A 57,671-nucleotide genomic window follows, 5' to 3' on the forward strand; every position below is an offset into this window, starting at 1 on the left:
GCCAATGTGACTCTTGGGTATAACCAAACCACAAATCAGCACTGGTATCGAATAAGTCTTCGGCAACTTTGGTCTTCAAAGACAACTGAAATTTTAGTTCAGTATTGCGTATGTCATTAGAAGAAAAGGACTCAGTTTCCTGTGACGGCGTGCTTGGATCTAGGTTAGGGTCAAAGGTATAAAATACTGGCAATACATAGGTTGGTCGGTATGGTCTGACGGTCCAAGTTCCACGCTCACTGTTTTTATCGAGATCATAGGATAAACTAAGCGGTGTATATTTTTCGATATCTGTTTGAGTGACACCAACATTTTCTAAAACTTGTGCTTCTCTTTGCGTTAGCCCAACGGTGTCTAAACCTTCATTAGTAGCAGGTGCGCGCGCAACTGAGTCAGTAGCGGCATTATTAGCACCAGCAATGGTAGACTTTTCTTCTACAAAGACAACTTGCGGATTACCTGAAAGCGTACTTTGAAAGGTTTTTGCCAAATCTACTGGCTGCTTAGTTGTGGTGTAGCTCGGTGTTTTACCTTCTTCGGCTACTTTGTCAAAGCAAGCCAAACGTGCGGCACTGGTCTGTACTTGGGTACATTCAAAAAACAATTTTGCTTGCTGAGCGATAAATTCTTTACTGACTACTTGGCGATCTTGCGCAGCTGTATTGGCATCCTGTGACACCTGATAATCTTCAAACTCAAACGCTGCCTCCGGTACTGGTAACTCATTATCGCTCTGAGTTTTATCGGCAGCTTGGACTTGCACGGTCAAGCAGGTTAACGCTAGACCAACAGCAATATTCAAATAATGCTTTCTTGTCTGAAATAAAGTGTTTTTGCGCGCGGTAATAAGAGGCATAGGGCGGCGCTGTGCGGTGATATGGGAAAACATAAGTGTCCTTTATCTAACTGACATTATCGCCAGCAGAGTATATAAGATAATGAGTATGACCATTAGCGTCATCGCTAAAATAAACCCAATGACATTCAGACATAGAAGTCAGCAATTACAACGAGTAATGCGCCTTCAGCATTGTTGCTTTATTGTAATGAAAATGTGTGTACTATACTAGCCTTATCGCTGCCCTATACCAATGTAAATATCAATAATCAACGCTAAACCAAATGCTTAGCGTCAGGATGATAAGTAACCATTGGTAAAAATAGAAGAGCCAACGTACTGTATGAATAGTACATTGGCTCTTTTGTATTGTTAAGCCTTTAGAAAAGACTTATTCATTTTATTAAGTATCAGTTATTAAGCATCGTCAACGTTTGCTCAAATTCTGGACGATCAATCTCACCTACTTGTTGATTGGTCAACTGACCGTCTTGATAATACAGCAATGCTGGCGGGCCAAACAATTTATAGCGCGCTAAGATTGCTTTAGAATCGTCAGTAGTTTCTGTTATATCCAGTCTCACCAACTGCCAATCCTGCATCTGCGCTGGACGATTATGAAATAAGTTTTTATCCATAATACGGCACTCGATACACCATTCAGCAGTGACATCGACAAGCACTTTAGGGTTAGCGGCGATAATGGCATCTAATTCAGTCAGCGTTGTGACGGTTTTATCTGTTGTATTACTCATGGCTGGCTGACCAGTCGTCTGCATCATCGGAGCAGCACTCAAAGATGCCAGCGGATGCAAGCTATCATCGTTACCCAACGCCGCGCCGATGACTAAACATGTTGCCCAAATACCAGCGATTAACCCCAATGCTTGGGTCAGCATACGACCTTTACCCAACCAACTCCATGCCCACATCGCTACAACCATAAACCATAATGCCCATACCATTAGCATCACGGGTGAGATAAAGACGCGCTCAATTAATAATAAAGCAACGGCAAAGAGTAATAAGGCAAAACCTTGCTTAACCCAGTTCATCCACGCGCCCGCCTTCGGCATAATTTTACCTTGGGTGGCACCAATTAAGATAAGCGGTGCGGATAAACCAAAACCCAACATAAATAAAGCCGCAAAACCCAGTAGTGGACTACCAATCGTCGATACGGCAAGCAGTGCCCCAAACAATGGCGCAGAAACACAAGGAGATACTACGAGCGCAGATAAGAAACCCGCGATTAAACTACCGCCCGTACTGCCCAGCTTGCTATCCCCTGCTTGACTCAAGCCTTGCATTTTATTACTAATAAATCTTGGTAAGCGGATACTAAACACACCCAGCATATATAGTGCAAGCAGGACAAAAACAATCGCAAAACCAATCAGGATAATGGGGTTTTGTAGCCAGCCGATAATGCCTAATGATTCACCAAACACGGCGATAACTGCGCCCAAAATACCATAAGCTGTTGCCACGCCAATAGCGTAACTGGTGGTGAGAATAACACCGCGTTTCACCGTTGGGTTTTCCTCACGGGCAACGATATTGGCAACGATTGGCAACATTGGTAGTACGCATGGTGTCAATGCCAAACCCAGCCCTGCTAAAAACAATAATACCAATGCCAACCAAGGATGAGAAGCCAGACCAAAAGGATCGCTATCAGTGGCATTAGCTCCAGCAACAGTATTATTGGTTGTTGCTGGCACTTCACTTGTCGCAGTGCCATCGACGCCTTGTTCATCTGCGCCAGAAATCGTATTGGTAGCGCCAAGCTCTCCATCTAAAGCCTCATCATCCAACAAGGCATAATCAATCACCCCATCATCAGTCAGCGCTTGCTCTGCTGCAAGACTATCGGCAACCGTTGCACTTGACTCGGCGGTATTGTCATTACCTGTCAGACTGTTGTTGTTAGCAGCTTCTTGAGTAGAAGTACTGGCGCTATTTCCTGGAATTTGTGGCGTTGCAGCAGCGATATCAATTGTCGTTTTAATTTTTTCGGGTGGATAGCATAGTCCTGCTTTGGCACAACCTTGCCAGCCAATCACCACGGCGGCATCGTTGACGCTTTTACCACTACTACTGCTCAAGGTCGTCGTAGCCACCATATTCGCTTGGTCAAACACCAGTACTTTTCCGAATGTCGGATCATCGATTGACACTGGCTTTTGACTAAAGGTAAAAGGCGCAGCGGTCACGCCAGCTGGCAACGTCAGTTTGATTTGGGCTTTATAAACATAATGCTCAGGCGTAATGTCAAAATTAATGGCTAAGCGCGTGCCATTATTGGTAGCTTTACTGCTATCGCTGACTTGGAAGGCTTTGTCGACTGGTAAAAACTTCGTCTGTGCCGCACTTTTATCACTGCTAAATAAATCACCCAGCCCTGCCGCATGAGTCATCATGGGCATCGCAGCCAGTCCTGTAAACAACGAGCTACTAGAGACCGCAAATGCTAGTAGATAAGATTTTTTGGACGAGCGATGTACCGTTAGCGATGGTTTTTTTTCTATTGTCTTGATGGACATGAAGAGCTACCTATTTATTACCTAATATGCTATTTATTACCAATATTTGAGTCGATCGGCTTGTGGTCTATTTGCGTGTCACGGCGATATCAACCGTGGTTTTGATTTTCTCTGGCGGATAGCACAGCCCAGCTTTTGCACAGCCTTGCCAGCCAATGATAATCGGTGCATTTTTTGCGCCTTTACCATTGTTAGTAGTCAGAGTCGTGGTTGCTACCATATTTTTTTGGGTAAAAACGGGAACCTTACCAAAGGTTGGGTCGTCAATGGAGACCGGCGACTGACTAAAAGTAAAAGGGGTTGCACTCACGCCTTTAGGAAAACTGAGAGTAAGCTGATCTTTATAGACATAATGACCTGGCGTAATATCAAAATTAATAGATAAGCGCGTGCCCTTAGACGTGGCCTTAGTGCTGCTGATAACTTGAAACGCTTTATCGACAGGCAAAAACTTCGATTTTTCGGCACCGTTATTAGCAAATAACTCGCCCAAACCTGCAGCTTGAGCGCTCATAGATGCCATCGACAACCCTATCATCAATGAAGTACTCATGATTGCAAGTGCGTGAGACAACTTAGAGACTCGTTTATTTGTAATGGCGCCTTGTAAATTGAGTTTGTTGGTAAACATGAGTAATGACCTCTACTGGCTGATTTTAATGACAAATGAGCGGGGCGATATGACTGGTATCAAACGTATAGCTTGTTGGAAAAATGGATGGTTTGACATTATCTATGGAATGCCACGCCATTTATTTACTGATATAAAAATATCAACCAATAAGGTCTTATTGGTTGATATTTAAGAGCATTAGAGCGACCGTCACCAATAAATATACTATGGAGTAAGGGATCGTTAGCTACCCATATTTTAACTGCTCATCAAGCTAGTACTTATAATTGGGCATAAAGATCAGCATCTTGACCTTCGCCGCCTTGCTGACCATCTGCACCCAGCGAGAATAAATCATAAGGACGACCTTCACTGCCTGGGGCGACATATTGCATCTCGTTTTCCCAGCCATCTGTTGGATAGCCGCCTTTGATATAACCACCATCTGGGTAGTTTTTGGCCTCTGCTGGCGGTGTGGTTAATGCTTCTAAACCTTGTGCGGTAGTCGGATAGCGCGAATTATCAATCTTATACATATCAAGGGCGTTGGATACTGTAGCAAGCGCTGTTTCAGTGGTCTTGACGCGAGCTTTATCACTTTGTCCCACCACTTTCGGGACAACTAAGCCTGCAAGAATTGCCAAGATTACAATCACGACCATGATCTCGATCAGAGTAAATCCAGACTGGTTATTACGGATAGGCAGTGGCTTGTTGGCTCTCATAGGAGCTGGTTTGTTGGCACTCATAGCACTTGTTGGCATAGTAGTTACTTGAATTTTGTCAATTATAGTCATCGCTTTTATCATCGCTTTTGGCATCAGGGTGATGTAAATAGGAAAAGTGGCGTTCAAGTAACATTAATGATCGGCGTATTAATGAGCACTGAAACGATTATCACTATAAACCATGATTTTATTTTTATCTAGGGCGTGTCCTCAATTCAATCGTTTACTTTCTAAATGGGCTAAAAACAGCTAAATTTTGCCAAACATCGTCAAATAGCTTGTTAATATCTCGATATTATTTGCGCTACTTTCCTTGTTTGACGGCAATTTATCTCATTTTTATCACAATTTTTAAAATAAGGAAACGCCCTAGCATCGCAAGTAGATTGTTATGAACCTTGACTTTTATAAGCATCAATATTGAACCACAGATTGAACCACAGCATGACGAGTAATATTTATAAGGATAACTTTTGACTGACGCTTACTATAGCTTGATGGCTGGCTTTACCCTAATAAAAACGTGACTCAGTCAACAATCTACAACAGTAAGCAAATCTTAAGAAAGCTAGCGTAATATTTAGTAAGATGGCTACAATAGAAATGTGAGCGGGAGGCACACAAGCTCAGAAGGCTTAAGTGCTCATTATCCTGCCAGATCATTCATATTGACAATCGGCAGCATCACTGCCATTACGATAATCATGACTACCACGCCCATCAGCACTAGCATCAACGGCTCAAGTAGCGATAATAGGGTACTGATAAAGTTAGTGGCTTCCGCTTCCTGCATATTGGCGGCGCGGCTGAGCATATTTTCGAGCTCGCCTGAGTTTTCACCACTTTTAATCATTTGCACCATCATCGGCGGAAAGTAACTGGACTTTTCTAATTGACTCGATAAGCTTGAGCCTTCCGTCACCCTATCAGCCGCAGTGATGATGGTTTTTTGAATGTGTAAATTGGTCGTCACCGCCGCACCAATATGCAATGCCTCAATCAACGGCACCCCTGAGCGTACCAATATCGCCAATGTACTGGCAAAACGTGCTGCATTCAGCCCTTTTGATAACCGCGCCAATATCGGTAGTCTTAGCACGATGCTGTCTATCGCTAACTTACCCGCTTGCGTCTGCGCGAAACGATAAAACAAAAACGCCGTTCCGGCCAATACTAGCAGCATCAGCCACCACCACTGTGTAATGAGGTTAGATAGGCTAAGAACAATTTGGGTAATGAGCGGTAGCGCTTGCTCAGATTGCTCAAACACTTTGACAATTTTGGGCACCACAAAACTCATCAAGCCCATGATCACGCCGACTGCCATCACCATCAGCACAATCGGATAAACCATCGCGCCTTGGATTTTCTTTTGCAATGCAAAGCGGTTTTCGGTGTAATCTGCCAACTGGTTCAAGATTAAATCCAAGTGACCTGACTTTTCTCCTGCCGCAATGGTCGCGATATATAGTGGTGGAAAACTGGCGGCTTGCTGCAATGCTCGCGCCAAGCTCAAACCCTCTAATACATGCGAGCGCACGGCAAGCATGAGAGATTTAATATGGGTTTTTGGTGATTGTTTGGCGACGGCGGCAAGCGTTTCCTCTAACGGAATACCCGCTGCCAATAATACCGACAATTGACGGGTCAGCAATGCCAACTCGTAAGCAGACGGTTTTTTATAGCGGTTTTTATTCTGGTTTTGTCTATCATTGACGGCACTGACTTCAACGGGCGTCCATTGTTTATCACGCAGCTGCTGGCGAACTTGTCGAGCAGAATCACCTTCGAGCAAGCCTTTTTGCACACTGCCATGGTCATCTAACGCTTTATAATGATAAGCGGGCATAGCAGCGAATATCCTAAAGTGGTCAATAAGAAAAGGTAATAAACAAGGACTTATAAAGGAGGTCTATCGAGATTTAATGGCTTAAAAAAGCGGCGTAGAATCGCTACTGTCTGGCATCAAACCTTGCAATAACAAAACATCTAAGTGCTGCTGCTGCAGTTTTTTATCGAAGTCGTTGACCTCAGCAATGAGCATTCTCTCGATACGCTTGTCACTGGCAAAGACACTCAATCGTGCACAGATAACTGCCAACTGATAAATACGTTTTTTACAGTAGCCATCCAGCCCTTGTAGCAGTCTAACCATGTATGGCGTCTCAAGACTGGCATAATCGTAATCAGCTATAACCTGCGAACCAAGTGCCGTAACACCATAGCTAATAGATAGATGGGCACAAAAATAACAGCTGAATAAGTAGCCAACGACATGTCCAATATAATAGCCGCGGTCATAGGTAAAACTACTCACACCGAAGTGCCCAAGTACATAGCTATTTAGACTGCCTTGATCACGAATAGGCTTACTGTTCTTTAATTTGCCAACGGTGGCAAAGCATAGCGGATTTCGCCCATCTTGAGTAGTCAGTTGCCAACCTGCTGGCTGCTGAGCTGGCATATGACGGACAATATCAGCGATAATGTCATCGACCACATGCAGCTGCTGCCAAAGACGCTCTAATCCATCGGTATCCATCAAGCCGCGTTTATCAAGCTGCTGTGCCAGCAAGTATTGCTGATGTTCTGCGAATTGTGATTTGAGCGTTTGTACCAAATAAGTAGGTCGCGTGGCAGCGGATGCCATATATAATAATCGCGTACGCTCATGCTGGGTACGATACAGTGCCACACGCTGCTCGGCAATATTCATCTCGCTAGCAGCAGGCTGTTGCACCGTGCTATGGGTATTAGACAACTCATCAGCTGCGCCTTTAACGACCTCTTTAACACCTACCTCTTCAATATCTGTCAGCGTAAACAGTGCCAATAACATCGCTTTGTCAGGTGTTGCACCCGCCTTGTCTTTTTGACCATGCTTGACATTGCTTGGATTCATATCGCTTTGTTTTTTAGCGGACACAGCTGAGCCTTGTTGGCTATTGGCTCCTGCGCGTGGCTTTGCGGTCGGTTCAGTCATAACATACCATCAGCAGCAAAAATAAATATCATTTAGAACAAACGATCTGACCACCATACAGTGACATATCTTACGCTAAAAACAAGCGTTTGCGCCTAGATGACTCATTATTCCATAGTACCTGAACACAAGCACATTGTCAGCTGTCCATCGTCAAAATACTCCCTATCAATACCTGTCAACCATAGACGAAATATCTTCATAAAAGTCTCATACTTCGCTATGAGAAAACAAAAAAGCGTTAAGGGCCTAATGGCAACCTTAACGCTTTTATGGTGTATTAACGATACGTTATGCGATGTTTTCTTGTTGATATTGTTGGCGATAGGCTTTTGGTGATACTCCATAAACGCGCTTAAATGCTTGACTAAAGGTCGAGTCTGACGCATAGCCAACCAACTCACTGATACGGCCAATACTGTTTTGCTGCAAGCGTAGATAACGGGCCGCCAAGCGCAAGCGATAATCAATGAGATAGGTCAACGGCGGCATACCAACTGTATCTTTAAAGCGCTGCGCAAAGCTTGAGCGTGACATTCCTGCGACTTCAGCCAGCTTATGAATGGTCCAGTTTTGATTGGGCGCTTGATGCATCGCTGCTAACGCCTTGGTCAAAAACGGGTCTTTCATGGCTTTTAGCCAATTTTCTGTGGCCTCAGGCAAACTTTCAATATAAACCCGCAAACATTCAATCATCATAATACTTGCCCAATGATTGATGATTGCGGTCTTGCCCATGCGCTCACGCTCGGCTTCTAAGGTCAGCAGCTTAATCTCGACATCAATGACCTCAAACCTACCGTCAGACTCATCGTTGATTTCAGGCAAAATCGCAGGCAGCACAGACAACAAAGGACGTATCATTTCTTTATCATACTTGCATTCAATCAATATCAAAGACGAGTTAGGATCACCGTTGCCATCGATATCAAGGGTGTTTTCCTTACAATGAGTCAGCAACTCATCTAGCGGTAGCGCATCGTCACCATTATGATCTAAGGCATAGCTCACATGCTTATGAGCACTGGGAATCATAATCATATCGCCTGCGTGCGCCTGTCGCAAACCATTGCCGACATCGATGCAAAAGCTCCCAGACATCACTAAATAAAACAAAATCGTATCTTGTCTAGTGATGGAATAAGACCAATTACCAGTCCCATTCAAACGATAATACTTGGTTTCAAACAAATGCACGTTTTGTAGCAATACGCTCAATGCGTCCATCAATCACTTCCTCAATAATATAAGATCCATAGCAGCGCATCTCAGACAAGCACTCACATCCCTACTACGGTCTTAGGCTTACTTAATCTATTCAATATATTTTTTAACTGACCTTTGGTTTTCTTAACACTCGTATCATCTTCAATGGATCACTTCTTAATGGATGACCTAATATATCAACGGGCTTTAAGACCTTATCATGATGCATCACTAAAAGCGTTGCCTTTGTTATTCTATATTTCGTTATCCTATATAAAGGCAGTTAAAGAATAACAAAGCAGGTTTAAGGCACGTACAGAGGTAACGAGCATCTCAAAAGAGAACCCATAATAAAAATAAATGAGACAAAAGGCCAGTAAATCAATAGACAATCAAAGGGCTGATAAGTCTACAAATTTTAATCGCAGAAGGTAAGATAGGTTAAAACCAATCATACAGGCACAAAAAAAAGCCAAACATGGCAAGTATTATTATTTAGAATAAGGTTTTTATAATGAGGTATAACAAGGAGAGGATAATGCAGAATAAAATATGGGGCGACTGATGGGACTCGAACCCACGACAACCGAGATCACAACCCGGGGCTCTACCAACTGAGCTACAACCGCCATAACTATTGCCTAATGAGGCAAGATTTGCAGGCTAAATGGTGCGCCTGGCAGGATTCGAACCTGCGGCCACCTCCTTAGAAGGGAGATGCTCTATCCAGCTGAGCTACAGGCGCTCTTAGAGGACTTTTATATACTAAAGCAAGTTTTAAATAAATCTAAAACTAAACCATTATACATAAAAAAAAGCCTGTAAGGCTCTTAAAAATAGATGGTCGGAGTGATAGGATTCGAACCTACGACCCTCTGGTCCCAAACCAGATGCGCTACCAAACTGCGCCACACTCCGAAATTTCTATTATCACGATAGTTTGTTGATTAACTCGTTGTTGACAATACCACTAACTTGTTAACGTTCCTTGCTATCGAGGTGCACATATTAAGGGGAAAAGCCGATGGTGTCAACACCTATTTTTAATTAATTTAAAAAAACTGCTAAATTACTTAAAAAACGCTCATTTATCATAAAAACCACTATGATAAATTCTTTTCTCCACGATGCTAAGTACTACTTACTCATCGACAGCGCTCATTATACTCTATTCCTATCAGGAAGCAAGCTGCCGTTTATCGTACCAGTAAGAACATTGAATGGTACGAGCCACAATGGCGCAGGACTCACTTTTTCATCAGTAGCATTATGGCTATTATCATGGTTGTTAGCGCCATCAGTCTTTTTATAATCATGCACTTGTTGGCTGAGCGCAACTGGCAACCGCTCATTATCTTGTACTGGATAAACCAGCCACACCTGCCCTGCTTGATAGGGCTGAGCGTAACTCATCAATTGATAAGCATCGCTGGCACTAATGCTGGCTGTCTGTGATAAATATTTCCATTTAATATCGATGACATGGCTATAGTGACCTTTTTCTCTAGCTTCAATAACCGCAGTGCTACTCTGATTTTGACAATTATCATCAGCATCAGTTTTATATATGAGCAAATCAGGCCGTATGGACAAACATGCGCGCCCTTCTGCATCCGTTAGCCAGATACTTTGCGTTTGATATAACGGCTGATATTGTTGACTCACTTGCTGAAACATCGAGGCAATGCGCATACTTGCCCATTGTTCAAAGGCTTGATTCATATCAATCAGCAAGCATAAACGCGGAGACGACAGATTTTGCTTGAATGGTTTATTTGGCGCAATACCATTACCTGTTGCCACATTGGACTGCCTTAGTAACCAATAAGCCATATCTAACAACTGCTGAGCAGCTTGTAATTGCGGTGCTCGAAGCGGTTGCACGGCTAACTGACGCTTTGCTTGCTCGTATATCGACTCTAACTGTGTCAGCTCTTGATAACTCAACGCCGCTACTCGCTGCCAAGCCTGCAAAAATTTAGGCGCAGCTGCTTTCGATAGCGTTGATTGAAAAAATAAAGGTGTCATCAAAACCAACGTGCTCTTAATCAGCCGATTACCTAGCATGTCTTGGCTCAGTATACTGCTCTCACAGACAAACTTATGCGGCTGCATGCTGTTGTGGCGCAATTGTTCTTTGATGAGCAGTCGACCTTGTAGCGATGCTTGATTATCGACCTGCGTCTGATAGTGTTTGCTTGGTCGATAATGTACCAGCCGCTGCAAAAACTGCGTGATAAGCCAATCTGACAATGGCAGTACAGCTATCGATAGCGGCGACAATTGACTGCTAAGTTGACCTAGATTTTTTGTATGGGGTAGCTTGTTTTTGGCATGACTGCTATTGGTCAAATCCGATAGCATGTCCTGCACCCATTGGCGAGTTTGCCCGATATCGGGGCGATGACTGGCATTCTGTGAAAGGTATGATTGCTGCGCGACTTGATCGCTAGAAGTTTTTGCCGCGAGTTTGGGTAATATCTCAAGCGTCATGCCGCTGGGCAGTAAAATAACCCCTATATAATGTCCGACTTTTAATTGCCATTGTCCCTGTCTGCGCTTAATGCTAAAGACCGCAAACTCTTGCGCCATCAACCAATGGAAATCAGATACCCGTAAGAAATCATGCGCTGTTAGACGCTGGTGTTCAAACACAGTGATGGTATTGGCATCAAGCGCATTAACGTTAGCACTGTCAATATTATTGGCTATGACTTTATGATTGAAACTTTTATTTATCAACGCTGAGTACCTTATGGATATAAACGTTGATAGACAGAGGGTTTGGCAAATTCACCTATCCCCGCAATGAGGTCGGCATTTATCTTATAGCCAGCTGTGCTCATAGACTGACCGAAAAATGCATTTTGACCAGTAAACAGCGGATTTTGACTACTAGCATTCACTTGGTCATTCACACTGTTATTGATCGATGCGTGGCTATCATGAATAAACCGCGCTCGCAGTGGCTGCTGCTCGTCTCTAAAGATATATTGCAAAGTACCCTCTTGCCCACCCGTCGCTTGCATTAACTGCGGAATAATTTGTTCAACCAACACCGCTTGCAATTGTCCAAGATCCGTCACTGACCATAAAAAAGCATGACCCAATTGCGCCTCCATTCCCAATGTTTGCGTGATGCGATTGTTCAAACCAGCTAAGAGCTTTGCCAAATCTACCATCGCCGCTGGACTGTCAGTTTCTGAGTTTTGGGGTACATGAATAATGGGTAATAATTCTGGTTGCGGTGGACATTCGATAAAACGAAAGCGCCGACGTAATGCCATATCAAGTGGTGCTAACGAGTGATCTTGGGTGTTCATCGTGGCATAAATATCGATATTGGCAGGGATGCTAAAAGCCCGTCCAGAATAGGCCAAATGAACGGTCATCGCGTTTGCCATGCCAGCCCGTTTGTCTGGCTCAATTAGACTGAGTAACTCGCCAAATACTCGTGACACGTTGGCGCGATTGATCTCATCAATTAAGATGGCATAACGCTGCTCTGGATCATTTGCTGCCCTTTGACACAGTTTTAAGAATGCACCATCCTGAATGGCGTAATTCATTTGAGATGAGCTATTCATTGTATGATTAGACGCTGCCATGACAGGACGAATGCCTTCGACAAACTCTTCATAGCCATAGGCTTGATGGAAGCTGACCATGGTAAAACGCTGCTGGCTAAAACCTTGATTTGGGTTATCTTGGCTTTGGTTGACACTGTTATCACGCTGCGCTTGCTGAAATTCGGCAAGTTGCTGCGATAGCTCTGTTAATAACTCAAAGCTTTCTGGCAGCAAATACCACGCACCACCCTCATCTTTATCAAAATAGGCTTGGCTGGCACGGTTTTTATAAGTCACAGTTTTTGAATTGGTAGGGCTATGCATTTGAAGGACAGACCAAGCCGTATTGCTTAAGTTTTTTTCGCGTGCATTCTGCGCCGCTTTCGCGACAAAGAACGCATGATTGACGATTTCAGGCACTTTTACCAGGTCTTGGTGTTTAGATTGGAAATCCAAAAGTACCAAGCATACGATTTCACGCCAGCTAAGCTCTTGCAATAGCTGCCCCAACAAATCTGCCTCATCGGCTCTCGGCAGATAGTCGGTATATCGCTTAGCAATTTGTAACAGTCGATAGGTTTTCCCCGTACCAGTAACGCCTGTATAAATGATATTGGTCGGCACATGAATTGACGTGTCAGGCATAGCTTCATCCAGCATAGAAAAAGGAAATAAGAAAAATAATCAATAAGATACACTAAAATGTCATCATTATAGCGTGGCTGTCTTTATGGCATCCAGCAGCACTGTTTATGAAAGCATCTGAGTGATACGATAGTGCTTTGAGCGATAGCATTCCTAGCATCTAGAGTATCATGACGTTAGCCCTATTTTATAAGCGCAGCAGTTCATGCTAATAATAGTAGGCAGACGGCGGTTAATGTACCATAGTGAGCATGGCAGCTTGCACAATAGGCATCCTATCAGCTGCTATGATGAAATATGTAACACTCAAAGCATCATTTAATCTATCTACATTAAGGAATTTTGTATGTCAGGATTATTAAAAAAACTCCCTAGCAAGCTAACCAATAAATTGCCAGCCAAAACCTCTGACAGCACAAGATCGCCCGTCGAAAAACCCAACAGCACGCTCAAGCCCATCAGCAATCAATTTACCAAACTGTTATCTATCACCAAATACTTACCTGCCAGCGCACGTTCGAGCATCTTATCCAAAGCCTTTGGTAAAGTGGTGCCATATGTGGGCACAACGGGCGTCTATTATGAAACGGTCGAACCCAACCAAGTCGTCGTGAGCTTAAACAACACCAAAGCGGTGCAAAATCATATTGGCTCTATTCATGCGGTCGCCATTACCTTACTTGCCGAAACAGCAACCGGTTTTATTCTGGGTTTAAACCTACCCTCTGACCGCGTACTATTGATTAAATCGTACTCGGTTAATTTTTATCGCCCGATTAAAAAAGGTCAAATTGCAGCAGTGGCATCTTTATCGGATGAGCAGCGCTTAGATATCCTAAATACACCAAAAGGCGAAATGGTAATTCCGTGCGTCATTCATGACCGTGAATCTGACAGTGATCGTGACCCTATCGTGGTTGAGATGACATGGGCTTGGATACCTAAGTCTGAGTTAGAAGCGCGCCGTCAGGGCAAGACCAGCGACAAGCCGCTAGAAGCTGACACTGAATCTAAAACAGAAGTCGAAGCTGAGCAAAACGACCAATAACTGGTTAAGCATAAGTAAGACATAATGTGTCATCTAGTGTGATGAGACATTATGTTTGTTAAACTTGTATAGTGCATTTAAAAAAATTGTGAAAAAAACGTATAATAAGGAGACAGCGATGTCCAAGATTACCCATAAATTGACTGCCCATTTAACTAAGGCGTTGCTCGTGGGCGCGTGCTCACTAGGCCTTACCATGACAGCAAATGCGGCGCCAATGGCAAATACCGCAAGTGTGACTAAATCTAGCCCTGTGTTTCTTGGTGATGGCGGTAATTATCCTTTTTCAGAAGCAGTACGGGTGGGCGATACGCTATACATGTCTGGACAAATTGGTTTTAAAGATGGCAAATTGGTCAAAGGTGGTGTCAAAGCCGAAGCCAAGCAAGCATTGGATAATATCAATGAAACCTTGTTAAAATATGGCTATCAAAAATCAGACATCGTCAAATGTATGGCTATGCTGACAGACATGGATGACTTTGACGATTTTAATAAAGTCTATAAAGCGGAATTGGCCAAACCTTATCCGGTACGTTCAGCCTTTGGCGTCGCTGAATTGGCTGCTGGTGCCAGCGTTGAAGTTGAATGCATCGCTGCAAAATAATAGCGATGTCACACGTTAAATTATTAAAAGCACTGAAGTATTCAAAACACTAAAGTATTCAAAGCAGTAAAGAATGACCATCAAATAACTGGCTACCATAGCCAGTTATCTTTTATCTGCTATACAAACCCTTTGGCTGAGGTACGTTGAACAATCACCAACACACCTTAAATATTTTATACAAGTATCGTGTCATCAGCTAAGGCACTCTCTTTCGTCACTCGTAGCACTTCCTCTAACGTCGTACGACCTGCAATGACTTTATGCAACCCATCCGCACGAATCGACGCTGTCTGCTGACGTGCGTACTCCTCTAGCTCATACTCGGCGGTATTACTATGAATCATACGGCGCAAGGTATCATCAACGGGCACCACTTCGTATATCGCCGTCCGTCCTTTAAATCCTGATTGATTGCATTTATCACAGCCAACTGGTTTGGGTAAATTGATAGGTTTACTTGTCAAAACTTTAGCGCCATTCTCTGAGACTGGCACAATACCAATTTCAGTAAATAACTTAGCCTGTTCGCTATCAGCCACTTGCCAGCCATGACAATGTGTACATAATGTACGCACCAAGCGCTGGGCGACGACACCAATCAGTGATGACGATAATAAAAATGGCTCAACACCCATATCTTGCAGACGCGTGACGGCACCAATGGCGGTGTTGGTGTGTAAAGTTGATAAAACCAAATGTCCAGTAAGCGACGCTTGTACGGCAATCTCTGCCGTTTCTAAATCGCGAATCTCACCAACCATCACCACGTCTGGATCTTGGCGTAACATTGCACGTAAACTTTTGGCAAAAGTCATATCGACTTTATTATTAACCTGCGTTTGCCCAATGCCATCGAGCTGAAACTCAATCGGATCTTCAGCGGTCAAGATATTACGGGTTTGGTCATTGAGATCGGTCAATGCTGAATATAACGTCGTGGTTTTCCCTGAACCTGTCGGCCCTGTCACCAAAATAATGCCGTGTGGGCGATGAATCAAGCGCTTGAGCTCGCTATAATCGTTATCAGACAGCCCTAAATACGTCATATTCAGGCGACCTGCTTGCTTATCTAATAGACGCATGACCACGCGTTCACCAAAACTCGATGGCAATGTCGATACCCGCACATCAACCTCACGCCCTGCCAGCCGTAAGCTGATACGTCCATCTTGTGGCACGCGTTTTTCGGCAATATCGAGCTTGGCCATGACCTTAATACGCGATACCAATAATGGCGCTAATTGGCGTTTTGGCGTAATAATTTCTTTTAATTCACCGTCAACGCGAAAGCGAACGACCAAGCGTTTTTCAAAGGTTTCAATATGGATATCTGAGGCGTTTAAACGTATCGCTTCGGACAACAACGCATTGATGAGACGAATGATAGGTGCATCATCTTGTTGATCCATCAAATCTTCAGTTTCAGGGACACTGTCTGCCAAACTATCGAGATCAGGATGGTCTTCGAGCCCAGCGGCAATATGTTGCGACTCACCAGTATTGCCTGCATAAGCGGCGTTCATGCGCTTTTCAAAGTCATCGGCGCTGATGCTTTCATAAGTGGGCACACCGCGTACACCTTGCTGCTGTAAAAATCGCACTGCCTCATTAATCGCTGATAATGGCGTGGCTTTGGTCAGCACCAAAGTCGCTGGCAGCTCAGGATCAATGGCAAGTATGGCCAAAATTTGATGGCGTTTCGCAAAACTGTACGGCAGTTGCATCATAAAAGCGACCTGATAGATAAAGATAAACTCAGAAAGAAACTCGTGTCAAAGCGTGGCAAACGTATTATGCTTAACTGGCTAAACCAAAAAAGACTGCAAGTAAGATTGCATGATTTTGTTATAATAGCATTTTGTTTTACTCGCCATTAGGATTTTCAGTTATGTCAGAGAACACAAGCACTGCTACTCATCCGACGCCCCTTTTACAAGACACTTTTACGGTCGGGAGTCGTACTTTTTCTTCTCGTCTGTTGGTCGGTACGGGCAAGTATAAAGATATGACTGAAACGGGCGCCGCCATTGGCGCGTCGGCAGCAGAGATTGTCACCGTTGCTATTCGTCGTACTAATATTGGACAAAACAGCAATGAGCCCAATCTACTTGATGTGATTTCCCCCGATAAATACACCATCTTACCCAACACTGCTGGTTGTTTCGATGCCGAGACTGCCATTCGTACCTGTAAGCTTGCTCGCGAGCTGTTAGGCGGGCATAATCTGGTTAAGCTTGAAGTATTGGGCGATGAAAAAACCCTCTATCCGAATGTGATGGAAACGCTAAAAGCTGCCAAAGTATTGATTGATGATGGCTTTGAGGTGATGGTTTATACCTCAGACGACCCTATCGTCGCTCAAGAATTAGAAAGTATGGGCTGTGTGGCAATTATGCCACTTGGTAGCTTGATTGGTTCAGGTCTTGGTTTGCTGAATCGTCACACCCTCAGCCTTATTATCGAAAATGCCAAAGTACCGGTATTGGTCGATGCAGGCGTTGGCACGGCCTCTGATGCAGCGCTGGCTATGGAGCTTGGCTGTGATGGCGTCCTGATGAATTCGGCGATTGCCAATGCGCAAAACCCAGTCATGATGGCCCATGCCATGAAGCATGCCATCTGGGCAGGGCGCGCGGCGTTCTTGGCGGGTCGTATGCCAATGCGTAAAATGGCGACTGCCAGCTCACCGCAAACAGGATACTTTTTTCAATAGCTTTTAAATTTAATGACCATTATTAAATTGATAGTATTTAATAAAAAGTCAGCTATAAAATAATAATAAAAGAAGTAACTTTTACTCAACTTATCGTCATAAAAGGATTTATTATGCGGCTTCTCACAGCAGTCGACCAGTTGTTTTTACTTCTTGAGTCGCGTAAACAGCCCATGCATGTTGGAGGTCTATTCCTATTCGAATTGCCAGAGAATGCGGGTAGCGGCTTTGTTTGCCAATTGGTCAAACAGATGCAAGATTCTGATGTGTCGCCTACCTTTCCTTTTAACCAAGTGCTTGAGCATTTGGCTTTTTGGAAAAAGGACAAGCATTTTGATGTTGAGCATCACTTGCATCATGTTGCCTTACCAAAGCCTGCACGGGTTCGCGAGTTGTTGATGTATGTTTCAAGAGAACATGGTCGGCTGTTGGATCGTGCCATGCCATTGTGGGAATGTCATGTGATTGAGGGTATTCAACCAGAAAACGAAGGCGACCCTGAGCGTTTTGCCCTATACTTCAAAATTCACCATTCATTGGTTGATGGCATTGCTGCCATGCGCCTTGTCAAAAAATCATTATCGCAATCGCCCACTGAGCCAGTAACGCTACCGATTTGGTCATTAATGGCACGCCATCGCAATCAAGTCGATGCGATTTTACCCAAAGAGCGCTCCGCATTACGCATCATTAAAGAGCAAATATCTACTATTAAACCTGTATTTACCGAACTGCTGGATAATTTGAAAAATTATGGTGATGACAGTTATGTCGGTACTTTTGATGCGCCGATGAGTGTGCTCAATAAACGCATCTCAGCATCACGGCGTATAGCCGCGCAGTCTTATGATATTCAGCGTTTTAACGATATTGCTGAGCGACTAAATATCAGTAAAAATGATGTGGTACTAGCGGTATGTGCGGGTGCTATTCGTCGTTATCTCATCTCCATGGATGCGCTGCCTAGCAAGCCACTCATTGCTTTTGTACCGATGTCGCTGCGTACAGATGACAGTGTGGCAGGCAATCAATTATCCTTTGTACTGGCCAATTTGGGCACGCATTTAGATGATCCCTTGAGCCGAATCAAACTGATTCATCGCAGTATGAATAACGGCAAACGCCGCTTTCGACGCATGAATCAAGCCCAAGTGATTAACTACAGCGTGATTGCCTATGCTTGGGAAGGTATCAACTTAGCGACCAGTCTATTTCCCAAAAAGCAGGCGTTTAACCTGATTATCTCTAATGTGCCTGGTTCTGAAAAACCACTATATTGGAATGGTGCACGTTTGCAATCGTTGTACCCTGCGTCTATTGTCTTCAATGGTCAAGCAATGAATATCACCCTTGCTAGTTATCTAGATAAGATTGAATTTGGGATTACGGCTTGTAGTAAAGCACTGCCGCATGTACAAGAAATGCTGACGCTTATTGAAGAAGAGTTGCAACTGTTGGAAACTACCAGTAAAGCGCTTAAGTTCCAAGGCATTACGGTTGAAGATAAAAGTAGCTATAAAGTTAATGGTAAAACAAAAAAGCTGGCTCCATAATGGAACCAGCTTTTTTGTTTTAATTTGTCTTAATAATTACGCTTAAGTGGTGCTTAAAATGCGTCACCCCACGTTGGAACAACCACTTGCATCAATGGCTTCAATAACTTAATGTTACAGGCGAAAATAGAGCCTGAAGTCATTGAGTTGTGTGCGCCTGTATGGTCAACCACCACGCCACGTGCTTCGGTCACGATAAGCTCACCTGCCGCGATATCCCAAGGCTTAATTGACATCTCAAAATAGCCATCAAAACGACCGGCAGCGACATAACATAAATCAAGCGCAGCTGAGCCTAGACGACGAACTTGACCGCCTGCTTCAGAGATCTTTTGCAAGCTTTCAAAATGCTGCTTGGCATAAGAGATGACTTCGCCATTGCGTTTACGCTCAAGCGGATGACCAGTGGTAAATAGACCACCATCAATCGTTTTGCGCTCGCTCACTTGCATGCGGCGATTGTTCAAGCGCGCGCCTTTACCACGGCTAGCAGAGAACATCTCATCACGGACAGGATCATAGATCACGCCATGTTGGGTTACGCCTTTATGCTGTACGGCGATAGACACACAAAACTGCGGCACACCATGGACGAAGTTTTTGGTGCCATCTAGCGGATCAATAATCCAGCACCAGTCTGCATCTTCACCGCGACCTTCTTGCATACCAAACTCTTCACCCAAGTACGAGTGATTTGGATAGCTGGCTTTTAGGGTTTCAATCGTCAGCTCTTCGCTAAAGCGATCAATACGCGTAACCAATCCATCAAGCCCTTTTGACTCAATATCCAATTCAATTTTATGGCGGTTTTGATGCGCATATAAAATCTCTTTACCAACTTTTTCAGCAGTACGTGCTGCGATGACGACCATGGGTTCCATAAATAACCTATTTGCTTGATGAATGAATGTCAAAAATAAGACGAGCTCTGTGCCCACAACATGCCAATCAGCCGCTGCATCACACTGTATTTATACGATTAAAAAAATGCGCCATTTAAAAGCGATGATCGCATTATACTAAAATTGTTCGATAAAAAACGAAAAAAACCATGACGTTCGCCAAACCAACCCAAATTTTGGTGGTCATCACAAACTGCGTAAGTTGTAAAAAAGTCAGCACCTACGACTAAGTAGGCGTTCGCTCTATCGATCGAGCTTTTATCTATTTAACCAATACTCTGTCCAAATGACAGCTAAAAATCTTAAAAATGTTCAAAGGTATAACTTACAACAGCAACTTTTCAAGCTGCCTTACCACACCATTAACATCTAAACCACAATCAGCCATTTGCTCTGCTTGTGAGCCATGGGCGACAAAGCGATCTGGAATGCCGATATTAATAACGGCAGGACGGTTATCTTTAAAGGCTGGTGATTCGTTAAGCAAATACTCATTTACTGCACTGCCCGCGCCGCCCATAATCATGTGCTCTTCCAAAGTCGCAATGTGTGTAATACCTTGCTCTAACAACTTTTCTAATAATGCCGTGTCTAAAGGTTTTACCCAGCGCATATTAATGACATGTACCTGACAATCTGATTCTATATCATTGTCAATTAAGCTTTCTGCCGCTTGCTGAGCCGTCGCAACCATGGTACCAAATACGAGTAGCGCCAGCTTTTTAGGCGCATCCTCACTACCTAATACCGACTCTATCACTGCCTCGCCAACGTTATAAGTCTGTGCTGGCGATGCGATAACTGCGCCAGTACCGACACCACGCGGATAGCGTACTGCCGTGCAGCCTTGATATTCATAGCACGTATTGAGCAAATGGTAGCATTCGTTTTCGTCTTTTGGCGCGGCGATCAGCATATTGGGCACGCAGCGTAAAAAGGCAAAATCGAATACGCCTGCATGCGTTGCACCGTCTTCACCGACTAAACCTGCTCGGTCAATAGCAAACATCACATCAAGGTTTTGCAAAGCCACATCATGAATCAGCTGATCATAACCACGTTGCAAAAACGTCGAATAAATCGCCACAATCGGTTTGACGCCTTGGGTTGCCATACCAGCAGCCAGTGTGACTGCGTGTTGCTCAGCGATGGCTACATCAAAAAACCGCTCCGGAAATTGACGGGCAAAATCAATCATCCCCGAGCCTTCTTCCATAGCAGGTGTGACGGCAAGCAGCTTATCGTCTGCGGTTGCTTTGTCACATAAGAATTGCCCAAACACTTGCGAGTATTTTAACGCAGGTTTGGTGTTGGACAGTGATTTTTCTGTGGCGACAGCCTGAGTATCATTCTTGACTTCGACAGGAAGCTTGCTGATAGCATGATAGCCGACGGGATCTAACTCAGCTGGGGCAAAACCTTTGCCTTTGGTGGTATAAATATGGACTAAAACAGGCCCTTTTATCTGCTTGGCAAGTGACAATACCCGCAGTAGCTCAGGGATATTGTGACCATCAAACGGACCAAAGTAGGTAAAACCAATCGCTTTAAATAAATTGTCTTCTAACTGCGGCACATCACGCATCTCTTTGTGACGCTTACGGCGATCAAAGCCTTGCATATCAGGGCGTTGGCATAGTACTGGCTCGCCTGCATCAGAGATATCAACCTGATATCCTGACTCCCACAGCATCGCTAAATGCCGTGAAAAACCACCGATAGAACAAGAGATCGACATGTCATTGTCATTTAAAATGACCAATAAATCCGCATCTTGTTGCACCGCATCATTCATCGCTTCAAACGCCATACCACCGGTCATTGCACCATCACCAATGATACAAGCTACTGTTTGCGCGCGACCTTGATAACGCAGTGCTAAGCTCATGCCTAGACCAGCTGAGATTGACGTCGATGAATGACCAACGCCAAAGGTATCGTAAACGGATTCTGCACGCTCAGGAAAAGCAGTCAAACCATCTTTTGAGCGAATCGTCGCCAACTGATCACGGCGACCCGTCAATACTTTATGAGCATAGGCTTGATGACCCACGTCCCAAACGATTTGATCTTGCGGCGTATCTAATAGGTAATGCAGCGCAATGGTCAATTCAACCACGCCCAAATTGGCACCAAAATGCCCACCGCTTTGACCTGCTGAATACAATAGAAATAGCCGCAGCTCATCAGCCAAGGTGATAAGTTGAGCAGTTGTCAGAGTATTAAGATCAGCTGGCGCTGCAATGCTATCCAGCAAAGGCGTATCAGGACGGACGCGTGGAATCACAGTATAAGTCTGCTGTAAATTCGACAGCTGGGCAGCAGAATCGACAGCTGGCATAGATACGGACTGAGACTGTGGGGAATGAGGTGACTGCTGCATAAACCGTACGATACCTACCAATCTGCTGACAAGACAGCCTCTTAGTGCATAATGCTACCTAAGTGACGTCAATAATATCTACACCATTACTGGTGTAATCGACCATATAACTGTTCATACATTTATTCAGGCAGCCTTTATGTCTTTATATCAACATATAGAAGCTGCGCCGAATAGCACATACGCTGCCGTAATAGACAGCGATGGAGCTTTGCTGTGGCGCTTTCATAACAAGGGATAATATTATGCCTTATTATTCTGCATCAATATCGGATGTTAGTGACGACATAGTAATGTAAGGGCAAAGACTTGTCACTGTATCCGTCAAAATAGTATGGCATAATAGCATTTATTTTTAATTGTCGCTTTAATCATCGTGCGTCGTTTGTGAACTTTGTGTGTTTTTATAATAAAGACAATCAGCATGCACTCTTTACGAATGAATTATACTGGCATTATCCTACTTTCATCATGCAGCTAGGATATCATCGCTGTTTTAATATGGTTAAAAAAGACCCTCTACCGCCACGCTTATCGGCTTATGCAGGACATTAATGTCATATCAATTTATTACCAGTGCCAAACTACCTACTCGTCATGGCGAGTTTGATATTCATATTTTTGAAAACGACGAAGGTCAAGAGCATGTGATGCTGACTGTTGGTTTGCCTGTCGTCGATCAACATACGGCGGACAACTCACCGAGTCAGACGGACGCCACGCGAGCAGAAAAAACCATTCCATTGATTCGTATTCATTCAGAATGCTTGACAGGTGATGCTTTTAGCTCATTAAAATGTGACTGTGGACCGCAGCTCAACACGGCGATGCAAGCAATACAAGAGACTGGCTGCGGGGCGATATTATATTTGCGCCAAGAAGGTCGTGGTATTGGTCTGACCAATAAGATTCGCGCTTACGCCCTGCAAGACCAAGGTCATGATACTTTAGATGCCAACCTCATGTTGGGCTTACCTGCGGATGCGCGCATTTATGATATGTGCGGCCCGATGCTCGCTCATATCGGTGTTGACGCCGTCAGACTCATCACCAACAATCCAGACAAAGTGGCTTATCTAACTGAGCACGGTATTAATGTCGTGGAACGCGTGCCTTTATTGGTTGGGGTGAATGATATGAATGCTGAATATTTAGCGACCAAGCGCGACCGCATGGGCCATTTATTAGATAAAGATTTCAATACCGCGTTACATCTTAATAAGTAGACATCAATACACTAAATAAATAGATATTTTATGAGTATTTCAAATACAGATAATAAGACAGAGCTATCAGCGACAGACTTAACAGTGCCAGCCAATAACGACATCATGCGTGTGCGTGAATTTTTGGTCGATTTGCAGGCTCGTATCTGTCAAGCCTTAGAAGCGCAAGAACGCGATGGTGGCGGCAATGCAACCTTTGTCCCTGATGACTGGGAACGTCCTGAAGGCGGCGGCGGTCGCTCGTGTGTCCTAGCAGATGGTGAGGTGATTGAAAAAGCGGGTGTGATGTTCAGTCATATTCACGTGCATAACTTGCCTGCTTCAGCCACTGCACGCCATCCCCATATCGCTGGTCGTAAAGCTCAAGCCATGGGTGTCTCATTGGTTGTCCATCCCAAAAACCCGAACGTCCCAACCAGCCATGCCAATGTGCGTTTGTTCGTTGCTGAAGCTGAGGGCGAAGAGCCTATTTGGTGGTTTGGTGGTGGTTTTGATTTGACGCCGTTTTATCCCGTACTCGCTGATTGCGTGCATTGGCATCAAGTCTGTCATGATCTGTGCGCGCCTTTTGGTGACAGCGTCTACCCTGATTTCAAGCAATGGTGTGATGAGTATTTTCACCTACGTCATCGTGATGAGCAACGCGGTATCGGCGGCTTGTTTTATGATGATGTCAATACAGAAAGTCGTGGCTGGGACTTTGAAACCTGTTTTAATTTTATGAAGGCGGTCGGCAACGGTTATCTTGACGGTATCATGCCCATCTTTGAGCAGCGTAAAGATACCCCTTATACCGAGGCACAGCGCGAATTTCAACTTTATCGCCGTGGTCGCTATGTTGAGTACAACCTTGTTTATGACCGCGGCACGCTATTTGGACTACAAAGCAATGGCCGTATTGAGTCTATCTTAGTCAGTATGCCGCCGCTTGCCAGCTGGCATTATCGCTTTGAGCCGACTGAAGGCTCGCCTGAGTTTGCATTGACCGATTTTTATCTAAAACCACGCGATTGGTTGACTCTATAGTTTGTGTGAATATAATAAAGGCTAAGGTATTTGTTAGCTTGTCTTTAGAGAGTATCAAGAAGGTCAGCTATCCACGCTGACCTTTTTATATGAGCGCAAATTTATATGAGCGCAAATTTATATGGGCGCAAATTTATATGAACGATAATCACTGACTCAAAAATTACGATGATATAACAACTAAATTTACGTCCACTGCACAGATAACCGTTACAATGAAAACTATTGTTGGAAAAATCCTTTAGAAGCGAATGCGTTTCCAAAAGATGATGAGGTAATTTTTATAACAATACGCTTTATTTAAAAGCAGTATTTAAAAGAAGCCTTTAAGTGCAGATACTTAAAAACAGTATGTAAAGCCAGCGTTTATAAGCGCGCCTACTACTAACCAATTTTACAGGAGTAATTCACATGGCACAGGTTCATACCAACCAATCATTAAAATCTATCTTTGGCATCACATTGATGGCAGCCGCCCTAGGTCTAACAGCGTGTAGCACTGCCACTGACCCTGATGTAAAAGCCCGCCAAGATAGCATGAAAAGCTATGGTGATGCGATGGGTGTCATGGGTGATATGATGAAAGCACCTGACACCTTTGATGCCGCCGTATTCAAAGAGCAAGCCGCATTTTTAGCAGAAGACGCTGCTACGCCTTGGAGTCATTTTGAAAATAAAGAAGCCGTTGGCAATGCGACTGATGCCGTTTGGTCAAATGCCGATGGTTTTCGCGCAGAAGCAGAGAACTTTCAAAAAGTCACTGCTGAGCTGAACGCTGCTGCACAAACAGCCACTAGCATCGACGATGTCAAACCAGCCTTTGGTGAAGTCGGCGCTAGCTGTAAATCATGTCATACCGATTTTAAAGTCAAAACTGACTAAATTGTCATAAATTGATATCGTAAAAAAATCCGCCATGTCATTTGATATGGCGGATTTTTATTTCGAAAATATTGTGTAAAAGGTAGTTCTTTAAAATAACGCGCTAAACAAATTACTCTGCTACAGCTTTATTAACATCGTTATTAACATCGATCGCCTTTTGCTCATGCAATTTATTCATAATCGATGTCACTGATGGATCACTCAAATCTATCGTGCGTATCGGGAATGGAATGTTGACGTCTGCTGCATCGAGTGCGCTCTTAATCTCTACGATCACTTGATGAATCGAGGTCACTTTGTTGGCTTGAGTGCCATCTTCGATAAACCAACGTACCATCAAATCAATCGTTGAATCACCAAAACCCGTAGCAATCACACTTGGCTGCGCTTTCTTCGATACGCTTTCGACTTTATCTAACGCCTGTAGAATCTCAGCTTTTGCTGCTTCGATATCATCTTCATAGCCAATACCAACAGCCACTTGCAAACGGCGCTGCTTATAGGCGGTATTGACAGTCAATGCTGAGGTATACAAATCAGAGTTGGGAATAACCACTTGCCGACCGTCATACGTCTTGATAGTCGTGGCGCGTATTTTAATATCCTCAACCGTCCCTTCATAGTCGCCTGAGACAATCTGATCACCGATGCGAAACGGCTCTGAGATCAGCAGCAAAATACCAGAGAGCAAGTTTTGAAAAATATCTTTAAAGGCAAAACCAATAGCGACGGAACCAATACCGAGTGCACCAATCAGCTTGGCAGGCGTAAATCCTGGTACGGCAATCACCATAGCAATCATAAAACCGATAAAGATGATGAGTGCGCCGCCTACTCGCTGAAACACTTTAACCAAATTCTGATGCCGACTGCGACTGCCTAAAAGTTTGTATACCACTTTTTTGAAGACAATCGATAGAAACCAAAAAATCAGAATAACAATAATTGATGCGACAAAATAGGGAATGCGTTCAACAAAGCCAACCACTATCTCATTTGCTGAATCAATGATGCTTTGATATGTCAGCACATCTGTTGTCACTGGTTCAGGCGCTATATTGGTATTTACTGTCGTTTCTGCCTCAGAGGTAGGCATCTAGACGTCACTCCTTTGGTTGGTTGGCTTTATGCTTCCATTCACTCGATTAATTGATTGTTTGACTGGGGCATGTCCTAGATTAACTGACGTATTGACATACCAGCCTGTCAAGCTAGCCCATTAAATTTGCTTGTACAATTTCAATCCAGTAGCCATCAACATCTTTGATAAAGGCAATGTTTTTCATACTGCCATCTTCTGGACGTTTTTTGAATTCGACATTATTTTTATCAAACCAAGCAACCGCTTCATCGAGACTAGGTACGCTAAAGCAGATATGCCCAAAACCTTGTGGCTCACCATTACCATCATGATAACTGAAGTCAGCTTTCGTTTCGGTACCATAATTATGGGTCAATTCTAAAATGCCGCGTTGACGGAAGGCAAAGATTTCCAAATCATCACCCGCGGGCAAATTGTCGCGCTCGCTTTCGGTTAACTTGGCTAAAAAGTACAAATCAAAACCCATATCAGGGAATTTTTTGACTGCCAGCAAAGTCATACCAAGGACACCGGTATAAAACGCCAACGACTTGGCAGGATCTTTGACACGTAGCATGGTGTGGTTAAAAGTGAAACCTGTCGTCTGTACTGAGATAGGCTGCACACCATCGGTATTGACGCTGCTCGTTGGTTGAGCGATAAGTGATTCGTTATTATTATCAGTGGCTGAGCCAGTATTTGCTGTAGACATAGTCATCCTAATATTGACAAAATAGAGAGTTTAAAAGCAAGCGCGTGAATATTTTTTACGCGCTTGACCCTTTTATCATAATAAAAAATCGCGAAAGCATTGAGTGGGTTTTGTAAGAGCGCACACTGGGTGCTACCCATTTAACCGATTAATTAGCTGTCTAAGAAACGTACTTTTCCTGTCTCTAAATCATACTCTGCACCCACGACCAGCAATTGACCACTATTAGTTAAGTCTTCTAATGCCCGCGAGCCATGTTTGAGCTGGCTAACTGACATACGGACGTTGGCGCGGATAGAGCGATCGACCAACTCGTCTGCGTCGACATCTTGACCATTGGCAGTGGCAAGCTCATGCAAGTTATAAACGCTTGGGCGAATGCGATCGACAATCGACTGCAAGTTGGGCGAATAGTTTTTCTCAGGATTGATCAGTGTCTCAACACAAGCCGTAACAGCGCCGCAATGTGAGTGCCCAAGCACGACCACCAATTTTGTACCGAACTTTTCGGCCGCAAACTCAATCGAGCCAATCTGTGAAGGCGCGACGACATTACCGGCGACTCGAATAACGAACAAATCACCCAAGCCTTGATCAAATACAATCTCAACTGGTACTCGTGCATCCGAGCAACCCAAAATAATGGCCAAGGGATCTTGATCTTTAACCAATTCAGGTCGTCTTTGCATTGTTGGATCAGTAGTGGTCAAACTATCTATGTAGCGCATATTGCCTTCTTTTAAAAGCGCAAGAGCTTCTTGACCGGTTTTCGGGCGTGTATCGTTAGGCATAAGACATCCTTTATCATTAATAATATTAGCGTTGTAAACAGCTTTACACACATGTATTCAAACATAGATTTGCGAATGGCTACTAACCTATCAGGCGCATTGTGTTTGTCTGCCATACCGTGATTGTATAGGAATAAAAACCAAAAAATGATAAAAAATTTTGTTTAAATATCGTCATAGAATGGCAGTTATTGCCAATCATACAGAATTATAAAGTTGGAAGTGAAACTGAAAAACAGAAATGCATTAGCCAAAACCGAGCATCAAACAGACAACACCGAACTATCAAGCATCAACAGCCATTGACAGCTTAATCGTGTTGCTCGCAGAACTTATAACGAACTTGCACTGATTTATATCAAGGGTTTGTTATAATACGCGGCGACCAAATCGGGTTTACACCCATCGCTTATATCCATATCAAATCACCTTGACCACAGTGTCCTAAATAAATAGCTGTACTGCGATGTCGGACACGTAGGAATAAATATTATGACCAATTCACCGCCAAATATGCACAGAGCCTCTGCATCAGCTCAAGATGACAAAGTACTACTGCAACTGACTGGTCTAAAAAAAACCTATGATCAAACTGAAGTATTAAAAGACATCAATCTTGATATCAAGCACGGTGAATTTTTGACGCTGCTTGGTCCATCAGGCTGCGGTAAAACAACCTTACTGCGCCTAATCGCTGGTTTTGAGCAGCCAAATGCTGGGGCAATTTATCTAGACGGCGTACAGATGGCAGGCTTGCCAGCGGATAAACGTCCCGTGAACACAGTATTTCAGCAGTACGCCTTGTTTCCGCATATGAGTGTCGCACAAAATGTTGCTTACGGGCTTAAGCTCAAAAAAGTACCAAAAGATGAGATTCAAACCCGCGTGCGCGAGATGCTCGCCATGGTACAGCTGGAGCATTTAGCCAATCGCAGACCACAAGACTTGTCTGGTGGTCAGCAGCAGCGTGTCGCCATTGCACGAGCCGTCATCAATCGTCCTAAACTGTTGCTACTTGATGAGCCCCTATCTGCGCTCGATCATAAGCTGCGTTTACAAATGCAATCTGAGCTTAAACGGCTGCAACGAGAGCTTGGCATCACTTTTGTATTTGTCACCCACGATCAAGAAGAAGCGCTATCGATGTCGGATCGTATCGCCGTGATGAAAGATGGCACTTTTCAGCAAATCGGCACGCCTATTGAGATTTATGAAACGCCGTCGAATTTATTTACCGCCAAGTTTATCGGTGAGACCAACTTGTTTAAAGCGGAAGTCAGAGGCGTTTATCCTGACCAACCAGATCGCGACGGTCGCGTGACCAATGGTCGTATCGAAGTCGAAGTTTGTGAAGCACAAGCGCAAGATGGTCCGACCACCTTACGCAATTTACGCCGTCCTGATTTTGCTAACGACGTACAAGTGGGCGATATCGTTAATTTATTGTTACGTCCTGAAGATTTGCGAATTTATGACCCCAATGATAAAGAACATGGTGGCTTACTCGGGCGAGTGATTGAAAGCAACTATAAAGGTAGCACCTTAGATTCGATTATTGAATTAGCAAACGGTCACATTATTAAGGCTTCTGAATTCTTTGATGAGGACGATCCAAGCTTTGATTACAAGTTATATGAAGGTGTCAAAGTATCATGGGTCGATGGCTGGGAGTGGGTACTACCAGAAGACGGTACGCTTGATGATGAAGCCAATCATCAAGCTGCCAGTTTAGCTACTCAAAAGGATATTAGCTGATGGCAGGTCATAGCTTAGGCAGCAAAAGTCCTTTTCGTACCGTAACGCTTTGGCTGATTTGGGGTTGGTTATTGATATTTGCGCTATTGCCAAATATCTTAGTCATCGCTGTCAGTTTTTTGACCCGTGATAGCAGTGCTTTTATTAGCTTGCCTGTCAGCATCGACAGCTATATACGCATGATTGATCCGCTATATTTTGGCGTATTTATTCACTCGTTATGGATGGCAGGTATCACAACCATCATCTGCTTGTTACTTGGCTACCCTTTTGCTTGGCTGATAGCCAAGGCCAAAACGCGTTGGCAGCCGCTACTCATGATGCTGTTAATCCTACCATTTTGGACCAACTCTTTGGTGCGTACTTATGCACTAAAGTTACTGTTTGCCAATAATGGTTTGATTAATAAATCGCTGCTGGCAATCGGTATCATCGATGCCCCGATTGATATTTTATACACGCAAGTGGCGGTGATTGCTGGTTTGACGTACTTATTGTTCCCATTTATGGTGTTGCCGTTATACGCAGTATTTACCGATTTGCGTAATGACATGCTACTCGCTTCACAGGATTTGGGCGCATCAAAGACCCAGACTTTTTGGCATATCATATTGCCATTGACGACGCCTGGCATTATCTCAGGGGTATTATTGGTGCTGCTGCCTGCAATGGGTATGTTTTATGTGGCAGATATTTTGGGTGGTTCACGCAATTTATTGGTCGGCAATATCATCAAAAACCAGTTCTTGGATGCGCGTGACTGGCCATTTGGCGCAGCTGCCAGCGTGTTATTAACACTAGCAATGGCAGTATTATTACTCGCCTACCGTGCCAGTAGTCGCCGCATTGGCAAGACCGACTTTAATGAGGTGGCCTAATGTCTGATAGTTCACTGAATCATCAACTGAATAGCTCGGCAACTAAAAAAAGATCGTCTATTAAGATTGGCAGTATCGCGGCTAAAGGCTATCTTGGTCTCATTTATACCATGCTGTATTTGCCAATTATCGTCTTAGTCGTCATGTCCTTTAATAAATCAAAAGTCGGCTATAACTGGGGCGGCTTTAGCTTAAAGTGGTATGAGTCGCTGTTGAATAACCAAGCGATGCTCGATTCTTTTTGGCATTCTATTGTATTAGGATTGGTCGCAGCCACCGTCTCAACTTTGATAGGAACGCTAACTGCTCTCGCGCTACATCGGTATAACTTTCGCGGTAAAGGCTTATTAAATGGGTTGTTATTTGTATTAATGATGTCGCCTGAAATTGTACTCGCTATTTCATTATTGGCATTATTCTTATTAATAGGGTTGCAATTAGGGTTCGTCTCGCTGTTACTCGCGCACATTACTTTTTGCTTACCGTTTGTAGTCATCACGGTGTTTGCACGATTGAGCAGTCTGGATGAACGCTTGATGGAAGCCGCACGCGACTTGGGTGCTAGTGAATCAACGATGGTGCGTACCGTGCTCATTCCTGTCATTCTGCCCGCAGTGATGGCAGGTTGGTTGCTCGCCTTTACCTTATCGCTTGATGATGTAGTGGTTTCTACCTTTGTCACGGGGCCCAGTTATGAGATTTTACCGCTACGAATTTATTCGATGGTACGGGTAGGACTCAAACCAGAGGTCAATGCCATTGGGACTATTTTATTGGTTGCCTCGCTGATATTGGTCATTATTTCGCAGCTATTATTGCGTCGACGCTAATTTATCGCTGCTCATTTAATATTGCTGATTAAAAATCGGACTTTGAATGAAAATCAGCGCTATATCGATTATAATGAATTTTTCTCACTTTAGCGGTTAGGTTGTCTTATGTTAGAGCTTCGTCATCTCAATACCTTAACCGCGCTACGAGCGCATGGCTCATTGGCGGCGGCTGCCGATGAATTGCACGTCACAGCGTCTGCGGTCTCGCATCAGCTAAAAGAGCTGGAAAATTATTACGATATCAGCTTGGTCAATCGCCGAACACGCCCGCTGACTTTTACGCCAGCTGGCAAGACGGTATTGGCATTGGCAGATAGCATCATGCCGCAGGTCACTCGTACCAAATCCAACCTTAAACGCTTAGCTCACGGTCAAGCGGGTAGATTACGGCTAGCCTCTGAATGTCACAGTTGCTTCGATTGGCTAATGCCGATACTCAATCATTACCGCCGCGAATGGTCTGATGTAGAGCTAGATTTTGCGACTGGTTTTGAGCCAGAGCCGCACCACTTATTGATGGAAGGTGATATTGATTTACTCATTACCACCAGCGATTTACCGATAGACGGTATCAGCTATCAGCCGTTATTTGAGTATGAAAGTCGCTTGGTGCTATCACCAACGCATGATTTGGCGGCGCAGAAATTTATTGAGCCAGATGACTTAACCAATGAAACCCTGATTGCGTATCCAGTGGAAGCCAAGCGTCTCGATATTATTGCCAACTTTATGACCCCTGCGCAAGTAAGCTTTGATAGTATTCGCACTACAGAGTTGACGGCGATGCTGATTCAATTGGTTGCTAGTGAACGCGGTGTGGCGGCGTTACCTGATTGGGTGGTTGCTGAATATGAGAAAAAAGGCTGGGTCGTCTCGCGTCCATTGGGTACGGGTGTGCATTGTCAGCTATATGCAGCGACGCGCACATCAAGCCAAGATACCGCTTATATGCAAGGTTTTGCGAATTTATTAGAAGGTATTGTGAAGCCGGTGTAGTATTTCACTATCTACTAAATTATTCCAGTTAAGAAATATCATCCGCTCTCTTACGCTATGACGAGCGTTATGGTAAATAACGGTACCCTAGTGAGGACTTGAAGGTTCGGCTGTGTGCTAATGATAATAAGAGTTTGAATTATGGAAATAATTCCAGTGTACTTCGTAGTGTACATAACAGGCATTGAACATATTCCAATAATGGGTCTTATATTAAATGAAAATTAGCACAAAAAAGCCACCGAGCCGACAGCTCTAAAATATACCTGCTAACATGTTATTAACTTTACAACCTTCCAACTTTATAAATAGAGACTTGCCATGTCACTGCTGAAAAACTCAGTCATATACAAGCTAGTAATTTTTATAGTATCAGTATTTTTTTCTATATTAGCCACTGCCTCACCATTATCAGATGCTGAAATATTAGCCTTCGCATCAGCGACCATACCGGCTGAAGGTTCAACGATATTTAATCCTGTGAAACCTGTAACGTACCCAAAAACAGATGCAGATATAGCTCAAGATCGAGCAGATATAGCTCGGGCTGAGGCAGATATAGCCCAAGCGCAAGCAAATACAGCTAATGAAGACGAAATACATTTAGCTCAATATCAAGCAGATTTAGCTCAAGATCAAGCAAGTTTAGCTCAAGAGCTAGCTACATCTATGAAATTTAAAAATATTAGCAATCCACTGGAAGTACTAGCAGAGCAAGGTGATGCTAAGGCTCAGTATCTTGTTGGAGCAGAGTATTTCGGTGGTTTTGGTAGTGTCAAGGATTCTAAAAAGGCGTTTGAGTGGTGGCAGAAGTCAGCCAGTCAAGGAAATATTGATGCTCAATCTGATCTTGGAGGAATGTATTTTCATGGCGATGGAACCACTAAGAATTATAAAAGGGGGATTGAATGGTGGGAGAAAGCAGCTAATCAAGGAAATGTTAAAGCTCAACATAATCTTGGTGTGACATATCACAAAGGTTATGGTACTTATGGCGCAGGTAAGGATTATAAAAAGGCACTTGAATGGTATCAAAAAGCAGCTAATCAAGGGGCAGCCAGCTCACAAAATAATCTTGGTTTTATGTATTTCGAGGGTCTTGGCGTCCGTCAAGATTATAAAAAGGCATTTAAGTGGTATCAAAAAGCAGCTAATCAAGGAAATTTTGATGGGCAAAACAACCTTGGTCGGATGTACTTCAAAGGCTATGGGGTTCGCCAAAACAAGGCTAAAGCTAAAGAAATATTTGGTAAGACCTGTGATGGTGGAAATCAAGCTGGATGTGATAACTATCGACTACTGAACCAAGAATAGAGTTCTGGGTATACCCCAACGGAACCACCTAATTAGGCTGATTAATCAATTAATAGACCACTTAAAACAGACTGGTATAATGGAACCACTTATATTAGACCATTATGCGAATGGCATCTATCAAAGCTTATAAAACCAGCTTAAAGAAGTAAAATCCGATAGCGGTTGCTAGTAACGTCAGTCCCACATGTAGCCCAACCAATCCCAAACCTGCTAGTAGTTTACCAGCATTGATAAAGGTAAAAACTTCTGCACTAAAAGTACTAAAAGTGGTCAATCCGCCCAAAAAACCGGTAATCACAAATAGTCGGACATTGGGCGATAAACTGCTGCCCACGCGCTCAAACCACACCAGTGCCAACCCTATTAATAGTCCACCCAATACATTAGCACCAAGCGTCCCAAGGGGTATCCAGTGGTGCAGCGGATTAAAGCGAGCCAACCATGCCCGCAGGCAAGCCCCAATGGCAGCCCCTAGTCCAATAGCAAGCCACTGCATAGTTCATCCTTAGGTTTAATAAAGGTTAACGGAGATAGTATTAGTATTGAGCAAAGCCATCTTACACTGCTGGTAGCTCAGTCATCGGCCAACGCGGCACACAGCTCACCGCTAAATCATCAGACTGCCCTGCCTGCAAGCGCTCATAACCAGCATAAGCAATCATCGCCCCATTATCAGTACATAATGCAGGCGGCGCATAATGCACAGTGGCATTTATCTTGGCAAGCTCACTCTCCAAAGTTTCACGCAAATGAGTGTTGGCACTGACACCGCCCGCAATCACCAATCGACTCATCTCTACTTGCTTTAGTGCTTTCACGCACTTTCGCACTAGCGTATCGACGACTGCATGCTGAAAGCTGGCGGCGATATCGGCGCGAACTTGCGGATCGCTGTCCGTATTATTCCCTGAGCCACCTGAACCATCGGTGTCTTTAATAAGGTTATGCACGGCGGTTTTCATACCACTAAAAGAAAAATCTAATCCGCGATGTAGCATGGGTCTTGGCAAATTGTAAGCAGTTGGGTTGCCTGTTTCAGCCAATCTGGCAATATTGGGACCACCCGGATAGGGCAAACCTAACATTTTGGCGGCTTTATCAAAGCATTCACCTGCGGCATCATCGATCGACTCACCCAATATCTCATATTGCCCGACACCACGTGCGGCGATGAGTAATGTATGCCCACCTGAGACCAATAACGAAACAAACGGAAAGGCGGGTGGATTGGCACCCATCAGCGGTGCGAGCAGATGTCCTTCCATATGATGGATACCAATGGCAGGAATATCCAAACCATATGCCAAACTGCGCCCAAATAATGCGCCCGTCATCAGAGCGCCAATGAGTCCAGGTCCCTTGGTATAAGCAATGGCATCAATCTCGCTTTTCTTCACATTACACTGCTCTAACAACTCATTAAGCAAAGGCACCAACTTACGAATATGATCGCGACTGGCAAGCTCAGGCACAACGCCACCATACAGTGCGTGCAGCTCTATTTGTGAATACAGGACTTGTCCAACCAGCCCTTGATTGTCACTATTCATCTGCTCACTGTCAAAAATCGCCAGACCTGTCTCATCACAAGAAGTCTCTAAACCCAATACTTTCATATTTTTGCCTTTATCATACTTTGGTCTGCGTATTATTTTTTACAACGCTGCTATCTTTTAGGTCGTGTCGTCTTTTTAAAAATGGTGATAAAAATGAGATAAATTGCCGTCAAACAAGGAAAGCAGCGTAAATACTATCGAGATATTAATAAGCTATTTGACAATGTTTGGCGATGTTTGGCGATGTTTGACAAAGTTTAGCCATTTTTAACCCATTTAGAGGTTAATCGATTGAATTGAGGACACGCCCTAGTATCTGCCAAAAAACGTGCATAAAAAAACCGCCATTGTCAGTCACAATGACGGTCAGTTTAACAAATTTCAATGGTCAATATCTCTTAATATACCGGATCAGCTAACTGCTTCAATCATGTAATCTACAGCTGCGTAAACTTGGGCTTCACTGACCTTATCGGTGGCTTGGGCTGGCATCTTATTAAAGCCTTTTGCCGAATGCATGTGCAGCGTCTCTGTGCCTTTAGCCAGACGCGGCTCCCACGCGGCTTTATCACCATATTTCGGCGCGTTCAGCAGCCCTCCTTCATGACAAACCTTACAGTTGGTCTCATAAAGCTTGGCGCCTGCATCCGCAGCCAACACTTCAGGCTCCGCGGAGATTTCCTGCACTGGCTTATCTTCAATGACCGTCGTCTCGGTATCTGCCACAGGTTCAGGTGTAACGACTTCAGGTTCGACTATAGGTGCGTCTTCTACCACTGCCGTTGTATCGGCAGATTCATTGACAACAGCAGGCTCTTCAACCGCTGCATTGTCACCACTACAAGCAGTGATTGCTAATAGCGCACTTAAACTAATGGCAGATAAGACCAGTTTATTCATACGCTGCTGTTTACTTATCATGATCACACCTCTATTCGATATTTCATGTTAGCGACTGTTTATGACAGCGCATAAATTCAAAACCTATCAACCCACAAACCGTGATTAGTTCGTAGCTGGTTCAGCGTCAGCAGTAGGCGTTGCCGCCGTATCAGCAGCTGGCACATCTGCACTACTAGCTGGCATAACTGCACTGTCAGCGACAGCAACATCGCTATCCGTTGCATCTGTCATATCAGTAGCAGTCGTCCCTGCTTCAGCAGCTGCAGCACCATCTACTGTGCCATCAGCTTCAGTTACTGGCGCTGGAGCCGTTTCTGGGAACTCCATTTTTTCAGCTTCAGGTGCGTTTTTGCGAGCCAGCTCAGCGGCTTCATCAACGCGATCTTTTGCCAATACTTCGTGTGATTCGCCTTCTTTTTCACCACTACAAGCGCTAATGCCAAAGCCAAGAGCAAGGATAAATGCGGTGCTTAGCGCTATATTTAGTCCTGTTTTTTTCATTCCAACATCCTCAATAAAATACACATAAAATGGTTAATATGCTGACTATTATATGCAAATTATCATAGCATAAACTCCAACCAAACCGTTATAGACAGTAGGGTTTTTTATTCATAGTAATTTTATACTTTGCATTTATAGTTTCATTAAAGCGGGAGCAAAAACCTGCGTTCTAACTACTTTTCTAATTGTCTCTGCGTATTGTACCTTGCAACTTAATGATAAATATGGATTAATGTGCTAAAATCATTGACTTAACTGACATTTTTTATTAAAATGCTTGCCCTTGTGCTCATGCGCAAGATTATCCTAGTTTGAGCTGATGCCTGTAATCTTGAGATATTACGGCTAAATACTAATACACAGCCAGACTAATGCCCTTATATCTCATCCTAATCGAGGAGTCTTCATGCCTGCAGTTAAGGTTAAAGAAAACGAACCAGTTGACATCGCTATCCGTCGTTTCAAGCGTGCTTGCGAAAAAGCTGGCGTATTATCAGACGTACGTAAGCGTGAGTTTTATGAAAAACCAACGCAAGTACGTAAGCGTAAAAAAGCTGCTGCCGTAAAGCGTTATAAGAAAAAATTACAACGCGAAACTATTCGTACCACTCGTATGTACTAATCGATAATTCGATTAATTAAGTACAAGTGCTACATTAACGCCACTGTTATCCATTGATATCAGTGGCGTTTTTTATGCTACAATTTTTATTATTATTGCTTAAAAATTTGAATAAATACCTCTTAACAAATAAGGATAATAACAATGAGCCAACTGAAACAGACTTTATCAGACAATGTCAAAGTGTCTATGAAAGCGCGTGAGCTTGAGCGTGTCAAAGTACTGCGTAACGTGCAAGCGGTTATCAAGCAAATTGAGATTGACCGTCAAATAGAGCTTGATGATGCGCAAGTCTTAGATATACTGCAAAAGCAGCTAAAACAACGCCATGAGTCGTTGAATATTTTTACCAAAAACAATCGTGATGATCTGGCAACCAAAGAGCAGTTTGAGATTGATATCATCAATGAATTTATGCCAAAACAAATGGATGATGCTGAACTTGCGGCCTTGGTCAATGCGGAAATCGCTGCACAAGGCGCAACCTCTATGCGTGACATGGGCAGTGTGATGGGTGTATTAAAGAACAAAACCGCAGGACGCGCAGACCCTGCGCTCATCTCTAAGCTGGTGAAAGATGCGCTGCAAGGCTAGTAATTAGTGTCATCAAAAGCTAATGACGACATCGTAAAAATAACCGCCTAAGGCTCAAAGTCTTTGGCGGTTTTTACTGCTTTGATTTCTGCATTGATATTGGCAAGCAATGGACGGGCGCTACTGGCTTGAGCCGTGGTTTGTAGTTTTTCCGCCAGTTGTTTGGCTTGGGTCAGTGACGTCAACGCACTCTCGTAACGACTACTCCATAGTTGGTCATGACTGCGATAGCGTAGCGCGTTAATGGTGGCAATATTTTTCAGGGACGCAGAGTCGGTCATTTTTGCCAGTTTTTCATTGGCCAGTTGCAGACTTTGCCAAGCATAACGGTCGCTTGGCTGCTGCTCGGTCAGTGGTTTAAGCAACGCTTGGGCTTTGATGGGCTGATTGCTATTGGTAAGCGCTTCTGCCAAATAAAGACGCAGATCACGACGCTCAGGATAAACACGCTGCTGGCTGGCTAATACGTCCGCCGCTTGTGACCATTTATTCTGCTCCGTTAGAATTTGGCTATGAGTAATCGATAGTAAAGGCTCTAAATTTTGGCGCTGCGTAGGCGGCAGTCGATTGATTTCAGCCAGTAAATCGCTTGCCTCTGTAAAGCGTTGCTGTTCGCCATACCAGTTCATCAAAGCCAATTTGGCACCTATGCTATTTTTAGCAGCCGTCATTAGCACTGTCTCTGAGGCGTGTTTACCCGTACTTTGGACACGCCAATAGAGCAGATCAAACAACGCCTGATGGCGCTGCTGCTGATTTAGTGACAGTGAGGGATAATGCTGGGCACGACTTTGTGCTTCACTTAAGCGCTCGTTACTCAGTGGATGCGAGCGTACGAAGCTTGGTAAAAATCGATTTTCAACTTGGTTGAGCTGGCTACGTTGGTTCATCGTGGCAAAGAATCGCGGCATCGCACTTGGGTCGTAGCCTGCTTGGGTCATGATTTGCATGCCCACCCGATCGGCCTCGCGCTCATTATTTCGACTAAATGCCATCGTGCTGTTCATCGTTGCCGTTTGGCTACCCATCATCACTGCCGCCGCTGCATCACCATCGACCGCCGATGCTGCAATCGCAGCCAGCATACCGCCTATCTGCATCAGCAAGGCCTTTTTGCGCTCATCAGCACCACTTTCATAATGGCGCTGACTGATGTGAGCAACTTCATGCGCCACCACACTGGCAAGCTCATCCATACTGCTAGCGGCCAGAATCGTCCCTGTATTGAGTCCAATGACACCGCCTGGTGCTGCAAAGGCATTGATACTTGGGTTATCAATGATAACCAAACCCATCGGCGCTTGCTGCCTTGCTTGCGCATTGAGACGCCAAGTCATGTCTTTGACCGTTTCTTGAATCCAAGGATCATGCTCCATTTTGATACGACCATTGACGTTCCGTAACGACCATTCGCCGAGCAATTTATTTTGATATTGCTCAGCGAAGCTCAAGCCTTGTCCGCGCAAATTGGGCAGATTTAGCTCTTCTGAGCCGGTGGTTTGCCATGAATTATAATTGGATGCCATCGCTTTGCTGCTCGTATTAGCATTATTAAGACTATTCTCGCTCATGGCAGCAGTGGTCATCGTCATTAGTATCGCCGACAACGCCAATTTAATAGCGCTCGATAATGCCATCGAACGCGCGGCACTTTTACATTTTTTTCCCTGAGTCATGGGCGCATTACCAAGTATCGATTGTCTATTAAAATGGTTCAAGTACGTATCCTATGCAAGTGAGTAATGATACTGTTTTTGAAGTAAGGTGTTTTTGAAATAAGGTGTTTTTGAAGTAAGGTCTTTTCGAATGATTTTTTGACTAAACGTTTTTCGACTATACGAGCTTGCTGATATAAGGTCAATTCTAGTCTGCATTCGACTACCAATAACTCAGCTGTCCGTCACTATTGTGCAACATGGCTTTAGTCAATCCCCTATAAAATAGATATGGTGTCAGGCGCGCTCAGTCTACTATTTTTAGTACTTTTGCTCGTTTTCCTTGTATCTAAATTATCTTGAACAAACTATAGGTGATTCTAATGAACTGAATGTGACGTTGATTATATTCAACTTCAACTACATATCGGCTATTTGGTATAATGGCATTTCATGATTATAGGGTCTGGCCACTGCCGAGTGTCTTTTATGAATTACAGGCACTGTCATTGCGTGTTTGCGAATGTTCAATACAATCTAGTACAAATCAAAATATTTATAAGGTTTATTTTATGTCTGCTGATCGTCAGTCAACCACCGTATATTTTCCTTATTCTATAAACTTATCAGCAGATTTGTCTGATACTGAGCAGCAAGACATCAGCAACCTGTTAGACTTGTTACCAGCGCATACTGTCACTACAGATCATGAGGCGAATGAAACGCAGCCTGTTCATGTTCAACGTTTCGTTGATGGTCGCGGACTTGCTTGTCCAATGCCGCTGTTAAAAACCAAAGTGGCACTACGTGACGTCACAGCTGGCGGTTCATTATACGTGGTCGCAACTGATGCCAACTCACAGGCTGATATCACCGCTTTTTGTCAACAAAACCAGCAAACAAATGCCGCAAGTCAACTGCGATTAATCGTTAGTAGCATGACGGATCAGCCATCAGCGGATAGCTTATCAGCACAGCGTTTCGATACAATATATCACTTCATCATTACTAAAACTGATAGCAACTAAGTGTCGCTATCCTTTACAATTACAACTATAAAGATTTTTATCTGACTATTTGCGTCACTATTTAATCAAGGTCAAGAATATGGCTAATAATTCTACTGATACGGCAAAAACGAATAAAAAAGATGAGGCAGCTCCTATAAAAAACGAAGCACGTGATGCCGCATTAAAAGCTGCCGCCCAACGTCCACCTTATGATGCTAGCGCCTTAGGCGACACTAGCACCCGTGACTTAGTGCCAGCGATGCCGACTCATTTGTCAGCGCCTGGGGTCAATTTGGGCGCTTATATCAACACGGTGCACCAAATCCCAATTTTGACACCAATCCAAGAGCAAGAGCTGGCACATCGCTATTATGATGAAGGCGATGTAGAAGCGGCGCGTCTGCTCGTGATGTCGCACCTGCGTTTTGTGATTCATATTGCCCGCAGCTACTCGGGTTATGGTTTGCCGCAAGCAGACTTAATCCAAGAGGGCAATCTGGGACTAATGAAGGCTGTAAAACGCTTTGACCCGAATAAGGGCGTGCGTTTGGTGTCATTTGCAGTGCATTGGATTAAAGCAGAAATCCATGAATTTGTGATTCGTAACTGGCGCATTGTCAAAGTCGCGACCACCAAAGCGCACCGTAAATTATTCTTTAACTTGCGTAGTCTCAAAAAAACCAACAACCAGCTAACTCTAGAAGAGGCTGATGCCATTGCCAAGGACTTAAATGTCACACGCAAGCAGGTGTTAGAAATGGAATCGCGGCTTACCTCTTATGACGCCTCGTTTGAGGCGCAATCTAGCGATGACGACGATGGACGTTATGCACCGCAGCTATTTTTAGAAGATGGTATCGATCCTGCCGAGCAGTTAGAAGAAGCAGATTGGGAAGAAAGCAACTCATCTGCATTGATTGCGGCAATGGATACCCTTGATGAGCGCTCACGCGATATCGTGGAGCAACGCTGGCTCTCTGAGCAAAAATCAACCTTACACGAATTGGCAGCCGTCTACTCTATCTCAGCAGAACGCGTACGCCAAATCGAAAAAAATGCCATGGACAAAATCCGCGAGGCAATGACTATTGATAGCGTTATTTTGCCAGACGATATTCAGTAGTTATTACTTGTCAATAATTACTACCTGTAAATAGTTGTTACCTGTCAGGAATAATTGACTTTCAACAGCTATAGTTTTCAATAATACGAGTTTGTCATGTTAAATTGGATAGGAATTGCAGCGATCAATATGGCCATCGCCGTCGCTTTAGGGGCGTTTGGGGCGCATGGCCTAAAAAATATCGCCAGTGCTCAACAACTCGAATGGTGGCACACTGCAACACTTTATTTGTTTATACATGCGCTGGGTTTATTACTGGTTGGTCTGTTTATTCGCATGAAATATGCTACTCAAATCACTGCATGGCTATTACAAATTGGCATTATCATATTTGCTGGTAGCTTATATGCGATGACACTTGGCGCACCACTTTGGTTTGGCGCGATCACGCCTATCGGTGGTGTACTAATGATTGCAGGTTGGCTATGGCTAGCATTGTCATCATTTAAGATGAACAAATTGGTCGCAAAATAACCAATCGATCAAACAATAAGTAAGTTGCACTCTATAGCGTATCCTCGTTTTGAAAATGGAGATAAAAATGAGGACACGCCTTAGTACGCATAAAAGGATAAAAAATCATTAAGGAGTATATTTTATGAGTACCATTATCGTTAATGGTAAGAAACTACAGACTACCCATCAGACTGTGCAACTGGTCATCAATGAGCTTGGTCTTAGCCAAGGTCGTTATGCAGTAGAAGTCGATGGTGAACTGATTCCAAAGAGTGAGCTTGCTCAATTAAGTATCGCTGAAGGTATGAATATCGAAGTGGTACAAGCAGTCGGTGGTGGCTAATTAGCTAAAATGATGATCTATTGATTTGAAAATGAATGTGCTTAAAGAAATGTATTTAAAGGTGAGTTTTTAAAAAATAATTGCTCATAAAAAAGACCTCAACGTAGCAAACGTTCGAGGTCTTTTTCCGTTTTAGGCAATGTCATTTAGAGATATCTAAAAATGCGGCTATTTATACTATTTATTATTTCATCAGCCAGTAATCATTAACCTTTAAATATCCTAAACTCTATAACATTAGACTGCTGGAGCGGCATCATCTGTCATCAGCTCTTCATAGCGTCCATCACGCCCAGCACCCTGAGTCTTTTTGCTCTCCAACTTAGTTTTGTACTTGCGTACTTGTCTATCAAGTTTGTCTGCCATCTCGTTAATGGCTTTATACATATCATCGTCAAGCGCTTGGACAAACATCTCTTTACCCGATACTCGCATAATCGCTTCAGCCTTATGGCTCTTTATAGCACCGCTGTTATCTAATGATAAAATGACTTGAATACTTTGTATTTGATCAAAATGACGACCAATTTTATCAAGTTTTTCTTGAACAGCTGTGTTCATAGCGTCGGTAACACTGATATGGTGACCACTGATAGAAACATTCATATTATTGTCCTTTTATTATGACTTACATTGTTGCCTACGTTGTTGCTTACAATCAACAGATGAGCCAGCATTCCTGCTTTTTCACCCTGCCTTACCAACAATGAATGGGGTGTCTTTATTGATCAGCGCCTTTAGTAATCGATGCTTTTAGCAAAAATCGAACGTGTCCTTTCGTTGTCATTTTGATTAATGAGATAAGTAAATACGCTAAATCGACACTTAGATTTCGTTGTTGGTATGACTCTAATTTGTCATGAATATCAAATAGTAGCAAGACAGCAAAGTGTAATTAAATGTAATAAAAACGGTTGTTTCCTGAATGTTTCTATATAATCAAAAAATTTTATTTTTTATATTTATCAAGAAATATATTAGCGATAGCACGATTTCTCTCTTAACTCATTGAATTGTGACATTTAATATTTCTGTTTACGCTGAGTAGACGAGCCAATATTCATTGCTTCACGATATTTGGCCACGGTTCTTCTGGCGATATCGATACCTTCCGATAATAAACAATCTTTTATGCGACTGTCAGATAATGGCTTTTTGGCATCTTCATCGGCTATCAGTTGCTTAATCATGGCGCTAATGGCAGTCGATGAAATATCACCGTCGGTACTGCTGACATGAGATGAAAAGAAATGTTTGAGTGAAAATAATCCCTGCGGCGTCAAAATTGTTTTACTGGTGGTTAGACGTGAAACGGTCGATTCGTGCAAATCCACTTCTTCCGCAATGGCTTTTAGAATGAGCGGTTGCATGGCAGTTGCGCCATGCTGCAAGAACTCTTGCTGATAACGCACGATACTGGTTGCCACTTTTAATAAGTTTTGATTACGCTCTTCGATACTACGAATAAACAAGCGGGCATCGGTGAGGTTTTCACGCAGATATTGATTGTCGGGGCTGTCATCACCGCGCTTCACCAAATTGGCATATTCTTGATTGACTCTTAGCTTTGGCATGGTGTCAGGATTGAGGCGCACATTCCAGCCGTCCTCTTGCGTCGATTTATCTGAACTCGTCTGACTCTGATGGTGACGTATAGGCGTGACCAAAACATCAGGAATATCATAGCTGGCTGGCGACTGAGTATAGTCTGGTTGGCTGCTTTGAAATAGCAGGCCAGGTGACGGATTCAAGGTACGCAGTAAGTTAAGCGCGGGGGTAATCTGTGCAGGCGCGAGTCCAGTCCGCTCAGTCAATACTTTGATGTTATTGCTCACCAAATGCTCACTGGCTGACAATAATGCTTGCGCTTCTTTTAGATGGTCAGTATTTGCATCGAGCTTGGACAACTGAATCGCTAGGCACTCACTGAGATTTCGCGCCCCAACACCCAGCGGATCACAAGACTGAATAACACGTAAAACAGCCATGACTTCATCGTGCTCAACCGATTCGTCCCATTGATAAAAACTTGCCATCGTATCGAAGCTTTGCAACAGCTCATCGATATCAAGCCGCACAAAACCCATGTCATCCATAGAGTCTATCAGATAGGTTGCAATCAACATGTCCGCTTCTGAGAGATGCTTAAAGTTCAGCTGCCAGCGCACATGGTCTTGTATGGTGGCAGAAGTGCCGCCTTGATAACTGTCAAAATCCTCGTCACTTTTGCTCCCCGAACTGCTCGGCGTAGATGCATAATTACTGCTATCAGCACTACTTTCAAAGCTACTATAGTCGTCACTATCCATCGTATGATTGTCTATGGCACCATCATCGATACTGGCTTGCTGTAATTTGTCCAAGCTGTCACTAAAGTCTTCATCTGGTTCAGAGGTATGGGTATTACTCTCAGAGGTTGCACTAAATGAGTCAATATCAGCGCTCTGGTTCCAGCTATCAAGTGTCAATGACTCATCTACTCTATCGCCGCTGCCATAATCGTATTCATCTTCATCATCCTCAATACGTTCAAGCAATGGATTACTATCCAGCTTGGCCTGAACTTCTTGCGCAAGCTCAAGACTAGAGAGTTGCAGCAATTTAATAGCTTGCTGCATTTGCGGGGTCAGTTTTTGTGAGGTGCTCAGCGTGGTCGCCAATCCGAAAGACATACTCATGGGTGGCTTATTACACTCCGATACTGGTGATAGTCTATATATGTTGCCACTTAAAGTAGCGAGTTAACGTTATCAGGACATGACGATAGCATTTTTCGTGGCAATTTTGCTATGATAATTTATAGACGGTCCAATACGCTTATTACTTTCTACTTATAAAACTCTATAAATTTGACCGTTTTAGCATGAACTGCTAAACAATAAACAACCAAATCTTGTTGATAATAATAAGGCTATATAAAAAATACAAGGTACATGACACAAAACCTTCGAGCCAATTGAACCACTCTTAACATTAACCGAGAATAATACGATGAATGACCAAGCAAATAAACCACATCTTGTCACTGCTGCGATTCAAATGAATAGCCAGCAAGACATCGAAAAAAACGTAGCGGCTATAAAAGCTGCCATCAGCGATGCCAGTCATCAAGGTGCTCACCTTGTTGTCTTACCTGAAAACTGCTGTAGCATGGGCGAGCAATTTACCACCGCAGAGCGCTTTGATGCGCTATCAGCGACGATAGCAGACTATGCCAGTACTTACGGTGTCTATGTGCTGGCAGGCTCACTACCCTGCCCTTATCGCCCTGATGGCGTCATCGTGCCTGATGGCAGACTGCGCCAAGTCAGTCAGCTATTTGCCCCTGATGGTACGCGAGTGGCACGCTATGACAAAATTCATCTATTCACGGCGACGGTAGCAGATAAACATGGCAGCTATAATGAAGCGGCGACGTTTGAGCCCGGCACACAGACTGTAGTTGCAACAGTAGAGAGTGATCATGCTGCTTATCAGCTCGGTATGATGGTTTGTTTTGATTTGCGTTTTCCCGCATTGGCACAGCGCTTACGTCAAGCAGGCGCTGACCTATTAAGTGCGCCATCGGCATTTACTTATTTAACGGGGCAAGCACACTGGTCGCTGTTACTTCGCGCGCGGGCGTTAGACAGTCAGTGCATGGTCATTGGCGCAGCACAAGGCGGCGACCATATTTATAAAAACGGTGATATCCGTCAAACGTGGGGGCATACCACTATCACAGCTTTTGATGGCACGATTATTAACAGCTATGAGGATAGTGAATTAAACAATGCTATTCATAAAGATAATAAAAATTATGCTTTGATCTTGGCAATCTTAGACAAACAGACTCAACAGCAAGGCCGCCAAAAAATGCCCATTTTTGATTGTCATCGTTTGGCGTAAGTCAGTTTCAATGCTGAGTACTGAATAGTAAGTATTGAATATCGGATGTTAGGTGGTATTTTTTTCAGTGCTTGCATGAGTCGCGCGCGGATGAGCGCGATCATAGACTTGCGTGAGTTTAGCAAAATCGACATGGGTATAAATTTGCGTGGTACTGATATCGCTATGCCCAAGCATTTCTTGCACCGCGCGCAAATCACCACTGCCCGACAGCATGTGCGAGGCAAAACAATGACGCAATAGATGCGGATACATATTTTGTGCGATGCCAGCACGGGTAGCCGCAACTTTGAGACGCTGCTGCACTGCCCGTGTCGATAAACGCGTACCCAATTTTTCACTAATAAATAATGCGCTGTCCATTTGCTCCACCCACAGATTACGATGCGGTAGATAACGACTAATCGCTTCTGCTGCCTTGATACCTAACGGCACCAAACGCGTTTTATTGCCCTTACCTGTCACTCGCACGCGCAAATCAGCCAAATCTACATCTACCACATCCAACGCGACCAACTCACCTACGCGCAGACCGCTGCTATAAAGCAATTCAAACATCGCTTTATCACGTAGCCATAGGCGCGCTTGTTCCGGTGTGTCAGGCATCTCTTGGTCAAGCAGCTGAGTGAGCAAATCAACATCAGCGATAGACGGCAGCGGTCGAGGACTACGTTTGAGCTGATAGCCAGTCGTTGGATTGATACGTGCCAAGTTCTCTTCTATCAACCAGCCATAAAAATGGCGAATGGCTGACAGCTCTTGCTGGACGCTAGCAAGTGCCAGTTTATCTTCATCCAAGCGTTGACTAATATGCTGGGCTAATTGGCGCTTATCGCAGCGCGTCCACGTCAGGCGTTTCCCACGTAAAAATAGCGCCAATTGGTTCAGTCCTGCAAAATAAGCGGTCAACGTATGCGGCGAATGATTGCGCACCGACAAGACATTAAGCCAACGATGCACGGGCGCTAACAAATCACGTAATGCAGCATCCGACTCTATAGCCGCGGCGTGCTCGACTGATAGCCATGCTTTTGCCTCAGAATCTGAGGTAGGCTCCATCGTATGATTGTTTTTATTAGACATAGCCCTATTATCCATTAGCCTTCTGGATTGGGCTTGATGCCCGCTTGTGCCATCAGACCATCTGGGCTAAATACGCCTTCGTAAACAAAGGCGGTCGGACCGGTCATCATCACTGAATAACCCGGCTGCCATTTGATGATCATACTGCCACCATAAAGCTGCGCACGCACGTCTTCGCCTTCATCGAGCCAGCCTTCGCGGATACCAACCGCTACTGCGGCACAAGCGCCAGTACCACAGGCTTGTGTCTCACCGACACCGCGCTCATAGACACGCAGACGAATGTGACGCTGATTCATCACTTGCATAAAGCCGACATTGACACGGTCAGGAAAGGCGGGATGCGATTCGATGGCTTTGCCTAAGGTTTCAACGTCGGCATCGAGCACGTTATCAACTTTGATAACGGCATGCGGGTTGCCCATATTGGCAACATAAAGCTGTACAGGAGTACCATTTACATCGAGATGATAGGCGTTTTGAATTTTGGTTGTGGCTCTGGGGGTAAAAGGAATCTCGCTTGGTTCAAATTTCGGCTTACCCATATCGACTTCGACCCAGCCATAACGATCAGTGGTCAATGAAATGATGCCGCTTGCCGTCTCAACGCGTAGGCGCTGTTTAAATGACAGTTTACGCGCTTGCACAAAACGAGCAAAACAGCGCGCACCATTACCGCACTGCTCAACTTCTGACCCATCAGCATTAAAAATGCGATAACTAAAATCAACGTCAGGACGCATCGGTGGCTCAACGACGAGCAGCTGATCAAAGCCAATACCCAAATGACGGTCACCCAGTAACTGTACCAAATCCTTGGTCAAATCTAAGCGCTGAGTCACCAAATCGATGACCATAAAATCATTGCCCAGACCATGCATCTTCGTAAATTCTATTAGCATATCCTTGTTATCCTATCCTATTTTTATGTATGTCTTATATTAGCACGCTGTCAGATACAATCATAACTATCACCGCTATCAAATGCTAAGTTAACACGATGCTAAATCCACCTTGTACAGCCAAACTGACATCTCTCATTAGAGCAGGCCATAAAAAAGCCCATCATCAAAGACAACGGGCTTTTTATCTAGGGCATGTCCTCAATCTGAACGAAAACGCCTAAATGGGCTAAAAATGGCTAAATCTGTTGGTCACCGATTTATTTACCTTGCCACAATACTTCGTCTGCATATAGCGCTTCAATGGTTTCGCGTTTGCGAATCAGTTGATGGCTATCATCGGCGACCATTACCTCACTAGCACGCGGGCGTGAATTATAATTACTACTCATGGTAAAGCCATACGCACCAGCGCCTGTGATTGCTAAAACATCGCCTGCCGCGAGCGACAATAAACGGTCTTTCGCTAAAAAATCACCCGTTTCGCAAATAGCGCCAACGATATCCCATGGCTGCGTGCCATCAGTGTCGATGCCATTATCAGGCAAAGCACTTGGAATGACTGCCATTTCAGCTTGATATAACGCCGGACGAATCAAGTCATTCATTGCTGCGTCAACAATGGCAAAGTTCTTATGTTCCGTTGGTTTTAGCACATCAACCTTAGTCAATAATACCCCAGCATTTGCCACAATACTGCGACCCGGCTCAAAGAATACCGTTAAGCCAAGCTCGCTAAGTTTCGGTAATAACGCTTGAGCAAACTCGTCGATAGATACTGGTGTCTCATCGATATAACGCACACCCAAACCACCGCCCAAATCGATATGACGCAGCTCAATACCTTTATCATGTAAGTTATATATCAGCTCAATCACTTTATCCAAAGCCGCGACAAATGGCGCAACTTCAGTCAACTGCGAGCCAATATGACAGTCAATACCGACGATATCGATATGAGATAATTGCGCCGCTTGCTCATAGACGGCAACTGCGTCTTCGTGGGTGATACCAAATTTATTGTCTTTTAACCCTGTTGAGATATACGGATGCGTCTTGGCGTCGACATTCGGATTAACCCGTAGTGAAATTGGCGCAGGCTTATCCAATTTCTGTGCCACATCATTAATCAAAGTCAGCTCGCTGATTGACTCTACGTTAAAACAACCAATACCTTGGGTCAGGGCATACTCGATATCGCTATAAGTCTTGCCCACGCCTGAGAACACCACACGTGAAGCGTCACCACCTGCCGCCAATACCCGCATTAGCTCGCCGCGTGAAACGATATCAAACCCTGCGCCTGCTTGCGCCAATATACCAAGTACTGCAAGGTTAGAATTAGCTTTTACAGCATAACAAATCTGGTGCGTTAAACTGGCAAAGCTATCGCTATAAGCTTGATAGACATCCAAAATGGCTTGTTTTGAGTAGACATAACAGGGCGTACCATAGTGTTTAACCACATCATCAATGCTCACCTGCTCCATATACAATGCACCATCGCGATAATCTAGCGCGGGTAAATGGGCGGTTAAAGCTTGAGGATTAACATACAAGCCTTGCTCAGTTTGGATCGTGACAGATTCGCCAGTTTGTTGCTCAGAATGACTCATATAAACATCTCTAATTTCATCAGGTTACAAAGTTAAAAAAATCTTAGGGTGCACACCGAAATCTCGTTGACGGCATTGAGTTTTTAATAAAAATCAATAATCATTCGGGTCTTCACTGGGTTCCGGTAGCTTAAAATCATCCATTTCTTGATGACCATCATCTTGTGTCGAATAGGTACTACCCTGTATGTTAGCGCTATCCGTAGCTCCTTGAACCGTCTGGCTACTAGCGTCGGCGAGGTATAGATTGCCTTTTTGACCGCAACCCGTCAAACCCATTATAACCACCCCACTAATAATAAAAGTGGAGATAACACGGCGACCAAGATCAGCGACATTAGTGTGCTCAGTTTTCGAAAAGCGGTTAATAGTAAACATAGAATAGAGAACCTGTGACTTTGCAATGGCATGAGAATGATAAAAAGCACGAGTCATAAAGGCGATAGATCCAACCCTATAGACAGCTAAATAAAAGCTATCGCCATCGCTAAAAAATGACAATATGACTGCTTTGGATAATAGCATTATTACATAATGCTGTGTGCATACTGAATATCCCTAATCAATAAATTTGGACGAGTTTGGTTTTTCTAAGTTTTACTAGACCGTGCGACTGCCATTTACTAAGCGAGCGTTGATACTAGCGGTCTTAATGTATCGCTATAATGGTAAAACAGTCTATTATATTTACTTAGACAAATTTTCTTACAATTTATTATGAGCTATTATATTTGGCTGTAGCAGCCGACAAACCCTAGCGACACTCGGTGTACAGTTGTATTGTCTATACCACATTCTATCGATTTAACCCTTATAGTTATCGTGGTATAGCCCTAAAACTATGGTACATTATGTGTAGACCTTGCGACTGTGTTGAGGCGCTAGCATGCGACTTAACAAGCACTGATCAATAGTGCCAGCCCAAGAGTGACCAGAATCAGCAATGTACTTGCTTGACCTATGTCGGCATGGATGCGGCTGGTTTTTGTTTATTCAACCGGTACTCGTCTGTGATGAGTCACCCTTTACAAAATACAATCTAAGGACAGAGTATGAGCGCCAGCCTAACCACCACTTTTGATGACAAAAATACCGAAACATCGAATCTAATCAATCCCACCTTAGTCCTCAACTGTGGTTCCTCTTCTATCAAATACGCGCTGATTAGCGAAGACAATTCTATTCGTATCACTGGTTTGGCCGAAAACTTAGGACTCGATACTGCTCGTATCAAACACACGACGTTAAATGGAGATAAGCTGGAAATCTCTATCTCAGGTGGTCGTCATCAGTTAGCACTACAAAAAATCCTTGAGCTATTAGAACAGTATCATTTCATCGCCGTTGGTCATCGCGTGGTTCATGGTGGCCGTGAGTACTCTGCAGCAGTCCGTGTCGATGAGCATGTGCTGGACGAAGTAAAACGCTTAAAAATACTCGCACCCCTACATAACCCTGCCCATGCTTTAGGTATCGAAGCGGTACAGGCGATTTATCCTGATATTCCTCAAGTCGTCGTCTTTGATACGGCCTTTCACCAAACCATGCCTCCTGTTGCTTTTCGCTACCCACTACCAAAAGCCCTATACGAAGAACACAAAATCCGCCGTTATGGCTTTCATGGTACCTCTCATGCCTATGTCTCAGAGCGTGCCAGTGAAATTACTGAGTCTAAAGGCCCACATGGCTGGCTTACAGCGCATCTGGGTAATGGCTGCTCGGCAACTGCCGTTTATGACGGCAAAAGTTTTGATACCAGTATGGGTCTGACCCCGCTTGAAGGGCTCATGATGGGTACGCGTAGTGGTGATGTTGACCCAAGTCTACACATACACCTAAAGCGCCAGCTCGGTATGAGCTTGGAAGAGATTGATGCCATGCTCAATAATGAAAGTGGTCTATTGGGTGTCTCAGGATTGTCTAATGATTTACGTACCGTCGAACAAGCGGCGAACGAAGGTCATGCAGATGCCAAACTCGCTATCGAGATGTTCTGTTACCGCGTCGGTAAATATCTTGCCAGCTTAAGCTGCGCGTTACCAGAATTCACAGGCATTGTCTTTACAGGTGGTATCGGCGAAAACTCAGTCACCACCCGAACCAGTATCCTAGAAGTGATGCGTCATTTCGGCATAAAAGTAGACGCTGACAAAAATGCGAGCTTGTTTGGTGGTAGCGAAGGCAGCTTCCACGCAGACAATAGCAGTATCGAGCTATGGGTTGTGCCAACTGATGAAGAGTGCCGTATTGCTCAAGAAACACGTGAAGCATTGGGCTTACTCTAAGCTCGACACTTTTTATAAGTTGCTTATATTATAAGTTACTTGTAATTTTCTCATAAGCTTCTAGTCGTCTTATAAGCTTTTATTCATTAGACGTGTTAAGTTATTTTTTTGCCCAGCGCTTCTTATACATAGCCTATGATGAGAAGCGCGACGTTTTACTCATTCCAGCAAGGATGAAGTGAGCTTTAAAAATATAATAAACCGTAGGATACTTTATGCAAACCATTTTACTAGTTCCCATCAGCCGTGGTATCGGCGTAACGTCAGCAGCGCTTGGATTGATCCGCGCTCTTGATTACAACGGTATCAAAGCGGGCTTTATGAAGCCATTTTTGCAAGATGATACACTTGATAAGCAAAACAGTTTAGACAGCTCAAGCGCGTTAGCAATGCATGCTTTTGGTCTGACGCCACCTAAATCTATCAGTCGGCAGCGTGTCGAGCGTATGATTGGTGATGGTAATCTTGATGACTTGATGGAAGAAGTGGTCGTCAATTATCATACTCTGGGCGATGATTACGATGTGGTGATCTGTGAAGGCTTAGTACCGACCACAGAGACCTCTTATGCCTCACAAATCAACCGTGCGATTGCCCATGCATTAGATGCTAGAATCATTTTTGTTAGCACTGCTGATACCAGTAAACCAGCCTATCTGGCTGATAAGCTTGACGTTCACGCTCGTGAGTTTGGCGGCATCGCCCATGAGCGCACACTCGGCGCGATTTTGATGCGTGTACATGACTTGCCAAATGCGCAAAGCACCGTAGAAAATCAAATCGTTGCCCCTGGTGAAGCGGTTGTGAGTTTAGATGAAGGCTTTATGCAAGAAGTCCAGCGCCTATCACCGCATTTTAATACTGATGCGTTCCGTTTAATCGGGGTAGTGCCATTCAGTGATTCACTGTCCGTGCCTCGTACGTGGGATATCGCCACTGAGCTTGATGCCAAATGGCTCAATGTCGGTGAAGCTAAGTCACGCCGTATTAACCGCATTAGCCTAACCGCACGCTCGGTCGCACGCGTCGATGAGGTGTTTAAACGTGGCACCCTTATCGTCGTACCGGGCGATCGAGATGATTTACTATTAGCAGCAGGTTTGGCTTGTATCAATGGTATCCCGCTGGCAGGATTGGTATTAACTGGCGGCGTCGAGCCGAGTGCAACCGTCGCTGAGCTATGGCAATCTGCCCTCAAAACAGGCATCCCTGTCATGAGTGTCGAAAGCGACAGCTATGAGACCGTACAAAGCCTCATGCACATGAGCGCAGAGATTCCAAGTGATGATACTGAACGTGCTGAAGAAGTGGCTCGTTATGTCGCCGCCCATTTAGATCTTAGCTGGATTAAAGACTATTTTAGTCAAAATCATGAGCCGCGCCTCTCACCATCTGCATTCCGTCATCAAGTGGTTAAAAAAGCACAAGACGCCAAAAAACGCATCGTGCTACCAGAGGGTTCTGAGCCGCGTACGGTTGAAGCCGCTTGTATCTGTCAAAGCCGCGGCATCGCCAACTGTGTACTACTCGCTAAGCGTAGCGATGTCGAGCAAGTGGCTAAAAATCTCGACTTAGTTTTACCTGAAGGTCTTGAAATAATTGATCCTGACACGCTTGATATGGATAAGTATATCGCTGCAGTGGTCGAACGCCGTAAAGGTAAAACCAGCGCAGAAGTCGCTGCTGAATACTTAAAAGACACCGTATATCTAGGCACGACCATGCTACAGATGGATGAAGTCGACGGCCTCGTTTCTGGCGCGATTCATACCACCGCCAATACCGTCCGTCCAGCATTTCAGTTGATTAAGACCGCACCGCAATATTCGCTCGTATCATCAGTATTTTTTATGCTGCTACCTGAGCAAGTGGTTGTCTACGGTGACTGTGCCATTAATCCTGATCCAAATGCCGAAGAACTTGCTGAGATTGCCATTCAATCAGCACAGTCTGCTGCCGCCTTCGGTATTGATCCAAAAGTTGCGATGATTAGCTATTCTACAGGCTCATCAGGAACTGGCGCGGACGTCGAAAAAGTCACCCGTGCGACCCAAATCGTCCGCGAGCGTGCGCCACACCTAAAAGTCGATGGACCGCTACAGTATGACGCCGCTTCTGTCATGAGCGTCGGCAAGCAAAAAGCGCCTGATTCACCGGTTGCTGGGCAAGCCAATGTCTTTATTTTCCCAGACCTCAATACGGGCAATACCACTTATAAAGCCGTACAACGTAGCGCCAATGTGGTGAGTGTTGGCCCAATGCTGCAAGGTTTGAATAAGCCAGTAAATGACTTGTCTCGCGGAGCCTTGGTCGATGATATTATCTACACCATTGCCCTTACTGCTATTCAAGCTCATAGCGACGCGATTTAATTGCATTAAAATGTAGGACTAATTGCGCTATAAGTAACCGACTATCAAAATGATGGTCGGTTTTTTATTGGCTATATTCATAACTGACTTTTTTAAAAATTTTCATCACGGATAGCTAAGCGCTCATTTTACCTAGTATTTCAGCGCTTTTAATGACAGATGCCCGCTTGCCCTCTACAATAGCGCTACCATCGAAGCATTTAACCTAAAAAGGTCAGCTGATAAAAGGGTAAAATGCATCAACGACAACGTGCCTCTTATCTATTTTTACGCATTTATTTATGCCAAATACCAGCAAAAATTCTCAAAAAAATACACCTGCGCCAGCTATTCGTGCTTATCTTGGCGGCTCATTTGATCCCGTACATGATGGTCATCTGCAAATGGCGATGACTGTTTATCAGCGTTTGCTACCGATAGCCAAGCAGCAACAGCGCGCGCTGCACGTGTCACTATTGCCCAATGCGCGCTCACCCTTTAAAGAAAAAAGTACAGCTCCTAAACATCGTCTGGCGATGTTAAAGCTTGCGACACTCCATACACCGCTACAAATTAATGAGCTTGAGCTGTGGCAAACACCGCCTGTTTATACCATCGATAGTGTACGCACGTTGCGCCAGCGTTATCCGCATGACAGTCTAATATTCATCATCGGTATGGATAGCGCGCTGAGTTTGAGCAAATGGAAAAACGGTTTAGAGCTTACGGATTACGTCAATCTTTGGGTGTTTAATCGTGATGATCTGTCTGATATTAATCATAAAAATAATCACCTGTTGGCAACCACGTCTCATTCCGCGAACAAAACGTTAGTCGCGCAGGATACGATGAACTTGCACGCCCAATTACCTGCGCAGCTGCAATCTTTACGCGTCGATGCGCCTATTGATTTATTACAGCCCACCTCTCAAGCATCGATCGATAGCCGTCTCTTGAAAAACACCCATCAAGGCCACATTTATATAGACTCGCGTCCTATCGCCACGATATCCAGTACACAGATACGCCAACAGTTGCAGCCGACAGACAATCGATCGAATATAATATCCGCAGCGGCAAGGCAAATGACATCTATCGCACCAATAAATGATATCATAGACAATACTGCACCCAATCCATTAGCTAAATGGCTAAATCCTGCTGTTTATCAATATATTATCGCCCATCAGCTATATTCTGCTGCTCAATTCCGTTAAAATCGCCTTATCTTTGTCATTTTGCCCATCCAGTCTCTACAGCTGACTGGCGACATCTAGTCCATTCGACAATGCCAACGCATGCAAATTGACGATTTACCTTTTTATTTTTAATATTGACGATTCAAGAGATCAAAATTTATGACCAACACCATGACTGAAGAACGCTTAAAAGAATGCTTAGCCGTTGTTGAGACCGCTCTAGACGATATGAAAGCGAAGAACATCACCGTAATGAATGTAGAAGATTTGACTGACGTAACCGAACGCATCGTTATCGCTGACGGTACTTCTAAGCGCCATGTACGCGCAATGGCTGACAATGTCGGCGCTGAAGCGAAGCAAGCGGGCTTTATGCCACTTGGTCGCGAAGGCGGTATCGACTCTGACTGGACATTGATTGATCTGGGTGCTGTCGTCGTGCATGTAATGACGCCACAAGCCCGTGAGTTCTATGACTTAGAAGGTCTATGGTCATCACCTGAGCAATTGGCTGAGCTGGTCGCTGTACCTCGTGAAAAGAAAACCGCTGGTCGCCGCAATAAAAATAAATAATTTTATTTATTTTCTTAACGCTGTGAAAACCAAAAAGACCAGATATCTACTCTGGTCTTTTTTTGTCTAAAATTTACCGTTCTAATACCCTTTCACCTACTACTAAATTTTAAGCAGCTGAATGCTTAGCATTAGATGAATGATTAAGCTAAGATAATACGCATTATTAATACCAGTATCAAAGCAGCCTCTCCCCTAATAAATCCCTATAGATTAGGAAAACCTATGAGCTTAGAACCTATAAATATAGCAACGCTAACATCTTCTAGCCAAAAAAACACTACTGACTTTAACCAAACACTGCCGCTACATATCGCCAATCTAATCTGCGTCCGCGCTGGCAAAGCCATGCCATTCACTCGTGAAGAAATGAGTGCCATTGATAAAGCGCCAATTAACACACCTGTCGCGGTCAATTTTATGGGACTGATAACTGATGAGCAAGCCGATCGCAAGCATCATGGCGGCCCACTCAAAGCCGTGCATCAACTGGCACCTGCAACTTATGAGAGAATCAATACAGAGTTCAGTCTAAAGGTACGCGTCGGTACGCTGGGCGAAAACCTCACGACTGAAGCCGTCAATGGGCTGCCTGAAATGACCGAATCTACCGTTTGTATTGGCGACGTTTTTGAGTATGGTGATACGGCTACTAGTACGGATGATGTTGATAATTTACAACTGCGTATCGTCCAACCACGACGCCCCTGCTACAAAATCAATGATCAAATCGGACAGTTTACCAAAGTGCCAAATATCGCAGCATGGGTAAGTAAACAAGGTATCGCTGGTTGGTATTTCAAAGTGGTACGTGATGGCATGGTTAGCGCTGATTTGCCAGTTTACTTGATAGAACGCCCTTATCCGTTTGCCACGTTAGAGAGGCTGTGGCAACTGGCCAATTCAAAAGAAAAATACGATGCCGAGGTGATTGAGCCGTGGCTGTCGATTGAGTGCTTGGAAGAGAGTTGGAAAAAAGTGTTGGCGAAGAAGATTCGCAAGGATTAAAAAAGCTTTCAAAGATATCTCGAATTCATCTATCTATTATCAATAAAAAAATAAAGGCAAGTATAGTCAATCCTATATAAATCAGATACGGCGTCAGGCTCGCTTAGTCTACTATTTGTAGTACTTTCGCTCGCCTTCCTTATATCCAAATTATATTGAAACG

The 57,671-nt window shown here is 44.1% G+C and carries 51 protein-coding genes and 3 tRNA genes (1 of these 54 cut by a window edge); 25 read left to right on the top strand and 29 right to left on the bottom strand.

The features are described 5' to 3' along the window. From JMX95_RS03575 to JMX95_RS03585, 3 genes are all read right to left on the bottom strand, one after another. Positions 1-889 carry the 5' portion of a phospholipase A gene (locus JMX95_RS03575; protein ID WP_201560016.1) on the bottom strand. 539 nt of this gene lie to the left of the window's left edge, so the window shows 889 of its 1,428 coding nt (coding positions 1-889); the start codon lies at positions 887-889; its stop codon lies off the left edge, out of view. Positions 890-1,248: 359 nt separating this feature from the next. Then, the gene (locus JMX95_RS03580; RefSeq protein WP_201560017.1) at positions 1,249-3,384 is read right to left on the bottom strand and encodes a protein-disulfide reductase DsbD domain-containing protein; all 2,136 of its coding nucleotides are present in this window, start codon (positions 3,382-3,384) and stop codon (positions 1,249-1,251) included. Positions 3,385-3,451: 67 nt separating this feature from the next. Beyond that, positions 3,452-4,015: a protein-disulfide reductase DsbD domain-containing protein gene (locus tag JMX95_RS03585; protein WP_201552598.1), complete on the bottom strand. Its 564-nt coding sequence runs from the start codon at positions 4,013-4,015 to the stop codon at positions 3,452-3,454. Here JMX95_RS03585 and JMX95_RS03590 point away from each other — a divergent pair. After that, entirely contained in the window at positions 4,014-4,190 is a 177-nt protein-coding gene (locus tag JMX95_RS03590; RefSeq protein ID WP_201560018.1) for a hypothetical protein, read from the top strand. The two genes, JMX95_RS03585 and JMX95_RS03590, sit on opposite strands and share 2 nt — an antisense overlap. An 88-nt stretch (positions 4,191-4,278) precedes the next feature. Here the strand turns inward: JMX95_RS03590 and gspG are convergent, their stop codons facing one another. The 9 genes from gspG to JMX95_RS03635 form a co-directional block, all read right to left on the bottom strand. Next, positions 4,279-4,746, bottom strand: a complete 468-nt coding sequence (gene gspG / locus JMX95_RS03595) for a type II secretion system major pseudopilin GspG (protein ID WP_406947497.1) — start codon at positions 4,744-4,746, stop codon at positions 4,279-4,281. A gap of 625 nt (positions 4,747-5,371) precedes the next feature. After that, the gene (gene gspF / locus JMX95_RS03600) at positions 5,372-6,574 is read right to left on the bottom strand and encodes a type II secretion system inner membrane protein GspF (RefSeq protein WP_109591221.1); all 1,203 of its coding nucleotides are present in this window, start codon (positions 6,572-6,574) and stop codon (positions 5,372-5,374) included. 81 nt (positions 6,575-6,655) lie between these two features. Beyond that, the gene (locus JMX95_RS03605; RefSeq protein WP_109591219.1) at positions 6,656-7,708 is read right to left on the bottom strand and encodes a hypothetical protein; all 1,053 of its coding nucleotides are present in this window, start codon (positions 7,706-7,708) and stop codon (positions 6,656-6,658) included. 291 nt (positions 7,709-7,999) lie between these two features. Continuing rightward, positions 8,000-8,935, bottom strand: a complete 936-nt coding sequence (locus tag JMX95_RS03610; RefSeq protein WP_045452534.1) for an AraC family transcriptional regulator — start codon at positions 8,933-8,935, stop codon at positions 8,000-8,002. 532 nt (positions 8,936-9,467) lie between these two features. Then, positions 9,468-9,543 (bottom strand) — tRNA-His (locus JMX95_RS03615). 39 nt (positions 9,544-9,582) lie between these two features. Next, a tRNA-Arg gene (locus JMX95_RS03620) sits at positions 9,583-9,659 on the bottom strand. A gap of 96 nt (positions 9,660-9,755) precedes the next feature. After that, positions 9,756-9,832 (bottom strand) — tRNA-Pro (locus JMX95_RS03625). Between the two features lie 243 nt (positions 9,833-10,075). Continuing rightward, positions 10,076-11,656, bottom strand: a complete 1,581-nt coding sequence (locus JMX95_RS03630; protein WP_201552594.1) for an McrC family protein — start codon at positions 11,654-11,656, stop codon at positions 10,076-10,078. A gap of 11 nt (positions 11,657-11,667) precedes the next feature. Continuing rightward, positions 11,668-13,128, bottom strand: a complete 1,461-nt coding sequence (locus JMX95_RS03635; RefSeq protein ID WP_201552592.1) for an McrB family protein — start codon at positions 13,126-13,128, stop codon at positions 11,668-11,670. A 346-nt stretch (positions 13,129-13,474) separates the two neighbouring features. On the opposite strand from JMX95_RS03635, the gene JMX95_RS03640 reads away from it, so the two are divergent. Both JMX95_RS03640 and JMX95_RS03645 read left to right on the top strand, forming a co-directional pair. Further along, positions 13,475-14,176, top strand: coding sequence for a DUF4442 domain-containing protein (locus JMX95_RS03640; RefSeq protein ID WP_198329573.1), 702 nt, complete (start codon positions 13,475-13,477; stop codon positions 14,174-14,176). A 118-nt stretch (positions 14,177-14,294) separates the two neighbouring features. Then, a complete protein-coding gene (locus tag JMX95_RS03645; protein WP_201552591.1) occupies positions 14,295-14,783 on the top strand; it encodes a RidA family protein in 489 nt (162 codons plus the stop codon). A gap of 176 nt (positions 14,784-14,959) precedes the next feature. Here JMX95_RS03645 and gspE read toward each other — a convergent pair whose 3' ends face one another. Then, on the bottom strand, positions 14,960-16,513 hold the full coding sequence (gene gspE / locus JMX95_RS03650) for a type II secretion system ATPase GspE (RefSeq protein WP_201552590.1): 1,554 nt from the start codon (positions 16,511-16,513) through the stop codon (positions 14,960-14,962). 161 nt (positions 16,514-16,674) lie between these two features. Here gspE and JMX95_RS03655 point away from each other — a divergent pair, with 161 nt between their 5' ends. Next, positions 16,675-17,499, top strand: coding sequence for a thiazole synthase (locus JMX95_RS03655; protein ID WP_087814573.1), 825 nt, complete (start codon positions 16,675-16,677; stop codon positions 17,497-17,499). A 113-nt stretch (positions 17,500-17,612) separates the two neighbouring features. Then, positions 17,613-19,052 carry a WS/DGAT/MGAT family O-acyltransferase gene (locus JMX95_RS03660; protein ID WP_109591211.1) on the top strand — a complete coding sequence of 480 codons (1,440 nt, stop codon included), beginning with the start codon at positions 17,613-17,615 and terminating at the stop codon, positions 19,050-19,052. A 53-nt stretch (positions 19,053-19,105) separates the two neighbouring features. Here JMX95_RS03660 and JMX95_RS03665 read toward each other — a convergent pair whose 3' ends face one another. After that, positions 19,106-19,933 carry an inositol monophosphatase family protein gene (locus JMX95_RS03665; RefSeq protein ID WP_045452546.1) on the bottom strand — a complete coding sequence of 276 codons (828 nt, stop codon included), beginning with the start codon at positions 19,931-19,933 and terminating at the stop codon, positions 19,106-19,108. Between the two features lie 346 nt (positions 19,934-20,279). Next, positions 20,280-22,337 (bottom strand): 1-deoxy-D-xylulose-5-phosphate synthase, encoded by a 2,058-nt coding sequence (gene dxs, locus JMX95_RS03670; RefSeq protein WP_201552589.1) that lies wholly within the window; start codon positions 22,335-22,337, stop codon positions 20,280-20,282. A gap of 554 nt (positions 22,338-22,891) precedes the next feature. Between dxs and ribA the strand changes: the two genes are divergently transcribed. The 3 genes from ribA (at position 22,892) to JMX95_RS03685 (ending at position 25,471) form a co-directional block, all read left to right on the top strand. Continuing rightward, positions 22,892-23,563: a GTP cyclohydrolase II gene (gene ribA / locus JMX95_RS03675; RefSeq protein ID WP_045452548.1), complete on the top strand. Its 672-nt coding sequence runs from the start codon at positions 22,892-22,894 to the stop codon at positions 23,561-23,563. Positions 23,564-23,593: 30 nt separating this feature from the next. Next, positions 23,594-24,589, top strand: coding sequence for an oxygen-dependent coproporphyrinogen oxidase (gene hemF / locus JMX95_RS03680; protein WP_201552588.1), 996 nt, complete (start codon positions 23,594-23,596; stop codon positions 24,587-24,589). A 411-nt stretch (positions 24,590-25,000) separates the two neighbouring features. Then, positions 25,001-25,471: a c-type cytochrome gene (locus JMX95_RS03685; protein WP_045443409.1), complete on the top strand. Its 471-nt coding sequence runs from the start codon at positions 25,001-25,003 to the stop codon at positions 25,469-25,471. A 112-nt stretch (positions 25,472-25,583) separates the two neighbouring features. Here JMX95_RS03685 and JMX95_RS03690 read toward each other — a convergent pair whose 3' ends face one another. The 3 genes from JMX95_RS03690 to JMX95_RS03700 all read right to left on the bottom strand — a co-directional run bounded on the left by JMX95_RS03690 (position 25,584) and on the right by JMX95_RS03700 (position 28,058). Next, positions 25,584-26,570 (bottom strand): mechanosensitive ion channel family protein, encoded by a 987-nt coding sequence (locus tag JMX95_RS03690; RefSeq protein ID WP_109591203.1) that lies wholly within the window; start codon positions 26,568-26,570, stop codon positions 25,584-25,586. Between the two features lie 115 nt (positions 26,571-26,685). Beyond that, positions 26,686-27,267, bottom strand: a complete 582-nt coding sequence (gene gloA / locus JMX95_RS03695; RefSeq protein ID WP_109591201.1) for a lactoylglutathione lyase — start codon at positions 27,265-27,267, stop codon at positions 26,686-26,688. A 152-nt stretch (positions 27,268-27,419) separates the two neighbouring features. Continuing rightward, positions 27,420-28,058, bottom strand: a complete 639-nt coding sequence (locus JMX95_RS03700) for a carbonic anhydrase (RefSeq protein WP_045443399.1) — start codon at positions 28,056-28,058, stop codon at positions 27,420-27,422. A gap of 492 nt (positions 28,059-28,550) precedes the next feature. On the opposite strand from JMX95_RS03700, the gene potA reads away from it, so the two are divergent. The 5 genes from potA (at position 28,551) to JMX95_RS03725 (ending at position 33,834) form a co-directional block, all read left to right on the top strand. Further along, positions 28,551-29,813, top strand: coding sequence for a spermidine/putrescine ABC transporter ATP-binding protein PotA (gene potA / locus JMX95_RS03705; RefSeq protein WP_201560019.1), 1,263 nt, complete (start codon positions 28,551-28,553; stop codon positions 29,811-29,813). Further along, positions 29,813-30,691, top strand: coding sequence for a spermidine/putrescine ABC transporter permease PotB (gene potB / locus JMX95_RS03710; RefSeq protein ID WP_109591197.1), 879 nt, complete (start codon positions 29,813-29,815; stop codon positions 30,689-30,691). The genes potA and potB overlap by 1 nt, the downstream gene beginning before the upstream one ends. Then, positions 30,691-31,521: a spermidine/putrescine ABC transporter permease PotC gene (gene potC / locus JMX95_RS03715; protein WP_109591195.1), complete on the top strand. Its 831-nt coding sequence runs from the start codon at positions 30,691-30,693 to the stop codon at positions 31,519-31,521. The genes potB and potC overlap by 1 nt, the downstream gene beginning before the upstream one ends. Positions 31,522-31,629: 108 nt before the next feature. Next, positions 31,630-32,520: a LysR family transcriptional regulator gene (locus tag JMX95_RS03720; protein ID WP_045452563.1), complete on the top strand. Its 891-nt coding sequence runs from the start codon at positions 31,630-31,632 to the stop codon at positions 32,518-32,520. Positions 32,521-32,841: 321 nt separating this feature from the next. Then, the gene (locus JMX95_RS03725) at positions 32,842-33,834 is read left to right on the top strand and encodes a tetratricopeptide repeat protein (protein ID WP_201552575.1); all 993 of its coding nucleotides are present in this window, start codon (positions 32,842-32,844) and stop codon (positions 33,832-33,834) included. Positions 33,835-33,961: 127 nt separating this feature from the next. Here the strand turns inward: JMX95_RS03725 and JMX95_RS03730 are convergent, their stop codons facing one another. From JMX95_RS03730 to JMX95_RS03745, 4 genes are all read right to left on the bottom strand, one after another. Next, positions 33,962-34,333: a CrcB family protein gene (locus JMX95_RS03730; RefSeq protein WP_109591191.1), complete on the bottom strand. Its 372-nt coding sequence runs from the start codon at positions 34,331-34,333 to the stop codon at positions 33,962-33,964. A gap of 61 nt (positions 34,334-34,394) precedes the next feature. Continuing rightward, positions 34,395-35,453: a tRNA (adenosine(37)-N6)-threonylcarbamoyltransferase complex transferase subunit TsaD gene (tsaD, locus tag JMX95_RS03735; protein WP_109591189.1), complete on the bottom strand. Its 1,059-nt coding sequence runs from the start codon at positions 35,451-35,453 to the stop codon at positions 34,395-34,397. A 351-nt stretch (positions 35,454-35,804) separates the two neighbouring features. Further along, the gene (locus tag JMX95_RS03740; RefSeq protein WP_109591187.1) at positions 35,805-36,314 is read right to left on the bottom strand and encodes a c-type cytochrome; all 510 of its coding nucleotides are present in this window, start codon (positions 36,312-36,314) and stop codon (positions 35,805-35,807) included. An 84-nt stretch (positions 36,315-36,398) separates the two neighbouring features. Then, complete coding sequence (locus tag JMX95_RS03745) at positions 36,399-36,797, bottom strand: hypothetical protein (RefSeq protein WP_109591186.1); 399 nt, start codon at positions 36,795-36,797, stop codon at positions 36,399-36,401. Between the two features lie 409 nt (positions 36,798-37,206). Here JMX95_RS03745 and rpsU point away from each other — a divergent pair, with 409 nt between their 5' ends. Further along, positions 37,207-37,422, top strand: a complete 216-nt coding sequence (rpsU, locus tag JMX95_RS03750) for a 30S ribosomal protein S21 (protein WP_010195908.1) — start codon at positions 37,207-37,209, stop codon at positions 37,420-37,422. Positions 37,423-37,566: 144 nt separating this feature from the next. Beyond that, positions 37,567-38,016: a GatB/YqeY domain-containing protein gene (locus JMX95_RS03755; protein WP_109591184.1), complete on the top strand. Its 450-nt coding sequence runs from the start codon at positions 37,567-37,569 to the stop codon at positions 38,014-38,016. A 47-nt stretch (positions 38,017-38,063) separates the two neighbouring features. Here the strand turns inward: JMX95_RS03755 and JMX95_RS03760 are convergent, their stop codons facing one another. Further along, entirely contained in the window at positions 38,064-39,734 is a 1,671-nt protein-coding gene (locus JMX95_RS03760) for a M48 family metalloprotease (protein ID WP_227675951.1), read from the bottom strand. 509 nt (positions 39,735-40,243) lie between these two features. Here JMX95_RS03760 and JMX95_RS03765 point away from each other — a divergent pair. The 4 genes from JMX95_RS03765 to thiS all read left to right on the top strand — a co-directional run bounded on the left by JMX95_RS03765 (position 40,244) and on the right by thiS (position 42,603). Next, complete coding sequence (locus JMX95_RS03765) at positions 40,244-40,699, top strand: sulfurtransferase TusA family protein (RefSeq protein WP_109591182.1); 456 nt, start codon at positions 40,244-40,246, stop codon at positions 40,697-40,699. A gap of 241 nt (positions 40,700-40,940) precedes the next feature. Next, positions 40,941-41,804, top strand: coding sequence for an RNA polymerase sigma factor RpoH (gene rpoH, locus JMX95_RS03770; protein ID WP_198329691.1), 864 nt, complete (start codon positions 40,941-40,943; stop codon positions 41,802-41,804). A 96-nt stretch (positions 41,805-41,900) separates the two neighbouring features. Next, a complete protein-coding gene (locus tag JMX95_RS03775) occupies positions 41,901-42,278 on the top strand; it encodes a DUF423 domain-containing protein (protein ID WP_109591180.1) in 378 nt (125 codons plus the stop codon). A 124-nt stretch (positions 42,279-42,402) separates the two neighbouring features. Next, on the top strand, positions 42,403-42,603 hold the full coding sequence (gene thiS / locus JMX95_RS03780) for a sulfur carrier protein ThiS (RefSeq protein WP_045443372.1): 201 nt from the start codon (positions 42,403-42,405) through the stop codon (positions 42,601-42,603). A 237-nt stretch (positions 42,604-42,840) separates the two neighbouring features. Here the strand turns inward: thiS and hpf are convergent, their stop codons facing one another. After that, on the bottom strand, positions 42,841-43,209 hold the full coding sequence (gene hpf / locus JMX95_RS03785; RefSeq protein WP_060490316.1) for a ribosome hibernation-promoting factor, HPF/YfiA family: 369 nt from the start codon (positions 43,207-43,209) through the stop codon (positions 42,841-42,843). Between the two features lie 416 nt (positions 43,210-43,625). Continuing rightward, complete coding sequence (locus tag JMX95_RS03790; RefSeq protein ID WP_109591178.1) at positions 43,626-45,281, bottom strand: RNA polymerase factor sigma-54; 1,656 nt, start codon at positions 45,279-45,281, stop codon at positions 43,626-43,628. A gap of 313 nt (positions 45,282-45,594) precedes the next feature. Between JMX95_RS03790 and JMX95_RS03795 the strand changes: the two genes are divergently transcribed. Then, positions 45,595-46,491: a nitrilase-related carbon-nitrogen hydrolase gene (locus JMX95_RS03795; protein ID WP_109591176.1), complete on the top strand. Its 897-nt coding sequence runs from the start codon at positions 45,595-45,597 to the stop codon at positions 46,489-46,491. Between the two features lie 48 nt (positions 46,492-46,539). Here the strand turns inward: JMX95_RS03795 and JMX95_RS03800 are convergent, their stop codons facing one another. The 4 genes from JMX95_RS03800 to lptM form a co-directional block, all read right to left on the bottom strand. Further along, on the bottom strand, positions 46,540-47,574 hold the full coding sequence (locus tag JMX95_RS03800) for a tyrosine recombinase XerC (RefSeq protein WP_109591174.1): 1,035 nt from the start codon (positions 47,572-47,574) through the stop codon (positions 46,540-46,542). A gap of 14 nt (positions 47,575-47,588) precedes the next feature. After that, positions 47,589-48,476, bottom strand: a complete 888-nt coding sequence (gene dapF, locus JMX95_RS03805) for a diaminopimelate epimerase (RefSeq protein WP_045443366.1) — start codon at positions 48,474-48,476, stop codon at positions 47,589-47,591. Between the two features lie 260 nt (positions 48,477-48,736). After that, on the bottom strand, positions 48,737-50,092 hold the full coding sequence (gene lysA, locus JMX95_RS03810; RefSeq protein ID WP_109591167.1) for a diaminopimelate decarboxylase: 1,356 nt from the start codon (positions 50,090-50,092) through the stop codon (positions 48,737-48,739). Positions 50,093-50,185: 93 nt separating this feature from the next. After that, a complete protein-coding gene (gene lptM, locus JMX95_RS03815; RefSeq protein ID WP_201552565.1) occupies positions 50,186-50,470 on the bottom strand; it encodes an LPS translocon maturation chaperone LptM in 285 nt (94 codons plus the stop codon). A 674-nt stretch (positions 50,471-51,144) separates the two neighbouring features. Here lptM and JMX95_RS03820 point away from each other — a divergent pair. From JMX95_RS03820 to JMX95_RS03840, 5 genes are all read left to right on the top strand, one after another. Beyond that, the gene (locus tag JMX95_RS03820) at positions 51,145-52,377 is read left to right on the top strand and encodes an acetate/propionate family kinase (protein WP_109591163.1); all 1,233 of its coding nucleotides are present in this window, start codon (positions 51,145-51,147) and stop codon (positions 52,375-52,377) included. A 215-nt stretch (positions 52,378-52,592) separates the two neighbouring features. Then, positions 52,593-54,749, top strand: coding sequence for a phosphate acetyltransferase (gene pta / locus JMX95_RS03825; RefSeq protein WP_109591161.1), 2,157 nt, complete (start codon positions 52,593-52,595; stop codon positions 54,747-54,749). A 281-nt stretch (positions 54,750-55,030) separates the two neighbouring features. Next, entirely contained in the window at positions 55,031-55,945 is a 915-nt protein-coding gene (locus tag JMX95_RS03830) for a nicotinate-nicotinamide nucleotide adenylyltransferase (protein WP_201560020.1), read from the top strand. Positions 55,946-56,086: 141 nt separating this feature from the next. After that, positions 56,087-56,500: a ribosome silencing factor gene (gene rsfS, locus JMX95_RS03835; RefSeq protein ID WP_045443355.1), complete on the top strand. Its 414-nt coding sequence runs from the start codon at positions 56,087-56,089 to the stop codon at positions 56,498-56,500. 225 nt (positions 56,501-56,725) lie between these two features. After that, on the top strand, positions 56,726-57,508 hold the full coding sequence (locus tag JMX95_RS03840) for an MOSC domain-containing protein (RefSeq protein WP_087814546.1): 783 nt from the start codon (positions 56,726-56,728) through the stop codon (positions 57,506-57,508). Positions 57,509-57,671: the final 163 nt, after the last annotated feature.

Origin of the sequence: Psychrobacter sp. NC44 (assembly GCF_904846655.1) — a bacterium.
GTDB lineage: Bacteria > Pseudomonadota > Gammaproteobacteria > Pseudomonadales > Moraxellaceae > Psychrobacter.

What these genes read in the sequence shown, in the direction of transcription:
- potA (WP_201560019.1), top strand. Translation starts at nt 28,551, where the DNA reads ATGACCAATTCACCGCCAAATATGCACAGAGCCTCTGCATCAGCTCAA.
- JMX95_RS03795 (WP_109591176.1), top strand. Translation starts at nt 45,595, where the DNA reads ATGAATGACCAAGCAAATAAACCACATCTTGTCACTGCTGCGATTCAA.
- JMX95_RS03830 (WP_201560020.1), top strand. Translation starts at nt 55,031, where the DNA reads ATGCCAAATACCAGCAAAAATTCTCAAAAAAATACACCTGCGCCAGCT.
- JMX95_RS03820 (WP_109591163.1), top strand. Translation starts at nt 51,145, where the DNA reads ATGAGCGCCAGCCTAACCACCACTTTTGATGACAAAAATACCGAAACA.
- gspF (WP_109591221.1), bottom strand. Translation starts at nt 6,574, where the DNA reads ATGCCCGCTTATCATTATAAAGCGTTAGATGACCATGGCAGTGTGCAA.
- JMX95_RS03730 (WP_109591191.1), bottom strand. Translation starts at nt 34,333, where the DNA reads ATGCAGTGGCTTGCTATTGGACTAGGGGCTGCCATTGGGGCTTGCCTG.
- pta (WP_109591161.1), top strand. Translation starts at nt 52,593, where the DNA reads ATGCAAACCATTTTACTAGTTCCCATCAGCCGTGGTATCGGCGTAACG.
- JMX95_RS03840 (WP_087814546.1), top strand. Translation starts at nt 56,726, where the DNA reads ATGAGCTTAGAACCTATAAATATAGCAACGCTAACATCTTCTAGCCAA.
- lysA (WP_109591167.1), bottom strand. Translation starts at nt 50,092, where the DNA reads ATGAGTCATTCTGAGCAACAAACTGGCGAATCTGTCACGATCCAAACT.
- rpsU (WP_010195908.1), top strand. Translation starts at nt 37,207, where the DNA reads ATGCCTGCAGTTAAGGTTAAAGAAAACGAACCAGTTGACATCGCTATC.
- rpoH (WP_198329691.1), top strand. Translation starts at nt 40,941, where the DNA reads ATGCCGACTCATTTGTCAGCGCCTGGGGTCAATTTGGGCGCTTATATC.
- JMX95_RS03665 (WP_045452546.1), bottom strand. Translation starts at nt 19,933, where the DNA reads ATGGAACCCATGGTCGTCATCGCAGCACGTACTGCTGAAAAAGTTGGT.
- tsaD (WP_109591189.1), bottom strand. Translation starts at nt 35,453, where the DNA reads ATGAAAGTATTGGGTTTAGAGACTTCTTGTGATGAGACAGGTCTGGCG.
- dxs (WP_201552589.1), bottom strand. Translation starts at nt 22,337, where the DNA reads ATGCAGCAGTCACCTCATTCCCCACAGTCTCAGTCCGTATCTATGCCA.
- JMX95_RS03800 (WP_109591174.1), bottom strand. Translation starts at nt 47,574, where the DNA reads ATGTCTAATAAAAACAATCATACGATGGAGCCTACCTCAGATTCTGAG.
- JMX95_RS03755 (WP_109591184.1), top strand. Translation starts at nt 37,567, where the DNA reads ATGAGCCAACTGAAACAGACTTTATCAGACAATGTCAAAGTGTCTATG.
- rsfS (WP_045443355.1), top strand. Translation starts at nt 56,087, where the DNA reads ATGACCAACACCATGACTGAAGAACGCTTAAAAGAATGCTTAGCCGTT.
- JMX95_RS03640 (WP_198329573.1), top strand. Translation starts at nt 13,475, where the DNA reads ATGTCAGGATTATTAAAAAAACTCCCTAGCAAGCTAACCAATAAATTG.
- JMX95_RS03765 (WP_109591182.1), top strand. Translation starts at nt 40,244, where the DNA reads ATGTCTGCTGATCGTCAGTCAACCACCGTATATTTTCCTTATTCTATA.
- JMX95_RS03660 (WP_109591211.1), top strand. Translation starts at nt 17,613, where the DNA reads ATGCGGCTTCTCACAGCAGTCGACCAGTTGTTTTTACTTCTTGAGTCG.
- gspG (WP_406947497.1), bottom strand. Translation starts at nt 4,746, where the DNA reads ATGAGTGCCAACAAACCAGCTCCTATGAGAGCCAACAAGCCACTGCCT.
- JMX95_RS03590 (WP_201560018.1), top strand. Translation starts at nt 4,014, where the DNA reads ATGAGTAATGACCTCTACTGGCTGATTTTAATGACAAATGAGCGGGGC.
- hpf (WP_060490316.1), bottom strand. Translation starts at nt 43,209, where the DNA reads ATGAATGTTTCTATCAGTGGTCACCATATCAGTGTTACCGACGCTATG.
- thiS (WP_045443372.1), top strand. Translation starts at nt 42,403, where the DNA reads ATGAGTACCATTATCGTTAATGGTAAGAAACTACAGACTACCCATCAG.
- JMX95_RS03740 (WP_109591187.1), bottom strand. Translation starts at nt 36,314, where the DNA reads ATGATAAGTAAACAGCAGCGTATGAATAAACTGGTCTTATCTGCCATT.
- hemF (WP_201552588.1), top strand. Translation starts at nt 23,594, where the DNA reads ATGAGTATTTCAAATACAGATAATAAGACAGAGCTATCAGCGACAGAC.
- JMX95_RS03700 (WP_045443399.1), bottom strand. Translation starts at nt 28,058, where the DNA reads ATGCCTAACGATACACGCCCGAAAACCGGTCAAGAAGCTCTTGCGCTT.
- JMX95_RS03690 (WP_109591203.1), bottom strand. Translation starts at nt 26,570, where the DNA reads ATGCCTACCTCTGAGGCAGAAACGACAGTAAATACCAATATAGCGCCT.
- JMX95_RS03580 (WP_201560017.1), bottom strand. Translation starts at nt 3,384, where the DNA reads ATGTCCATCAAGACAATAGAAAAAAAACCATCGCTAACGGTACATCGC.
- gspE (WP_201552590.1), bottom strand. Translation starts at nt 16,513, where the DNA reads ATGATGCAACTGCCGTACAGTTTTGCGAAACGCCATCAAATTTTGGCC.
- potC (WP_109591195.1), top strand. Translation starts at nt 30,691, where the DNA reads ATGTCTGATAGTTCACTGAATCATCAACTGAATAGCTCGGCAACTAAA.
- potB (WP_109591197.1), top strand. Translation starts at nt 29,813, where the DNA reads ATGGCAGGTCATAGCTTAGGCAGCAAAAGTCCTTTTCGTACCGTAACG.
- JMX95_RS03610 (WP_045452534.1), bottom strand. Translation starts at nt 8,935, where the DNA reads ATGGACGCATTGAGCGTATTGCTACAAAACGTGCATTTGTTTGAAACC.
- JMX95_RS03775 (WP_109591180.1), top strand. Translation starts at nt 41,901, where the DNA reads ATGTTAAATTGGATAGGAATTGCAGCGATCAATATGGCCATCGCCGTC.
- gloA (WP_109591201.1), bottom strand. Translation starts at nt 27,267, where the DNA reads ATGTCTACAGCAAATACTGGCTCAGCCACTGATAATAATAACGAATCA.
- JMX95_RS03655 (WP_087814573.1), top strand. Translation starts at nt 16,675, where the DNA reads ATGTCAGAGAACACAAGCACTGCTACTCATCCGACGCCCCTTTTACAA.
- lptM (WP_201552565.1), bottom strand. Translation starts at nt 50,470, where the DNA reads ATGTTTACTATTAACCGCTTTTCGAAAACTGAGCACACTAATGTCGCT.
- JMX95_RS03720 (WP_045452563.1), top strand. Translation starts at nt 31,630, where the DNA reads ATGTTAGAGCTTCGTCATCTCAATACCTTAACCGCGCTACGAGCGCAT.
- JMX95_RS03585 (WP_201552598.1), bottom strand. Translation starts at nt 4,015, where the DNA reads ATGTTTACCAACAAACTCAATTTACAAGGCGCCATTACAAATAAACGA.
- JMX95_RS03685 (WP_045443409.1), top strand. Translation starts at nt 25,001, where the DNA reads ATGGCACAGGTTCATACCAACCAATCATTAAAATCTATCTTTGGCATC.
- ribA (WP_045452548.1), top strand. Translation starts at nt 22,892, where the DNA reads ATGTCATATCAATTTATTACCAGTGCCAAACTACCTACTCGTCATGGC.
- dapF (WP_045443366.1), bottom strand. Translation starts at nt 48,476, where the DNA reads ATGCTAATAGAATTTACGAAGATGCATGGTCTGGGCAATGATTTTATG.
- JMX95_RS03745 (WP_109591186.1), bottom strand. Translation starts at nt 36,797, where the DNA reads ATGAAAAAAACAGGACTAAATATAGCGCTAAGCACCGCATTTATCCTT.
- JMX95_RS03635 (WP_201552592.1), bottom strand. Translation starts at nt 13,128, where the DNA reads ATGCCTGACACGTCAATTCATGTGCCGACCAATATCATTTATACAGGC.
- JMX95_RS03605 (WP_109591219.1), bottom strand. Translation starts at nt 7,708, where the DNA reads ATGACTGAACCGACCGCAAAGCCACGCGCAGGAGCCAATAGCCAACAA.
- JMX95_RS03790 (WP_109591178.1), bottom strand. Translation starts at nt 45,281, where the DNA reads ATGAGTATGTCTTTCGGATTGGCGACCACGCTGAGCACCTCACAAAAA.
- JMX95_RS03725 (WP_201552575.1), top strand. Translation starts at nt 32,842, where the DNA reads ATGTCACTGCTGAAAAACTCAGTCATATACAAGCTAGTAATTTTTATA.
- JMX95_RS03645 (WP_201552591.1), top strand. Translation starts at nt 14,295, where the DNA reads ATGTCCAAGATTACCCATAAATTGACTGCCCATTTAACTAAGGCGTTG.